The sequence below is a fragment of the Spirochaetota bacterium genome, from assembly GCA_038043445.1.
Classification (GTDB): Bacteria; Spirochaetota; Brachyspiria; order Brachyspirales; family JACRPF01; genus JBBTBY01.
In genome coordinates this window covers 57,672-115,342 of sequence record JBBTBY010000072.1, presented here as the reverse complement: position 1 = coordinate 115,342, position 57,671 = coordinate 57,672, and the positions used below count along the sequence as shown (strand labels likewise).

General features: G+C 53.3%; 49 protein-coding genes and 1 tRNA gene (1 of these 50 only partly in view). 22 read left to right on the top strand and 28 right to left on the bottom strand.

The genetic code is table 11. The features are described from left to right. Positions 1-86: 86 nt before the first annotated feature. From AABZ39_11750 to AABZ39_11720, 7 genes are all read right to left on the bottom strand, one after another. Positions 87-365 (bottom strand): hypothetical protein, encoded by a 279-nt coding sequence (locus AABZ39_11750; protein MEK6795446.1) that lies wholly within the window; start codon positions 363-365, stop codon positions 87-89. A 111-nt stretch (positions 366-476) separates the two neighbouring features. Beyond that, a complete protein-coding gene (locus AABZ39_11745) occupies positions 477-803 on the bottom strand; it encodes a hypothetical protein (protein ID MEK6795445.1) in 327 nt (108 codons plus the stop codon). 39 nt (positions 804-842) lie between these two features. After that, positions 843-2,519, bottom strand: coding sequence for a DUF262 domain-containing protein (locus AABZ39_11740; protein MEK6795444.1), 1,677 nt, complete (start codon positions 2,517-2,519; stop codon positions 843-845). 18 nt (positions 2,520-2,537) lie between these two features. After that, positions 2,538-3,011, bottom strand: a complete 474-nt coding sequence (locus tag AABZ39_11735; protein MEK6795443.1) for a hypothetical protein — start codon at positions 3,009-3,011, stop codon at positions 2,538-2,540. Positions 3,012-3,013: 2 nt separating this feature from the next. Beyond that, positions 3,014-6,469, bottom strand: a complete 3,456-nt coding sequence (locus tag AABZ39_11730) for a type ISP restriction/modification enzyme (protein MEK6795442.1) — start codon at positions 6,467-6,469, stop codon at positions 3,014-3,016. A gap of 189 nt (positions 6,470-6,658) precedes the next feature. Continuing rightward, positions 6,659-9,823, bottom strand: coding sequence for a helicase-related protein (locus tag AABZ39_11725; protein MEK6795441.1), 3,165 nt, complete (start codon positions 9,821-9,823; stop codon positions 6,659-6,661). A 102-nt stretch (positions 9,824-9,925) separates the two neighbouring features. Next, positions 9,926-10,237: a hypothetical protein gene (locus tag AABZ39_11720; protein ID MEK6795440.1), complete on the bottom strand. Its 312-nt coding sequence runs from the start codon at positions 10,235-10,237 to the stop codon at positions 9,926-9,928. 226 nt (positions 10,238-10,463) lie between these two features. On the opposite strand from AABZ39_11720, the gene AABZ39_11715 reads away from it, so the two are divergent. Continuing rightward, complete coding sequence (locus AABZ39_11715; GenBank protein MEK6795439.1) at positions 10,464-11,336, top strand: hypothetical protein; 873 nt, start codon at positions 10,464-10,466, stop codon at positions 11,334-11,336. Positions 11,337-11,941: 605 nt separating this feature from the next. Beyond that, complete coding sequence (locus AABZ39_11710; protein ID MEK6795438.1) at positions 11,942-12,565, top strand: hypothetical protein; 624 nt, start codon at positions 11,942-11,944, stop codon at positions 12,563-12,565. 160 nt (positions 12,566-12,725) lie between these two features. Here the strand turns inward: AABZ39_11710 and AABZ39_11705 are convergent, their stop codons facing one another. Both AABZ39_11705 and AABZ39_11700 read right to left on the bottom strand, forming a co-directional pair. Then, positions 12,726-13,691, bottom strand: coding sequence for a PstS family phosphate ABC transporter substrate-binding protein (locus AABZ39_11705; protein ID MEK6795437.1), 966 nt, complete (start codon positions 13,689-13,691; stop codon positions 12,726-12,728). Positions 13,692-13,714: 23 nt separating this feature from the next. After that, on the bottom strand, positions 13,715-14,824 hold the full coding sequence (locus AABZ39_11700; protein MEK6795436.1) for a hypothetical protein: 1,110 nt from the start codon (positions 14,822-14,824) through the stop codon (positions 13,715-13,717). Positions 14,825-14,987: 163 nt separating this feature from the next. Between AABZ39_11700 and AABZ39_11695 the strand changes: the two genes are divergently transcribed. After that, the gene (locus tag AABZ39_11695) at positions 14,988-17,888 is read left to right on the top strand and encodes a basic secretory protein-like protein (GenBank protein MEK6795435.1); all 2,901 of its coding nucleotides are present in this window, start codon (positions 14,988-14,990) and stop codon (positions 17,886-17,888) included. A gap of 75 nt (positions 17,889-17,963) precedes the next feature. On the opposite strand, the gene AABZ39_11690 is transcribed toward AABZ39_11695, so the two are convergent. Continuing rightward, complete coding sequence (locus AABZ39_11690) at positions 17,964-18,164, bottom strand: hypothetical protein (GenBank protein ID MEK6795434.1); 201 nt, start codon at positions 18,162-18,164, stop codon at positions 17,964-17,966. A gap of 228 nt (positions 18,165-18,392) precedes the next feature. On the opposite strand from AABZ39_11690, the gene AABZ39_11685 reads away from it, so the two are divergent. Then, positions 18,393-19,310 (top strand): AraC family transcriptional regulator, encoded by a 918-nt coding sequence (locus AABZ39_11685; GenBank protein ID MEK6795433.1) that lies wholly within the window; start codon positions 18,393-18,395, stop codon positions 19,308-19,310. Here AABZ39_11685 and dapB read toward each other — a convergent pair. Together dapB and AABZ39_11675 are read right to left on the bottom strand one after the other, a co-directional pair. Then, positions 19,284-20,081, bottom strand: a complete 798-nt coding sequence (gene dapB / locus AABZ39_11680; GenBank protein MEK6795432.1) for a 4-hydroxy-tetrahydrodipicolinate reductase — start codon at positions 20,079-20,081, stop codon at positions 19,284-19,286. The two genes, AABZ39_11685 and dapB, sit on opposite strands and share 27 nt — an antisense overlap. A gap of 8 nt (positions 20,082-20,089) precedes the next feature. Next, positions 20,090-21,016, bottom strand: a complete 927-nt coding sequence (locus AABZ39_11675; protein ID MEK6795431.1) for a hypothetical protein — start codon at positions 21,014-21,016, stop codon at positions 20,090-20,092. A 255-nt stretch (positions 21,017-21,271) separates the two neighbouring features. Between AABZ39_11675 and AABZ39_11670 the strand changes: the two genes are divergently transcribed. The 6 genes from AABZ39_11670 to AABZ39_11645 are packed head-to-tail and all read left to right on the top strand — an operon-like array spanning position 21,272 to position 26,998. Continuing rightward, the gene (locus tag AABZ39_11670; protein ID MEK6795430.1) at positions 21,272-21,793 is read left to right on the top strand and encodes an OmpH family outer membrane protein; all 522 of its coding nucleotides are present in this window, start codon (positions 21,272-21,274) and stop codon (positions 21,791-21,793) included. Further along, on the top strand, positions 21,794-22,813 hold the full coding sequence (gene lpxD, locus AABZ39_11665; GenBank protein MEK6795429.1) for a UDP-3-O-(3-hydroxymyristoyl)glucosamine N-acyltransferase: 1,020 nt from the start codon (positions 21,794-21,796) through the stop codon (positions 22,811-22,813). A 56-nt stretch (positions 22,814-22,869) separates the two neighbouring features. After that, complete coding sequence (locus AABZ39_11660; protein MEK6795428.1) at positions 22,870-23,877, top strand: polyprenyl synthetase family protein; 1,008 nt, start codon at positions 22,870-22,872, stop codon at positions 23,875-23,877. Continuing rightward, a complete protein-coding gene (locus tag AABZ39_11655; protein ID MEK6795427.1) occupies positions 23,838-25,409 on the top strand; it encodes an NAD(P)H-hydrate dehydratase in 1,572 nt (523 codons plus the stop codon). Before AABZ39_11660 ends, AABZ39_11655 begins: the two co-directional genes overlap by 40 nt. Positions 25,410-25,458: 49 nt before the next feature. After that, a complete protein-coding gene (locus AABZ39_11650) occupies positions 25,459-26,208 on the top strand; it encodes a site-2 protease family protein (protein MEK6795426.1) in 750 nt (249 codons plus the stop codon). Positions 26,209-26,215: 7 nt separating this feature from the next. Next, complete coding sequence (locus tag AABZ39_11645) at positions 26,216-26,998, top strand: PD-(D/E)XK nuclease family protein (protein ID MEK6795425.1); 783 nt, start codon at positions 26,216-26,218, stop codon at positions 26,996-26,998. A 20-nt stretch (positions 26,999-27,018) separates the two neighbouring features. Here the strand turns inward: AABZ39_11645 and AABZ39_11640 are convergent, their stop codons facing one another. Together AABZ39_11640 and AABZ39_11635 are read right to left on the bottom strand one after the other, a co-directional pair. Continuing rightward, positions 27,019-27,465, bottom strand: a complete 447-nt coding sequence (locus AABZ39_11640; protein ID MEK6795424.1) for an Rrf2 family transcriptional regulator — start codon at positions 27,463-27,465, stop codon at positions 27,019-27,021. 120 nt (positions 27,466-27,585) lie between these two features. Then, positions 27,586-31,512 (bottom strand): Pls/PosA family non-ribosomal peptide synthetase, encoded by a 3,927-nt coding sequence (locus AABZ39_11635; GenBank protein ID MEK6795423.1) that lies wholly within the window; start codon positions 31,510-31,512, stop codon positions 27,586-27,588. A gap of 192 nt (positions 31,513-31,704) precedes the next feature. On the opposite strand from AABZ39_11635, the gene AABZ39_11630 reads away from it, so the two are divergent. Beyond that, on the top strand, positions 31,705-32,361 hold the full coding sequence (locus AABZ39_11630) for a hypothetical protein (GenBank protein MEK6795422.1): 657 nt from the start codon (positions 31,705-31,707) through the stop codon (positions 32,359-32,361). Positions 32,362-32,463: 102 nt separating this feature from the next. Then, positions 32,464-33,156, top strand: coding sequence for a glycosyltransferase family 2 protein (locus tag AABZ39_11625; protein MEK6795421.1), 693 nt, complete (start codon positions 32,464-32,466; stop codon positions 33,154-33,156). On the opposite strand, the gene AABZ39_11620 is transcribed toward AABZ39_11625, so the two are convergent. The 4 genes from AABZ39_11620 to AABZ39_11605 form a co-directional block, all read right to left on the bottom strand. Then, entirely contained in the window at positions 33,153-35,309 is a 2,157-nt protein-coding gene (locus tag AABZ39_11620) for a transglycosylase domain-containing protein (GenBank protein MEK6795420.1), read from the bottom strand. The two genes, AABZ39_11625 and AABZ39_11620, sit on opposite strands and share 4 nt — an antisense overlap. 3 nt (positions 35,310-35,312) lie before the next feature. Further along, a complete protein-coding gene (locus AABZ39_11615) occupies positions 35,313-35,924 on the bottom strand; it encodes a flagellar biosynthetic protein FliO (GenBank protein ID MEK6795419.1) in 612 nt (203 codons plus the stop codon). A gap of 26 nt (positions 35,925-35,950) precedes the next feature. Continuing rightward, positions 35,951-36,038, bottom strand: a tRNA-Ser gene (locus AABZ39_11610). Between the two features lie 609 nt (positions 36,039-36,647). Next, entirely contained in the window at positions 36,648-37,025 is a 378-nt protein-coding gene (locus tag AABZ39_11605; GenBank protein ID MEK6795418.1) for a GxxExxY protein, read from the bottom strand. Positions 37,026-37,473: 448 nt separating this feature from the next. Between AABZ39_11605 and AABZ39_11600 the strand changes: the two genes are divergently transcribed. The 9 genes from AABZ39_11600 (at position 37,474) to AABZ39_11560 (ending at position 46,260) form a co-directional block, all read left to right on the top strand. Next, on the top strand, positions 37,474-38,088 hold the full coding sequence (locus tag AABZ39_11600; GenBank protein MEK6795417.1) for a hypothetical protein: 615 nt from the start codon (positions 37,474-37,476) through the stop codon (positions 38,086-38,088). Between the two features lie 3 nt (positions 38,089-38,091). Further along, a complete protein-coding gene (locus AABZ39_11595; GenBank protein MEK6795416.1) occupies positions 38,092-39,492 on the top strand; it encodes a hypothetical protein in 1,401 nt (466 codons plus the stop codon). A 166-nt stretch (positions 39,493-39,658) separates the two neighbouring features. After that, positions 39,659-40,141, top strand: coding sequence for a peptidylprolyl isomerase (locus AABZ39_11590; GenBank protein ID MEK6795415.1), 483 nt, complete (start codon positions 39,659-39,661; stop codon positions 40,139-40,141). A gap of 77 nt (positions 40,142-40,218) precedes the next feature. Then, a complete protein-coding gene (gene guaA / locus AABZ39_11585) occupies positions 40,219-41,748 on the top strand; it encodes a glutamine-hydrolyzing GMP synthase (GenBank protein ID MEK6795414.1) in 1,530 nt (509 codons plus the stop codon). Positions 41,749-41,755: 7 nt separating this feature from the next. Then, entirely contained in the window at positions 41,756-42,979 is a 1,224-nt protein-coding gene (locus AABZ39_11580; GenBank protein MEK6795413.1) for an MFS transporter, read from the top strand. Positions 42,980-42,983: 4 nt separating this feature from the next. Further along, entirely contained in the window at positions 42,984-43,772 is a 789-nt protein-coding gene (locus AABZ39_11575) for a glycosyltransferase family 2 protein (GenBank protein ID MEK6795412.1), read from the top strand. Positions 43,773-43,879: 107 nt separating this feature from the next. Then, entirely contained in the window at positions 43,880-44,899 is a 1,020-nt protein-coding gene (locus AABZ39_11570; protein MEK6795411.1) for a diguanylate cyclase, read from the top strand. A 107-nt stretch (positions 44,900-45,006) separates the two neighbouring features. Next, entirely contained in the window at positions 45,007-45,699 is a 693-nt protein-coding gene (locus AABZ39_11565) for a hypothetical protein (protein MEK6795410.1), read from the top strand. 3 nt (positions 45,700-45,702) lie between these two features. Next, on the top strand, positions 45,703-46,260 hold the full coding sequence (locus AABZ39_11560; protein MEK6795409.1) for an epoxyqueuosine reductase QueH: 558 nt from the start codon (positions 45,703-45,705) through the stop codon (positions 46,258-46,260). A gap of 195 nt (positions 46,261-46,455) precedes the next feature. Here AABZ39_11560 and AABZ39_11555 read toward each other — a convergent pair whose 3' ends face one another. The 5 genes from AABZ39_11555 to AABZ39_11535 form a co-directional block, all read right to left on the bottom strand. Beyond that, positions 46,456-46,902, bottom strand: a complete 447-nt coding sequence (locus tag AABZ39_11555; protein MEK6795408.1) for a hypothetical protein — start codon at positions 46,900-46,902, stop codon at positions 46,456-46,458. Positions 46,903-46,961: 59 nt separating this feature from the next. Beyond that, positions 46,962-47,759 carry a YoaP domain-containing protein gene (locus AABZ39_11550; protein ID MEK6795407.1) on the bottom strand — a complete coding sequence of 266 codons (798 nt, stop codon included), beginning with the start codon at positions 47,757-47,759 and terminating at the stop codon, positions 46,962-46,964. Further along, positions 47,756-48,367 carry a hypothetical protein gene (locus tag AABZ39_11545; GenBank protein MEK6795406.1) on the bottom strand — a complete coding sequence of 204 codons (612 nt, stop codon included), beginning with the start codon at positions 48,365-48,367 and terminating at the stop codon, positions 47,756-47,758. Before AABZ39_11545 ends, AABZ39_11550 begins: the two co-directional genes overlap by 4 nt. A 319-nt stretch (positions 48,368-48,686) precedes the next feature. Then, positions 48,687-49,694 carry an LEA type 2 family protein gene (locus tag AABZ39_11540; protein ID MEK6795405.1) on the bottom strand — a complete coding sequence of 336 codons (1,008 nt, stop codon included), beginning with the start codon at positions 49,692-49,694 and terminating at the stop codon, positions 48,687-48,689. A gap of 45 nt (positions 49,695-49,739) precedes the next feature. Next, positions 49,740-50,837: a sugar kinase gene (locus AABZ39_11535; GenBank protein MEK6795404.1), complete on the bottom strand. Its 1,098-nt coding sequence runs from the start codon at positions 50,835-50,837 to the stop codon at positions 49,740-49,742. Positions 50,838-51,193: 356 nt separating this feature from the next. Here AABZ39_11535 and AABZ39_11530 point away from each other — a divergent pair, with 356 nt between their 5' ends. Beyond that, positions 51,194-51,970, top strand: coding sequence for a hypothetical protein (locus AABZ39_11530; protein ID MEK6795403.1), 777 nt, complete (start codon positions 51,194-51,196; stop codon positions 51,968-51,970). Between the two features lie 32 nt (positions 51,971-52,002). Here AABZ39_11530 and AABZ39_11525 read toward each other — a convergent pair whose 3' ends face one another. The 5 genes from AABZ39_11525 to AABZ39_11505 form a co-directional block, all read right to left on the bottom strand. Further along, positions 52,003-53,253 carry a glycoside hydrolase family 3 N-terminal domain-containing protein gene (locus tag AABZ39_11525; protein ID MEK6795402.1) on the bottom strand — a complete coding sequence of 417 codons (1,251 nt, stop codon included), beginning with the start codon at positions 53,251-53,253 and terminating at the stop codon, positions 52,003-52,005. 21 nt (positions 53,254-53,274) lie between these two features. Next, on the bottom strand, positions 53,275-53,919 hold the full coding sequence (gene hypB / locus AABZ39_11520) for a hydrogenase nickel incorporation protein HypB (protein ID MEK6795401.1): 645 nt from the start codon (positions 53,917-53,919) through the stop codon (positions 53,275-53,277). 17 nt (positions 53,920-53,936) lie between these two features. Then, positions 53,937-54,932, bottom strand: a complete 996-nt coding sequence (locus AABZ39_11515; GenBank protein ID MEK6795400.1) for an ABC transporter permease — start codon at positions 54,930-54,932, stop codon at positions 53,937-53,939. A gap of 84 nt (positions 54,933-55,016) precedes the next feature. Beyond that, positions 55,017-57,419 carry a glycosyl hydrolase family 28-related protein gene (locus AABZ39_11510; GenBank protein MEK6795399.1) on the bottom strand — a complete coding sequence of 801 codons (2,403 nt, stop codon included), beginning with the start codon at positions 57,417-57,419 and terminating at the stop codon, positions 55,017-55,019. After that, positions 57,416-57,671 carry the end of a glycosyl hydrolase family 28-related protein gene (locus tag AABZ39_11505; protein MEK6795398.1) on the bottom strand. The gene runs 1,985 nt beyond the window's last position, so only the last 256 of its 2,241 coding nucleotides appear in the window; its start codon lies beyond the right edge, outside the window — the gene reads right to left on this strand; its stop codon occupies positions 57,416-57,418. Before AABZ39_11505 ends, AABZ39_11510 begins: the two co-directional genes overlap by 4 nt.

The following is a 57,671-nucleotide window of genomic DNA, read 5'->3' as shown; positions in this document are numbered from 1 at the left end:
TTTCTTTCCGTCTTGACGGGCTGCATATCAGAGAAGAGAATCTCACGAGAAGACGCGAAGAATAAGGGGAAAGAGGAGCGTCATCATTAACTACCAGCTCTTATCTTCCCTTCGTTAATTGTAATTCTTTTTTTGTCTTTATAAATGCAAATATTAACGGCGGCGTTGCGACCTTGCGTAGTTGCACGGTTATAACTGTTTAGCTGAAGAAGAAGTTGCTGTAATCCAATTTGAAGCTTTAGTGCTTCTTCAAAGCTTAAAACAACGTTCAGTGCCCGTGGTGTTCCGGGCGCCGGTTCTGGACTGAAATGGCTTACACTGACGCCTCCGAAACTTGCGGTCTTTTTAGGAATGGGTTTTGGCATGATAGTTCCTCCTTCATAGTTTCGAACAGTTAATTTCAATCCCTATTACACAAAGCTGCAGTTTTGCTCTATTTGTTACGGATATTTTTCACATTATCTGTCCATGGACTTTTAACCCAGCCATATTATCCATAATCCGCGCGCCCCTCCCCAAGACCACTGGCCTTCTAAGAATTTTCCATCAGTGAATCTATGTAATGTTGCATTTCCGTCACCTTGCGGATACTTTAAATTATAATGTCCCCGAATGCCCTTGCCTCTTAGGATAATTTTTTCGCCACCCAAGCTCGAACTTACAACGATCTCCTGCCCGGTAACCCGCACAGAGCAAGATAGGCCGATTTCATTCTCGAAATCATGATAGTATAACAAGTCCATCTTGCAGTTCTCAAACAATTCATTAAAACGAGTATCATCATTGTTCGCATTTTTTTTCACCAATACCCCCCCCCCATCTCTTATTAACTCCAGAATATTCTATACCTCAACGGCTCTGGGACGATATCGTTTTATCTCTATACCGTATATTTTCTTAAGCTCTTTTCGCATCTTTAGATGCCTGCGCCATAGAAACTTTTTATAATCGTCCCAATAATCGCTTTTTAACGATGGCAGGAAATCATACGCCCCATAGTATTTCTTGCCGTCAGAACTTTCAAAAAACACTTGAGGATGCTTTGCACGTTTATAATTATTTACACCAGCAGGCATTGGCTGAAAATTCCAAAGAATATTGACTTTTTCCTTATAATCATTATCCATCCCTGCAAGCTCAAGAGGGAAAATATGATCGATTTGAGGTGTAACATCATAAAAAACATATTGCCTATTCGGCAATAGTATTTTTAATGCCAGCCAAACCCTTGAAACGAACTGATTATAGCTTAAATCAATAGATCGATTGTTGCGCACAGCAATATCTTTCATGGCATTAATCGGAAATTCCAGCCCGATTTTGCCAGCCTCCATTGCTTTTTCCGCAAAAGCGTTCACCATCGTTTGCGTATTCCAATCACAAAACTGAGAAAGAATAAAATACTGATGTATCGCCTGAATATTGCTTTCCGAAAATCTTTTTATCCTAAAATTATGCCCATTGTATTTCAGGTTTACTAAATAAACGGCTATTGGAGATAACGCCTGTCTTCTGTCAATGATCTCTCCGCGGTTGATTTTCATAAGGTCCCAGAGATAGCCTTCAAACAACTCGCGCAAAGCATCTTTGGCTTGAAGAATATGGGTGTTAAATAGTTCCAAGTGCTCATCTTTGATTCGATTCACATCGACTTTTATCGATCCAAATACCAATAAGAAAATGAATTGCAATATTTCCGCTGATGTAAAGACGAAGCCGCCAGTACATTTTGCAATCTCAGCCGATGTTTCCCAAAGACTTTCTTCATATCCTGGGTATTTCGCCTTTATCTTTGCGAGCACAAGTTCAATTTGTGTCAATGTTACGCCTCCAATATTCAGCCGGCGAAATATTTCATTTACTTCCTCTTCATTATCTGAGACGACTGGGAAATATGCAATCGATTTGATATTTCTGTCAACAAATACATCCCACAATGCGCTGATGTTTGCTTTAACCAGCAACTTGTGATCATCATCCCTCTGATTGTCAGAATATTTTTTTTCAAGCATGACTTTTGTCTTTGAGTCACAAGACAAACCTATAAGCTCCGTCATTCTTATATGATATTCAGGTATTTCATCATCTCTGTTCACAAATAAAAAACCTGTTTTGTCTGCCGAATAACTATCACGATCAAATAATAGATCAAAGCAAAGCACTCTGTCATTAAATGTATAAAGCAAAACAGAACGTAATGTTTGTAACCTTTGCTGTCCATCATAAACTAATCCTTTATCATGCCCCCATCGCCCTTCATCAACTTGTTTTGCAAATTTGCCCGGCGCATAATCGTTGACAAATTCACGAAAGGCTATCTTTGCTTTCGTCTCCCATACCACAAGTCCTCCGATTGGAAACCGTCGGAAAAGTGAATCTAAAAGCAAGCATATATAACTTTCAGATTCATATCGTGCTCCCCACACATATTGACGCTGTATTTGAGGCAAAAACCATCCGTTACTGATATTGTTCATTTTCTCGATTGCTTCGCGTATCGATATACCTGCGTATGACATAAAGAGGACTCCATCTTTTTAATCGGAACTGTTGCTTTCCAAACCGACTAGACCACACCTATCATAGTATTGCTGAAAATCTCTTCTCGGAGAAATAATCCCGTTCTTTATCTTTGCCGGGAATACGCGATATTTGTTCTTGCTGTTTTTTACAATCTTGCCTGATTCAGCAGTGATGTATGCGACATGCTTTGGGGCGGCATATATTTTTGGAATAAATATTGGAATTATCAAGACCATGTTTTCATGGAATTGAGTCAGCGTTCTATTCACGCCGTACACTTGTCTATCCTTTTTTGTATCAGTCGGATAGAGTCCGGTAACTTGGACAGGACGGATTATTGTTCTTTTCTGAACAACCTTTGAAATGATAAAGTCAAAACCTTTGTCTCTGCTGGTAAAATAAATTGTCCAGCCCGCATCAGCTAATAATCCTGCAACATACAATTCAGCAAAATATTCTCTTGTCCTTGGAGCCTTGTTTTCATCCATATTCATTTCTCCTTGGCCTCTCCCGTCACGAACGCCCCCGGCCATCCCCCATGCTTCTCAATGACCTCATCTATCTCCCCCATTATCCGTATCGTCTCCGAGAGCGCCACCACTATCCGCTGATAATGGCGTATATCCTCCGCGGAGAGCTTACGCCCCTTTCTGTCCTTCAGCCACTTCTCGCATACCTGATACCCGCCGATGTGGAAGTTCCAGACATTCTCCGGCACGCCTTTGAATCCTATTGACTGATCCTTATCGACCCATACCGTTTTTTTCTCGTATGATATCTTTTCAACCTCCGGACTCCGCGAGCCAATATATTCAGTTATGAAGTCGTCCAGTATTTTTGATTCCATGAGATGCAGTGATACAAGTTCGGCGCCGATTTTGCCAAGCGAACGAAAGAGGGGGAGTGATTTTGTGAGCGGCAAACGTGGGAAATCTATTTTAAGGAATTCGGCGTATCGAGTGCGATAAGCAATACTGTGAAAAACAGCATAAATATAGGAAAAAATAATTTCTGCTTTGAGCTCTTCTAGACATCCTTGTATGCCATTTTTTATCCCTAACTTACCGCCAAGCGTCGCTAGAAATATATCGCTATAGTTAGTGCGACATTTTGTTGAGAACGATAGACTATCGTCCTCGGGATACAGCCATAATGGAAAAACATTAATCCCACCCCGTCTAAATATGTTTGCATCGATTGGCTCTCTAGATACAGAAATTAAAGACCATATTGGGTCTTGAACTGCTATTCCTTGCCTTCCTAATCCAAGACAAATGTTTTTTTTCTGAAATACATTGCTTATCAATTCTTTGCGCGGGTAATCCATGGCAACTGTACTAAAATAGCATGCGCGCCTGTCAAATGGACGATATGAGCAAGGAATGATTTTTTCTTGCCACTTCTTGTCATATCGAACTTGCGCACGTGCTGACTCAATCTGCCAATCACGATTATTTTCTATGTTATATTTATGTGCCAATTCTCTATTAGATAAAGTCTTTACTCTTAATTCACTAATACGTAAATAAATCTCCTCTGCTTGGAAAGCGATAGCAAAATCATCGCGATGGCTTTGGAATCCAAGTACGTTCGCTGGCATAATATCTTGTATTCTTAAATATTCCTCATACTCTTTGCGCGTAGAAGTATCTTGTGGTAAAAAAAGGAAAAATGATGGCATACACTGCACTGGTCTCCATGATATGTCTTTACTTTTACCCTTCGAAAGAACATCATACTTGTAACTTCTTTGACCATAAAGGTGTGCGTGCTTTATATTTTCGCAACCACCGCAAGAATTCAATATACCAAAGGATAGTGCAACCCCTTGTTGTATATCAAAAACATTTTCATCTGGTGTGCCATCTGGAGATATCTCGCGTTTTTTAAAATTCCCATGCAGATCAATAAATCTTAATTCCGATAATGATTTCAAAAGCGAATGCCGCATCCCTCGAAACGTTGGATTATCAAGAAAGCTATGATTTGTAATAATGCCAATTACACCGACGCCTGTAATTGTAATCGTTTGCTGATATAATCTTACAAATTTTACATAGTCATCCTGAAGCCATTTAGGATTTCTCTCGCCCAATGGCACCCCATCGATAAAATAGTAATCCTGCAATAGTTTACCTATATAATTCCATGTGCCATCATCATTTTTACTTAAATTCGCCGCGTGTCCCGCATATGGAGGATTTCCAATTAATACAGAAAATTTCTGTTGCTGTTTAACCTCATTCACCGCCGCCGCCTCATGAGCAAGCGCTTCGAACATTCCGGTGAGTGTCTGCTGTCCCGCATCGCTCGGCGGTTCAAGCGCATTGGTGAGAAATATCCGAACGCGTTCGTCGCTATTAAATTGATACCCGGTCTCAGTAAGCTTCAGCCCTATCTTCATATGAGCGATCGCATACGGCGCCATCATGAGTTCATAACCAAACAGCCGTGGGAGGAGGCATTTCGGCACATATTCATTCCACTTTGCAAGACATTCGCCGTCAGTTGCACCGGCTTTCTTCCACTTCGCCATCATTGTCTTGTGTATGATGTCGATGACCTCGACGAGGAATGTCGCCGTGCCGGTCGCGGGGTCGAGAATGGTTACGAAATATGAATTCGGGTCGGTACCTTCTGGTATCTTTATTTCTTTATTCGTGCTATTTGTGTCATTCGTGGTTCTCTTCTGCTTTTCTCTGAATTCTTCCCACGTTATCGTCGATGCAAGCCCGTCCTCAAGGCCGAATTCCGTCTGCAGCAGTTCATGCACGCTACGCACGATATACGACACCACCGGCTGCGGTGTATAGAACACACCCCGCTGTACGCGGAGTTCATGATTGTATTCGTTGAGAAAATCCTGATAGAAGTGGATGACCGGGTCTTCCTGCATCGTACGCTTGCCGAAATCACGGAGAATGTCCTCCATATGCGTATCGGGATCATTGAGAAGTTCGACGACATCCTGCACGCCCAATTCATCAAAATCGAGCTTTGTCTTTCTGCCGCCGGCTGTGAGGAATGTAGAGAGCATTTCCTTAAGGAACGGATTGGTAACTGGCACCATATCGACAATATTCTTTGAAATTATTCCTGTTTGCACGCTCGGCACTGGGTTTTTCCGCTCAATGCTCGCAGTCAAAAGGCCGTAGGCAATGGTCTGCGCATACATATCGACGAATGCATCCTCGGTGAGTTCGCGTATGAGCGCCGTCTGGAACGCCTTGTGCAGCTTGTGGAGCATGCCGTTCTCAGTCTCTATCTTGAGTACCGTATGCGCACGCTTATGGATGCGCTTGGCAAGCACGGCAAGGCGCATGGCAAGGTCTTTTGCTGTCTTTATCACTTGTCGATGTCCCAGCGTGAATGCACTTCTCCACGTTTTTCGCCATGCATCAACATCGGTCTCATCGCTCGGCCAGCGAAGCTTTTCTTTCAGTGTAGCTATGACATGATCATACCGCAGGGGGGTATCATCATCGTCCCACCCGAGAACCTTCAGTGTTGGCAGATCACCGGTACTGGTATCCGTTGTAAAATGAGCAAAGGTCATGTGCCGGTCATCCGTCTGCCCGTAGCTCGAAATAAAGATAAGATCGTCCATTCCCCAGGTCTTTCTGTCCGCATCACGACCGCCCGTTCTTTTCTTGATGACAAGATGGCTCAGTATCCTCCGAAGCATGACCACCGGCAGGCGCTTCGGCTTGAATTTAACGAAGAATATCCCCCATACCTGTCCGGTGCTGAGCGGACGTAATTGCTTTATCTCCTCTATGGCGACCGCATGCTCAGCGCTGATGTTGAGTTCTTCGGGAGTATATTTGAATGTCAGCTCATCAATATCGTCAGAATCGATTCTCCATCCAAGCTCGTCGCGGAGATACTTCAGGAGCGAAGGGAATGTTTTTATCGCACGAATTTGGTCTCTGTCGGTGGCGGGCATATCAGCTCCATAGATCTCGGATTTTTAACCACGAATTACACGAATAGTCACGAATATTGTAATCCGATATTTTTTCATTCGTGTTCATTCGTGCTATTCGTGGTTGTATTCTTCCCCTTTTCATACTATACCGCAAAGCACGCATAATCAAGTTTAGGATAAGAACCAAAATAGGCATGGATTTTTTCTTCATGAAAGTTCCATCCATGCGAGCAGCACCGGTTTAAGCGGATTATCGTTAGAATCATTGAGCGGGACCTGTGAACGTTTCATATAGCTGTCATGGATATGCTTTTCTACTGTTTTTCTTATCTCAACTAGCCTTTCTGGATCTTCACACACAATGCGCGGTGTTCCTGGAACGCATGAAATATGCGCATCGATAGCTATTGTATCCTCACTGACGCCTCTGCCTGCCATGTCATACAGATACCACTTCGTAATACCGTGTGCGAGGCTCCATTGCTCATCCGCACGATTCTGCCCGGGAAGCGCGTAGCAGAAGAATACCGCGCGCACACCTTTCTGCGGATGTTCTTTGCCGCTGAATAATTTTAGCGGAAGTCCGTCGAGTGCCGCAGCTACGTCTGGGTTCGATCGAAGCAGACCCTGATACTTAAGTTGCAGTTCTTCCTGAGGGGTGGATTTTCCCTCATACGCAGCGTTAAAATCGCGTAATGCATCGTAGTTGTCATTTCCAGTAAGCAGCTTTTTCCCTTCAATGCCGAATACTTTTGAGATGCGCAGCGTTTTCTTAGTTACCTTCTTGTACAGCGATAGCAGCTGATTTAATTCGTCGGGAGGGAGGAAATTCCATAACCGCACCTTTCCGCGAACGCTTGAAAGCTCGGGATGATCGGCTATCATCTGCTTCTCGATCTTCTCATCCAGTCTGCGATCGACACGTCCTATACGCTGCATAAGCCGCACCGGGTTCCAATGAAGATCGTAGTTGATAATGAGCGATGCATCCTGAAGGTTAAGCCCTTCTGAAAGCACGTCGGTTGAAATGAGCACCCGTATCTCGCTGTCGCCGTTCTTTTTGAGTTCTGCACTCGTGGTTTCGTTGTAATACGGAGAAAAACGCTTGATGATAGAACCACGGTCTCCCTTGTATGTACTGTCGACCTCTGCGATAGAATCTATCCCTGCGGCAGTAAGGTGCTTTTGTATATATTTTGCTGTGTTCACAAACTCGGTAAAAAGGAGTACTTTCTGCTTTTTCAGGTCCTTATCGGTTTGCATGAGAGTGATCAGGCTCTGAAGCTTGTCGTCATTTTCCGGACGTAATTTATTAGTGTCATCAAGGAATTCTTTAAGAAGTTCAAGGTCCGATAATGTATGCTTGACCATCAGGTCGATACGATGCTCTTCTTCAGACAAGGTAACCCACGGACGTATGAACTCCTCCGGAAGTATATCATCATCGAGATCTTCTTCATCGATCCGTTCTTTTATAATATCACGGAGCATCCCGGCATTCTTTGTTTTCCATTTTTCAGCTTCGCTGGGTCGATGGCGCTCGACAAACGATAATAAAGTTATTATAAGATTCTCGCATGAAAATTTAAATGCGGCTATGGAGCTTTCAAATCGCTTGAGTATCATCACCCGTACCAGCGAGACTATAAGCTGTCGTCCGAGTATGAATTTATCCAACTTCGAGGCATCTCCCTTGAAGTATGCGGGGTCATAGGGTGAATACACGGCCAGTATCAAGAGCGGCTTCTGCTTATTGAAAGCCGTATCGATCTTGTCAAGCAGCGGACCGTACACCTTTTTGAGTGAATATTTTCCGACCTGCGGATCTTCCCGTTTCGGGAACATGACCTTTTCACCTTCCGCCATTTTTGTGCTTTTCATGACGTAATCACGGCTCCGCTGGACGACGATCTCTTTGAACAGCGAATCGTTGATGAGCACCTGCTGCGCTGCGATCTCCTGGGTGAACAAGTCCTGCGGTTCATCCAAAACCGATGTTTGCCCGGTTGTCATGTCGATATATACTTTTCCCTTCGCATCCGCTTCAATTATTTTTTCGAGTTCGTTCTCCAGCTTCCGAAAGTGACCGGGGATACTGTGTATCGCCAATGGCGCCGCACTGAAGTATTTTTCATCATCCCCGGTGAACAGTTCGATCTGATGCTGAAGATCGAGCAGAGAATTATTCACCGGTGTTGCAGTCAGCAGGAAGACCTGCTTGCGTTTCTTGCCGTTCGATATGATCTTTTTCAACTCCCGATAGCGCCTGGATGAACGATTGCGGAATGTGTGCGCCTCATCAATTATGATCGCGTCGGCATGTTCGGTTATCTGTTTGAGTTTCGCAGGCCAGTCAATATCTTCAGAGGGCTGTCTGAGAAGATCGGTGTGATTAATGATCTCCAGCTGCACGAATGGATTATTAAGCGCGGTCGGGAGATGCTTTTTTATTTTCGCTTCCCACACTGACGCTCGTGCCGCCTTTGGCACAAGAAGCACAACGTTCTTAAGATCGTGATCGAGCAGACGCTCAAGTATCATGAGCCCGATAAATGTTTTGCCAAGACCGACGCCATCACAAAGGAACGCACCGCCGTAACTATTCGCTATCTTCATTATCGCCTGATAGCCTTCACGCTGGTACTGTGCGAGAACAGGCGTATATATTTTTGAACGATCGCGTTCCCATTCGCTAGCTGTCAGTTCGTGGTTCCGGAAATATTCATGCAGCGATTTGAGATACACCTCGAACGGCGAATATTCACGAATATGCCTTTCAACGATCTTGAGTATATCCGGGGTGACGTCTTCGGCATCCTGCCAATGAGCATCATACCATTGCTGCAGACGGTCGACTTCCGACCGGACCCGTATATTAAGTTCCACATTATCCGTCAGTCCGGGCACCGTGAAATTACTCGAGCCGACAAGCGCTATTGATCCGACAACTTCTTGTTTCGCATGCGTGATATATGCTTTTGCATGGAATTTGTTCTTTCGATATACACGGCACTGTATTTTCCCGGCTTGTAATGCTTGAACAATGGCAGGCACGCCTGAAAGAAAATCGTTTTTCCCCTTTTCCTGTTCCATACTCTGTTCAAGACGGTTCTTCATTCCCTGTTCCATCTGTTGAAAAACCGAGCGAGTTCTTTTGGACACCTCATCTCCCATGAGGATTCTGATGTGATCCAATTTTTGCCATTGACCATCAAGAGACAGCAGCGAGCCGATCTCAAAATAACCGGTTGCTATATCGAAAGACTTGGCGATATCGCACCAGTCGTACAGATATTTCTGTGCTTTCCACTCGGCATCGCTGTTGTCAACGATGAATAGTTCACCAGTTTGCTTGTTTTGCGCATCAGCCATATTCACAACTTCCACTAAGCTGCACTCAGTATACATGAAATACAACAATTGGGCAACTTTACGGATTATTATGCTATACACTTACGACAAAAACTGTCGTGTTCATATATTCCATTTCTTGCAGCATGGTTTCAGCGTCTTCGTTGCAAGATTTTCCTTACTTATATTCGTTATATCCCCCGCCGCGTCGTTGCGTTCGCCCTGAGCCGTTGGACTGAGCCTGTCGAAGTCTTGTCGAAGGGTCGTCGCGAGCTTTATTTCTCTCCCCGTTCCCTTCCTTGCATTTCTCTGTGCTCTCTGTGCCTCTGTGAGCCATCTCTTTTCTCTGTCTTCCTCTTCGTCGCGCCTTCGCGCATGCACTGAGCCGGTGGCTGAGCTTGTCGAAGTCCTGCCGAAGTGTCGTCGCGTGAACATTCTTTCTCTCCCTGTCCCCATTCTTTTATCTTCGTCTTTCTCTTTTCTGCGTTTTCGGCATCATCGGCATCAAAACCCCAACCATTATGTCGCAAATGTACAACTAACCGCCTCTTATAACCCTTTCGGGGGATGCCAAAACAGCCAATCTGGTACCGCCGGTACTATTCCCTTTTTCCATTTCTCACCTATCTTGAACCCATGGATATCATGAAAGGAGCTTCCCATGGAACATCTTCTCGTCGTACTGTACTTCATCGCCATCCTGTCCGGCGTCCCGCCGATAATTTTCTGCCTGCAGCTTAAGAACGTCTACAAAGTGGCTTTCCTCCGTTACTACCTTGCGCTCTTCCTCTGCGCCTTCACCCTCGTCTTGACCGATGGTGTATGGGCGTATCTGCATGTTGCCATGCCGTCATTGCCGTGGCTCACATTCGCCCATTGGCTAATAGCCGCTCCTGCCGAGACCGGCATCGTCTTCACCGTGCTCATGGCATCATTTTCAGCCACAAGATCGAAAATCCCGTTGAAATCGGCTGTCGTTGTCATCATCTTTTCCGTTGTGTATATGATCGTCCTCATTCTGGACCGACCGCATTCTTCCGGCACGCTCACTGCCATACTGAATGCGATATTCCCGCTCATATTCTGTTCCGCCCTCATCCATGTTTTCCTGCGCCGCAACTCACTCCCCGTTCGCCTGAGACCGTTATTTTCCGTTTTCGCGATAATTACGGCACTCAGCTGCATCATCACCTCCCTCTCGGCGTTCCTTTCTGCAATGATAATGTCCCTCGCACTGACCGTATTCTTCATTCTGTGGTCTTTCATATCATGCGCGGCTTGCAGAAAGTGGTCACGTTCCGCCCGCGCGCTGCGCACGCATGTACTGAAAGATTATAACGAAGCGGTGAAGCGCTATGATATAACACGTTCGCAATGGCATGTCATAGAACTCCTATCCGAATCCCGCACCGCACGCGACATCGCGCAAACCCTCGGCATCAATACGCAATCGGTCTGGAACACTATCTCCGCCCTCTACCGCCGTACCGATTCCGTTTCCCGTATTGGATTATTAAGAAAGCTGTCGCAATAAAGAAAGAGCATGTCTCGCGCCGACTGACACATCCGTTCGTAACGGCACATCACAACAAATGGTGATTCGGCCTGAATATGTATTTCATTAGTATGCTATTCTCCTCCTCTCTCACATCCCCGTGAGAGAGGAGGAGCCCCGAGGAGGTGAGTGTTTTTCAAGCCGCCACGGTATAGAGGTGATTTTTTTCGCGCGAACAGCTGCCATCCTTCGTGAAGCGTATATTTTGTTGTCATCTTCTCCTATCTTTCCGGCCCCAAGATCAAATTCGAAAAAACAGTAGGTTCCTACTCTATACGAATTCGCCCCTCCTTCGTATATTCCCACGCATGACCCGCGGAACAGTTCGCACAGCGGGCGATGAAAACGGAAAACGACAGGAGGACGACATGGTTTCAACAATACGCGGCCACCCGTAGCGGCGGCAGGGCGGTCCAAAGCGGCTTCGGACCTTGTTCGCTTTACGTTCGCTTTGTGTTCGCTTTCTGTTCTATCTCGGTTCGAGGGCGGAAGACGCCTCCCGGCATCGATGATGTATGAAATATACACACCCGCTGCCGCCGGCGATATTCCGCGGCTTATGAGTGATTACAAGGAGTTTTCAAATGGCTACAGTTAAGTACAATTTCGTTGTGGCGGATCTTCGTCACCGTATCGGCAACGCGGTGTTCTCCAAGTGGAAAGATACCAACTTCGTCAGGGAGTACACCTATCACAGCCCCGGCAATACGCCTAAGCAGCTGGCCGTACGATCGAGCTTCAGTTTCGTCGTCTCGGTCTGGAAGTCATTGAGCGGCAGTATGCGCGCTTCATGGAATAAGGCTTCGTCCGGGCTCAATATGACGGGCTTCAATCTGTTCATGAAACAGAATTCCCGTCATATACTCAGGAGCGAGGTCATGGAGCTCACCCGCGAGAACGGTGAATCGCCGGTACTTGCAATGACCGCCGCGCCGGGTACTTCGGGGAGCATTGCCTGCACGTTCACGCTCGCGCCTGAAAGTGTGGAGAAGCATCTCATACTTGCAGCGCAGAAGCTTGAGAACGGCAAGCCTGTGGGTGCTATACGCATTGTGGATGTCGGTACCAACGCCACATCGCCGTATTCTATAACCGGTCTTGAACCTGGCGTGCAGTATGCGGTCTATGCGATGATGGCGGACAATGGATGCCTGTTGTCAACGACCATATCCGCATCGATAAGCGCAACCGCAGTCGCGGGAGCGTAACGGAGACATTGAACGAATGATAGATACGCACAGGGGGTAGGGCGCTATGCCCTCTCCCCCGGCGTGTCTTTATGTAAATATTTTATCGGGCAGCCAACAAAAAGGACGGCAGCAGGGGGTTGCCTGCCGCCTTTCGGGGATTAGAAAAAGAAGTTCGGGGTTATTCCATCTTAAGGAGATCCGCAATGGTCACCCCAATGGTCTTCGCCGTATCAGAGAACGCGGAGCCGGTCACACGCTTCTGGAAGCGCTTCATGACCGCAGCATAGCCGTCGTCAGGAAGCGGAATGTAACCGACTTCCTTCGAGAGCTTGGCGGCGTTCTTGATATAAAACTCGACGAACTGCACCACTTCCGGACGTCCGAGAGCGGCCGTGCTCACATAGATGAAGAGCGGGCGTGAGAGCGGCGCATACGTGCCGTTCTTCACCGTTTCGATGGTGGGTTCTATCGCGCCTTTGCCGCCGTCGATGGCGACAAGCGAGAGCTTATCCTTGTTCGCTTCATAATATGCAAGGCCGAAATAGCCGAGTCCGCCCTTGTTGCCGGCGATACCTTCGACGAGAACGTTGTCGTCCTCACTCGCGGTATAATCCGAGCGCGACTGACCGGATTTGCCCATGATCGCTTCAGTGAAATAATCGAATGTGCCCGAATCGGTGCCGGGTCCGAAGAGACGTATCTTCTCGGCCGGGAAGCTTTCGCGCACTTGATTCCACTTCGTAACGTTGCCTTTCGCGGCAGGTTCCCAAAGTTTCTTGAGCTCTTTCACCGTGAGCGACTTTACGAAATCGTTCTTCTTGCTCACCATGACGGCAAGACCGTCGTAGGCGACCGGAAGTTCGATATAATCGATACCGCTTTTCCGGCAGGCCGCTTTTTCGCTGTTCTTGATGGGGCGTGAAGCGTCGCTGATATGCGTTTCGCCGTTGCCGAAGCGCTTGAAACCGCCGCCCGTGCCGGATATACCGACAAGGACTTTGATCTTCGGATTGATCTTGCCGAATTCCTCAGCTACCGCTTCGGTGATGGGGTATACGGTGCTTGAGCCGTCGATCTGTATGCTCTGCGCGAACATGTTTCCCGCGAGCACAAGAGCGGCGGTCATGGTCATAAGTTTTTTCATTATCGTGTTCTCCTTGAACTCTGTTACTTCACTATCGTACCGCTGAACTTCGCCTTGAGCTGAAGCTGTACGGTGTGATTCCTGATCGCGAATGCCATGCTGTCGCTCGTAGCCTGAACATCGGCAACATAGGCGAGTTGTACGACCGCGGTCTTATCCGGGGTGAAATTGTAATTCACCTGAGCAGTAAGCGCCATTTCCTGTCCATTCGCATTGGTCGCATTGACGTTCTTTGCAATGAGATCGTATTTTACACCAGCATCGACATTAAGTCCATCGATGATCTTAGCCAGTTCGCCGAAGGCGGAAACACTGAACGCATTCCATATCTTCACGGACGAAGAAGGCCCTGCGGCCGATGCTGTGGTCACTGCTGAGGGGTCTCCTGCGGCACCGGGGAACTGTGAGCCGATGTATTCGCCGAAGAGCGTAAGCGGGCCCATTTTGTACTGGAGAAGTGCACCATACACAAAGCGCTCAAGACCATCATTGAAGTTGTAGAAGCGCGGGCTTGACGAATGCGTGTACGAGCAGTTGAGGCCGACCGTGAGGCCGGGGAGCGGTATAACACGGATATTCGCGCCCGCTTCCGGGATGCGGTCTATGCCGGTACCGAACACCTCATACCCTTCGCCATTGACCAACCATACATTATATTCGCCGAAACCTTCGGGGAGAAGGCCGAGGAACACTATGCCGGCATCGGCTGATTTGTAGAATTTGTACTTATCACCGAGTTGTTTATCGATGAAGTCATAATTCCAGTCATAGACGCCGCCCATGTAGTGTTTGATCCAGCCGAATTCGATCTTGCTGTCAGGAAGCGGGGTAGCGATAGAAAGATACGCGTACTTGAACTTGAGCGTGCCCTTGAGTTCGCCCGAGGCCGCCTTGTCGCTCGGTGCGGCGAAGTCCATGGTGAATCGGCCGCTTACCGTGTCACTGAACTTCGGTTCGATGGATATGTAGCCACGTTCAGCGGAGAATCCGTTGTACGTGTTCGACATATCGCTTGCATTCCATTTGGCCGTGTAGCGCAGATGCAACTCAGAACCGAGCTTTATCTCGATTGCCTGCGCCATACTGACCGCCATGCATGCAGCGATAGTTGCGAGAGAGATACGTTTCAGCATTTCGCCCTCCTTTGGGGAAATCATTATTTATTGAAATCTACGGTTATTGTGCAAAGGGATCATGTGCGGAAAGTGAAATTCGTGTTAAGAGGAGTCGTTTGAGATGGATGGCAAAAAACCGGCTTATAATTGACTTTGCCTGTCGGGAAGGTATACTTGGCATATGCGAATACGCTGTGCACTTGCACTTCTCATCATGGCCCTTCCGCTTGCGCCGTACGGGAAGAACAAGGTCAATTATGATTTCTACAAGTGGAATATACTGAAATCGCCGCATTTTGATATCTATCATGATGCAGCGGGCGAGACGGTCGCGCGAGAGGCGGCGAAGATACTGGAAGACGGTGTCTCAAAGTACCGCACGCTGTTCGATCATAATCTTGAAAAGATAATACCCGTCGTCATTTATTGTTCCACCGATGATTTTGAGGGGACGCATATTTACCCGGGGCTCATCCCCGAGGGTGTCGGCGGCTTCACCGAGCCCCTCCGCACGCGGGTGGTCGTTCCGTTCACCGGGTCATACCATGCGTTCCGGCATGTCGTGCTCCACGAGCTTGCGCATGCGTATCAATTCGACGTGCTCTACGGCGATGCCGCGCCGATATTCCGGGGCTTTCTCCAGCAGCCGCCCCTCTGGCTCATGGAGGGCATGGCGGAATACGCATCGCGCGATGATGACAATGAGATGCATATGTATGTGCGCGACGGCCTTCTCAGCGCGCATATGCCGACGATAGACAAGCTCAATGATCCGTACGAGCTCGGCCCCTACGGCTATTTCGTGTACAAGGGCGGCGAGGCGTTCTACCGCTATGTCGAGAAGCGCTTCGGGCGCGAGTATGTGGCGAACCTGCTTCATACGCTCCGTGCCGCGTACGATCTCAACGCCGTGTTCAATTTTGTTTTTGGGAAGAACACGCGGGATATCAATGATGATTGGCATTTCGATGCGAAACGGACATATCTCCCCGATGTTGTGCATTACGAACCCCTCGCGCCGGCTGCCAAGCGTGTGACCGACCATTTCAAGGACCGTTCATCGTTCAATTTCCATCCATTGCTGAGCCCGGACGGTAAGGAGATATACCTCCTCTGCAATCGGAACGTCTATCCCTCCATTATTTCGGTGAACGCAGAATCGAGCGAGCAGATGCGTACCGTAGCCGTCGGCGAGCGCTCGGATGAATATGAACATCTTCACATCCTTGATAATACGTTCTCGTTCACGTCCGACGGGTCGTTGTTCGTGTTCACTGCAAAGGCCGGCCCCGGCGACCGCATTGTGCTCTACAATACCGCAACACAATGGGTGGAAAAACGCATTGCGCTGCCGTTCAGTTCGGTGCAATTCGCGCGCATCTCTCCCCTGGGCGGAGAGATAGTTTTCACCGGTGTCAGCAACGGCATGGCGGATATCTATATCTATGATCGATCGAAGGGCGGCCTTGAGCGGATAACGTTCGACCGGTACTATGAAAGCCGCCCGTGCTTTTCGCATGACGGATCGAAGATAGTGTTCTCCGTGAACAGCAATGCGGCCTGCGACTATTATTCGGCGGATAATGACATCGTCGTCTATGACCGTGCGAGCCGTACGCTCCATACCGTTGTCGCTTCCGACGGCGATGACCGTATCGGCGATATTTCACTCGACGGCACGAAGATAATATTCTCATCCGACGTCACCGGTGTATCCGATCTCTATATCAAGGATATCTCTTCCGGTTCGATAAAACGCGTCACGAAGACGTTCGGCGGGGCGTTCGAACCGCGTTTCTCGAAAACGGGCGATCGCATCGTGTTTTCCGGATATGAAAAAGGCGGGTATGATATCTATATCGCCGATGTTGATACGAAAGCCGCTTACTCGAACGTTTCGACGGTGCTGTTCAGGGAGAACGTCCTTGGCACGGCGTATCGGACAAAAGACCTCGTTATACCGTCGATATCGTCGGCATACGCGCCCTGGCTCATGCCGGATTATTTCGTGTTCGCGGCGGGCTACAGTTCGTATATGGGCGGCGGACTCGATCTCTTCACCTCGTTCGCGGATATGCTCAATGAGCAGCGCGTGAACGCGTATGTACAGCTGCTCTATGATGATGTGTACAAGGAATTCACCGCCAATGCGGATCTCACGTATTGGCTCATCCCGTTCCGCATCGACCTCGGCGTCAATCTCTATCACTACAAGGAAACATACTACGCCTATGATACGAACGAGGCCACCGGTGTCCGGCGTCTGTACAGCGATGACGCCATCGGCGGCGGGGCGCTCGTGCGTTTCCCCTTCGACAAGTTCACGCGATTCGACCTTTTCATAAACCCCGAGCTTCATTTCATAACGTATCCCGGCGCCGGGAGCGTTTCCAATCATATGGCGAACGTCTATCTCGCCGAACTTTCTTTCGTGTACGATACGTCCATCGGCGATATGCTTTCCGCGCGCGATAATTCGATGTTCCTCATTACGATCCAGCGTTCGCTGAAATTATCGGATAATGATTACGGCTTTACGCTCATCTTCGGCGACCTCAGGCAGTATCTCATGCTTCTGCCGAACATGAATTTCGCGTTCCGCATCGCCGGCGGCAAGATATTCGATGTCGACCGATTCAAGCGTCCGTTCCGTCTCGGCGGCATAACGCGCATGTTCGAGGGCCTCTATGCGGACTATGTGACCACCGTTCGCGCCTACGGGCACGGGGAATTCACCGGGGAGAACGTGGCGCTCATCAATCTCGAATTCCGTTTCCCGTTCATCGATTATATCAAATTCGGGCTTCCCATCGGTCTCGGCAATATCGAGGGCGTGCTGTTCTCGGATTTCGGCATGGCGTGGAGCGATGAGCATGGCGCCAATCTCGGCTACTGGGACGGGGGCGGGCTGCATCTTACCGATCTGAAATCGGCCATGGGGGTAGGGTTCCGTTTTGTCGTGCCGCCGTTCCTCTATTTTCGATTCGACTTCGCATGGAAATTCGTCGGCAACGGGTTCGAAGGGAGCGACAAGTCTTGGCTCCCGTTCTTCTGGTTCGGGATGAAATTATACGATTTCTAAAGAAGTACGCGAAACACGAGCTGGCGACGCCCGATAATACCTGACGGCAAAGCTGATATGGGATGGGCCGAACCGCTACGCGTGCGTTTCGAAGAACTCAATCTCGCGATCATCGAACGGCATGGGTGAACCCATGACGTCGACGCTGTTCTCGAGGTAGCGATGTGACTTCGCCTCGAACTCAGCGTTCATTTTTTTCATTTTTGTGAGCGTACCCATGTGAACGATGTTTCCGTCGAGCATTGGCTTATTACTCCCCTTGAAGAAACGAACCATTGTTTTCCTCCCCAGGAACAATGAGTACAGGCAGATCGCAGTCGGTTGAGTTACAGTATATACCGGAATGAGAATTATGTCAACCAAATTCTGACATTTTTTTCATACCGTCTTAACTTTTCGGCTGACGGACCGCACTCTCAAAGAACTTCCTCTCTCTATTTTCGACAGAATGGCGATTTGCTTGAGCCGCTTGCTTTTGCATTCGGTGAGGGGTATTATCCCGGGATGAAACGCTCGCCGATCCATGAGTCCGTCGCACCGGAAACACATATTATCCCGGCATCGCAGTATTTTACTGCGGGAATGCCCTTCTACATAGCAAGAATTTCCCATTCTCAGGGGGATTTTCCCCGGATCCAGCGACGGCAGCGTGAATTCTGGAAAATAGTATATGTGCTTTCCGGGGAGGGCCGGAAAATAGTCAATGACCGCACCTATCCTTTGGGACCCGGTGCCGTATATATCATTCATCCGGACGATAGGACATCGTATCAGATCGGATCGAAAGAGATAGTTATATACAATATACTCTTCATGCCTGAGCTTTTCGGGGATGAGATAAAGACGATGAGCTCGGAATTCGCGTTCTACGACATCTTCTATTCGAATTACTATCGCCTGCCGGCTGAAAAGCGCGAGGCATTATCGGTATTCGACGATTCCCCGCGCGGTATCCTCCGTGCGCTGGAGGAGATAGAGGACGAATATACCGGAAAAAAGCCCAATTGGCGCGATTCGATACGTTTCAAGATGCTCGATCTGCTGATAAAGCTGAGCAGGGAAGCCTCCTCTCGCATGAAGCGTGTTCCGGCGGCCCGTATCGCCGCATATATCGACCATTTCATCAGTGAACGGTATCGGGAGGATATAACGCTCGATTCCATCGCCGCTGCGGCGGGATTGCACCGTAATTATGTGGGCAGGGCGTATAAACGTTCGCGGCGAATGACGATATTCGAGGCGATAAATCGTTTTCGGGTACAAAGGGCCTGCGAGCTCATGGCGACCGAAAAGGCGATAACCGATATCTGCTATGACGTCGGATTCAACGATGTCAGTTTTTTTTACCGCATGTTCAAGCGATATGCCGGCATGCCCCCGGGTGACTGGCGCAGATCAAAGACCAAGAACATCCCGCATTGAATAGAGCCCATTGCCCCTGGATGAAAGCCACTTTGCAGCCTGCATGGCGCCGAGCGAGAAATTCTTCCGGGAATGAGCCTTATGCGTTATTTCGATGCGTTCCCCATCCGTGCAGAACATGACCGTGTGTTCCCCGACGATATCACCGGCGCGTACCGCGTGTATCCCTATCTCATTGGCCTTGCGTGCTCCGACCATACCGCTCCTGCCGTAGACGGCATTCTCCTTGAGGGAAAGCGATAAGCCCTTCGCCACCGTTTCGGCAAGCGTGAGCGCCGTTCCCGAGGGGGCATCCTTCTTCTTGTCGTGATGAGCTTCGATTATTTCCACCTCATAGCCGCCGAGGAGCTTTGCCGCGCGTTCGACAAGGGAGAAGAGGACGTTCACCCCCACGCTCATGTTCGATGCGAAAACGACGGGCATGCGCCTGGCGAATTCGCCGATGCGTGCCTTGTCCGCGTCGGAAAAGCCGGTGCTCCCGAGCACGTACTTCTTCTGCATCGATGCGGCCTTTTCCATGAGCGCGAGCGATGCATCACGGCCGGTGAAATCGATGACGACATCCGCGCTCTCGAGGAATTTCGCCGCGTCATCGGTTATCGGCACATTGATATCGTTCCTGCCGAAGAACATGCCGATATCCCTGCCGATAGCAGGATGTCCCGTAATTTCCAGCGCCGCTGAAAGCGTAAGCTCGGCGTCATTGAACACCGATTCAATGTTCATCATGCCCATGCGCCCGCGCGCGCCGGCGATACCGATCCGTATCATGTGTACTCCTATTTTGCTATGACAACGCAGCTGTTGGGAATGCCGTAATTCCCGCTCTCATCGACGCCGCTGTGCCCGGGTACGTCGATAGTGCCGGCGGCGAATTCACGTGAATAGATGGTGTCGGTGAATTGCGCATCACCGGCTTTCCATTCTGCTTTCATGGATGTTTTGACCCACGAGGCGGGAATGGACGGTGTACCGCGATCATGCACGAGCATATATACGATGACCGGTCTTGAGACGCTGAATTTCCAAGCGGGAGCCGCCGATTGGCGGTCGCCGCGGATAATACCGACGATCGATGCGCCGTTGAGCTGTGACGGTATCACCGCGATCTCAATATTTCCCGATAGCCGCGTCCCGCCCGCAGCGAATTTCACGACCTTCGCCTCCAGGCTCGATGATAGATCCCCGATCGACAGTGGTTTTGCGCTTGACGCATCCCCGGGGGCGCCATCGGACGGTGTTACTATCGCCGCATTCGGCACCCCGAAGGCACCGCCTTCATCCCGCCCGTCATGACCGGGAATAGTCACCGTCCCGGCAGGAAATTCCCGTTTGTACACCGTGTCGGTCAGCTGCATGCCCCCGTCATCCGTGGTCCATTCCACCTTCATCGATGTTCTTGTCCAACCGGAGGGGATGGCCGCCGTGCCGCGGTCGTGGACGAGCAGATATATCGTTGCGCCGCGGTTCACCTTGAACGAGAACCCCGGGGCCTGCATCGAACTGTCGCCGCGTGCGATCGCGACCATAGTAGCATTCGCAAGTGCCGGGGGCAGTGCGGTTATTTTGAACATGTTAGCGCAGCGCTTCTGGCCGTTCGCCGCTACCGAGCTTGCGATATTCGGGCCGTTCATGTCGGAAACGCTTTCCGCGGCAAAGAGTGAGAGGGATACGGCGATGAGCGCCGTGATATGGTGAGATCGCATGGGATGCCTCCTTACTATGGACGAAAATCATGCGAGTGCGTCTGTTCAGCATTGAGCAGTGTCGTTACTATACCCCGGACACATCACTGCGTCAAGACGGCGATACGCCATGTGAGTGACTTGTATTGTGGTAAAATAAAACACCTGCTTTAAAAATTCACTCACATTCGCCATCGGCACTTTTTTCCTTGACATTTACCCGTACGCGGGTAATATAGAAATCGCATTCCATCACGGTTCCCAAGGAGGAATACCTTGAAAAAGATCATTCTTATTCTGACGGCGGCCGCCATTACGCTGTGCGCCGAGGAGCGATTCACCAAGGTCGGCTATATCCGGCTCGATCAGATCTATGCGACGCTCGCCAAGGACCGCGAGGCGCGCGAGGCGCTCAATCTGCTCGTGGCGGACGCGAAAAAGAAGATAGAGGACCTGGCCGCGCAGATAAAGCAGCTGAAGCAGCGGCTGGATACGGACACGACGCTTTCGGAGAACCGCAAGAAAGAGCTGCGCAACGATATCGACTGGAAGAACGATGAGCTCACCAAGCTCGTGAAGGAGCAGGAGCAGTCCATCAATGCGAAGGGCGATGATTATCTCAAGGAATCCAACCGGAAGATATCCGAAGCGGTGCGCGCGCTCGCACGGAAAGAGGGCTACAGCATGATATTCGTCCGCGAAGAGTCGGGGATCATGTTCGCCGAGCCGGAATACGATATCAGCATGAAGGTCATCGATTATCTCAAGCAGCTTGCAAAGGAAGCCGGTAAGAAATAGATGTCACTGGTAAAAAGGACCGCCGCCGAGGTCGCATCATTCCTTTCAGGCACCGTGCAGGGCGATGCCTCCGTCGTGTTTTCGGGGTTCTCCGGCACCGACGCCATCGCCGACGGATCGATCGTATGTCTTGAGGACGAGAAATTCCTTCCCGCGGTGCTCGCATCCCGCGCGCTTGCCATTGTCACGGCGAAGGTGCTTGCGAGCGGAAAGACGGAGATAATCGTTCCCGATACGAAGGAAGCGTTCTTCCGTCTGCTCACGTTCTTCTATCCGGATGATGCTGTCACTCCCGGCGTTTCGCCGAAAGCGTCCGTTGCATCGAGCGCGAAGCTGCCTCATTCGGCATGTGTCGAGGATAATGTCGTCATCGGCGAGCATGTCGTCATCGGTGAGCGCTCTGTCATCAAATCGGGTGCCGTCATCGGAAAGGGCTCTGTCATCGGTGCGGATACGGTCATTCATCCGAACGTTACGCTGTATCCAGGCATGGAGATCGGTTCGCATGTTATCATCCATGCCGGCGCCGTCATCGGCAGCGACGGCTTCGGTTATCGCGAAACACCCGTCGGCCGCGAAAAGATACCGCAGAAGGGGAAGGTCATCATCGAGGATGATGTCGAGATAGGCGCTAACACGACGATAGACCGCTCAACGCTCGGCGCCACCATCATCAAGCGCGGTGCGAAGATCGACAATCTTGTGCACATCGCGCATAACTGCACGGTCGGCGAGCACGCCGTCATCGTCGCGCAGGTGGGCGTTGCGGGGAGTACGAGGATAGGCAGCGGCGTCATTCTTGCCGGACAGGTCGGCATTTCCGATCACTGCGATATCGGCGATAAGACCGTCATCGGGGCGCAGGCGGGCGTCATGTCCAATGTGAAGGTGCCCGCGAATTCCCTGCTTTGGGGTTCGCCCACGCAGAACATGAAGGACGAGAAGCTGAAGCTCGTAAGCCTCCGAAAGCTGTATGCCCTGACGAAATTCATCGAAGAGAAATTCGGGATGAAATTCTAGCGGGATAGATCTCAGCGAAATTTTTTCATATATTATCACCCGAGGACGACGAGGCTATGGCGAACGGCAAGACGAAATATCAGCTCATCCGGAGGGAGATAGGCCGCGAACTATCGCTCGTCCGCAGGCGTATGCGTGCCATGTGCTCCGGCGAACGGGGCGTCACTTCGCGGCTCTCCTCTCATTTCTTTTCGCATGACGGCAAGATGATACGCGCGTCGCTGATACTGCTCCTTGCCCGCGTCTCCGGCGGTATCGACCGCACCATCATCGATTTCGCCGCCGGTGTCGAGCTCATCCATGCGGCAAGTCTCATCCACGACGACATCATCGATAATGAACGCGTGCGCCGCGGCATGGCGACGCTCAATGACGGCTTCGGCAATACGCAGGCCGTTCTCTTCGGCGATCTCGTGTTCGTGCGCGCGTTCGAGCTTTTCCACGCCATCGACTGCCGGCCGCTCAGCAAAAAAGTGCTCGCCGTCATCGGTGCGATGTGCGAAGCGCAGATACAGGAAGATGTGCTCCGCGGCAACGATAAAGTGAGCCGCGACCAGTACCTTTCGGTCATCGGCGGGAAGACAGCCGCCCTTTTCGAGATATGCGGTTATGGTGTCGATGTGCTCAAAGGGCTTAATCGCCCGGCGGTACGCCGCTTCGGTTACGATCTCGGCATGGCCTTTCAGCTCCTCGATGACGCGAACGATCTTCCTTCGGGGGAGGATATCGCCGAGGGGTTCTTCACCTATCCGTTCATTCATGCGGTGCGCAGGGCGCCGCTCAGGGACAGGCGGATGATGAAGGCGCTTGCCGCAACGAAACCTTTCGGTACGAAAGAGGCGCATGCCCTCACGCGCTGTATCGAGGACGCCGGCGGCATCGAGGCGAACAATCGCCTGGCATACGATTATCTTTCGAAGGCGCTTCGCGCCGTGCGGACGGTGACTGCAGCGAGCAAAGGGCTTACCGCGCTCATCGACGACCTTATTGCGCGCTCGGGAATGCATAGCGGCTATGGCCAGCAATGGCCGCCGCCAGCAGCGCCCTCCTGGCGCAAGCGGTGAACATACTTTCCATAGCCGATATGCAGGCGCTTGACAGAAGCGTCATCGCGGACGGTATGCCGTCGCTGCTTCTCATGGAGCATGCTGCCGCGGGAATGTTCCGCCATGTCATACGATATGCCCGCCGTGGGCGATCGATCATCATCTGCGGTACCGGCAATAACGGCGGTGACGGCCTTGCGCTCGCGCGTCTTCTCGTACGAAGCGATGTCGCAGCGGATGTGCTTGTCATTGGTACGCGTGAACATTTGAGCGCTGATGCGCGTACGAATCTATCGCTCCTTTCTTCCGAGGGCGTCGATGCTGCTTTTATCGATGAAACTTCTGTCGATGATGCATGCCGAAGGATATTGTCGTCGGCAGTGATGGTCGACGCGCTTTTCGGTACCGGCGTTGACAGGAATATCGAAGGCGTGCCGAAGCGTATGGTTGAGGCGATGAACGCATCGAAAGGGATACGGATATCGCTCGATATACCCTCCGGATTGCCGGCGATAGGCAGCGGCAGCGTATGCGTCAAGGCGGATCATACGATAACCGTCGGCGCCCCCAAGGATATATTCTTTCTCGAGCCGTATACTCGCTTCATCGGGCGGCTGTCCGTAGTCCCGTCGATGTTCCCCCGCGAGCGGCTCCGCAAGCCGGGCGCACCGATGCTCCTCTCCGCTCGGGGCTTTTCCAAGATCAATTGTCCCGATGATGCCTTTGCGAGCAAACGATCGGCATCCGTGTGTATCATCGCCGGGAGCGAACAGTATCCCGGTGCAGCGGTGCTGGCGGCAAGTGCGGTCTATCGCCTCGGCGTCGGGTATATTCGTCTGCTCGTGCCGTACGCCATTCGCGACGATATAAGAAAGCGTCTTCCGCCGGAAGTCGTTACCGTCGGGGTAGGGCGGAAGGGTGACGGGCATTTTTCCGCACCGCATATCCCGCAGATCGAAAAAGAGATGAAGCATGCGCGTGCCGTGCTCATCGGCTGCGGCGTGGACCGTCATGCCGAGACGGGCGATCTTCTCAATGCGCTCGTGCCGCGTATCGACAGACCGCTTGTCGTCGATGCGGACGGTCTCTATTTCATTTCGCGCAACAAGGAGCTGATGCCGAAACTGTCATCATCGACGGTGCTGACGCCGCATGTCGACGAATTTTCGCGCCTTGTCGATATTCCGGCGGATGAGATACAGAGCGATGCGTTCAATAAACTCGCCGCATTCCGCGAACGTACGAAGGCGGGTGTTGTTCTTAAAAGCGCGGTCACGTTCATCTCGGACGATGCAGGCATAGCGGTTCATGCGCGCCCTCAATACGGAATGGGGAAAGCCGGCATGGGCGATGTGCTCGCCGGCATCATCACCGGTCTTCTCGCGCGCGGGTTCTCGATGCATGACGCAATGACGCTCGGTGTATATGCGCACGGAAAGGCGTTCCGCATCATGCGCACCCGAAGCTCGGCCGATGAGATTCAGCCGTCGGATGTATCGCGGGCGGTCGGGCATGCACTTCGATCGATACGAACACGGATCATCAAATGAGCAGAAACGTTGTGTTGCAAAATCGATCCTCAGTGAGTATAATTCAGCAATGATCGCGAACATACTTGCAACAATAATACATGGCTCCGTCTTCTTTATCATCTTTATTTTTTCGGCGACCTGCCATGAATTCGGTCATGCGCTTGCCGCGCGGTACTTCGGTGACAGGACAGCGCAAGCCGAGGGGCGGCTCACGCTCAATCCGCTGAAACACATCGATATATTCGGAACGATAATTCTCCCGCTCATGGCGATATTCCTCCGCTTGCCGGTGTTCGGTTGGATGAAGCCGGTGCCGATAAACCCGCTTAATTTCCGCCACCCTGAGCGCCATCAGGCCGTTGTGTCGGTCGCGGGGCCGCTTTCGAACCTGCTGCTCATCGCCGTTTCATTCGGCATGCTCAAACTGCTCACGTTCACGCTCCCGTCGATGTCCGGCGGGAATGCGCCGGCGGCATTTGCGCTCATCCGCATGGTGCCGGAAGGCATGGCGCAGGCAGCGGTCATAGCGTATGTCACCCTTATCGTGATATTCTATACATCGTATATCGTCAATATGATACTCATGGTGTTCAATCTGCTGCCGATACCGCCGCTCGATGGCGGCTGGGTGCTCAGATATTTCCTGCCGGTCAGCGGCAAGATGCTGTTCGACCGGTTCTATTCAAAAGGCTTTTTAATACTATTACTGCTCATGATGTTCGGTATCATAGGGAAGATATTAAGTCCCATACTTTATTATTGGCGAATGTTCCTTGGGCCGGAAATACTGTCCGTGATACCTCCGCTCTTTCGCTGAGGCATCGATGATACGCTACAGCGAATACCGGCTTGCCATGTATCTCGCCTGTCCGCGCAAGTACTATCACCGCTACATCAAGGAAAAAAGAACGCCGATGGCCGTTACGCCGTACAATATACTCGGCGGCAATGTGCATCTAGCCTGCAAGGAATTCTACCGTTTGAACGCCGAGGCGCGTACGCTCGATGCGCTCCATGCCGATTTCCGTTCGATATGGAAGCGGAGCTCCGCAAGGGAATTCTTCGACTCGCGCGAGAAGGAGAAGGAATTCGGCGAGGAGGGGCTTCGCATGCTCGCGAACTTCCACCGCCGTTTCGGCGCGGTGAAGCCGTATATCATGGAAAAGCACATGGAGAACCGGTTTAACGGTTTCATTCTCTACGGCCGCGTCGACCGCGTCGATATATCGCCCTCGGGCGCGCTCTCCATCATCGATTATAAGACGAACCGTTTCAAGGAGCTGGAAGGGAAGGACCGCGAACGCCATACGATGCAGCTTAAGGTATATGCGCTCCTCCTGAACAGTAAAGAGCGCCCGGTCGAGACCGGGGTGTATTATCATCTCGGTGAGGACTGCTGCGATACGGTCGAATTCACGCACGAAAAGATAGCGCGCATCCATGATATGATATGCGAACTTGTCGAAGAGATAGAGCATGATACGGTGTACGATCCCAATGCAGGGAAGTCATGCGCGTATTGCGATTACCACGCAGAATGCGATTCGAATTCGGGTGTCGCCCCGGCGGAAGATGCGAACGAACTGGACTTGGGGGATGGGCAATAGCGGTGGACGGATGCCGCCTGTTATGCGCTCTGTCTGCGCTTCGGTTTTTCCTGCGCAAGCTTCTTTTTCTGCTGCGCGAGAGAATAAAGCGTATTCCTGTTGAGGCTGTCGATGATGCCGTTCTGCAGGTCCCTCCACATGTATTTCGCAGGACAGGTGCCCCGCCGCGGACAGAGATCGCTGTCCTCCATGCAGTGAATGGGGAGCACCACGCCTTCGGCGAGGGTTATCACATCCCCCATGCGTACGGTGCGCGGGTTCTTTGTGAGGGTGAAACCGCCATGCGCGCCCTTGGTCGTTGCGACCACCCCGTGGCTTATGAAAATGCGCATGATGTTCTCAAGGTACTTCACCGATATCTGCTGCTCATTCGCTATTTTCGAGAGCGACGTCGGTCCTTTGCCGTATCGTTCTGCAAGGCAGATGAGCGCGCACGTGGCGTATCTGCCGATGGTGGACACTTTCATGTATTGCCTCCTTCCACCCGGTAGTCATTTTCGATTCCGGCGATACTATATATCGCAGCGAGCATGTTGTCAATGAATCATTTATGGATCATTTTGGATCATGCGCGGATGTATCTATCGTCATACCTGCTTTTCGCCGGGGCGTACCGTCGGTGTTACCGGTGATCCGGCCCATGACTCCCGTGCGTAGAGGTGCTCTCCTTTCATGACGAGCGAAAGATCGCCGACCGATACATCGTCTTCGAGTTCGGTGTCGTAGAGCACCAGGGTGTCGCTTCCCACGGAGACCCGCGACCCGATGCGTATGGTCCCGAGCTTCATGACACGGTCCTCGAAGAGATGCGTCTGTATCGTACAGTCGTCGTTGAGCGCTACATCGTCGCCGAGCGTGACAAGATCGAATTCGGTGATATCCATGGTATGCATCGCCGCGCGCTTGCCGATCTTCATCCCGAGCAGGCGGAAATACCATGGCAGGAACACCGTGCCCCTGAGATGCGATGCGAACACCGGGTTGGTGAAATTCTCGATGAAACCCGTCATGAATTCGGTCTTCCAGACGAAGGTGCTCCAGAGCGGATGTTCCCCCCGTTCGTAGCGCCCGATAACGATGCGTTTGAGGAGCGCCGTGACGGCGATGGCGGCGGTGCCGAGCACGCAGTAGATGAGCGGGAATGCCAGGAGCGCCTGCCACATCGGTACGTGATCTTCGATGATGATGAACAATGAGAGAAGGAGCGATGTGAAGACGATGAACGCCGTCGAGGGGAGTATGATGCGGAGGAGTTCGATGGCAAGCCGCCTGCGATAGAGCTTTATACTCGGGGTGTATGTCGTTTCCTCCGCGAATCCGGTGCCGCTCGCGCGCCGCGGGAGATACATGGCCGGATGACCTACCCAGGCCGTGCCCGACGGTACCGACGCATCGCGCGGTATGGTCTGGCATCCGATGAGGCAATTATCGTCGATGACCGTGCCGTTCGGGATGAACGCACTGTTGCCGATGAACGTTCGGCTGCCGAGCTTCGTCCGCTTGAGGATGATGCGCCCCGCTTCGATGCGCGCCGCACCGAGCCCTACGCCGTCGGCGATGAAACTTTCCTGTCCGATCTCGAGCAGGTCCGGCAGTATGAACGACGCGGTCGACACTTCCGCGCGTTTGCCGAGCGATACGCCGAGCGCACGATACCAGGGGAGCACGGCGAGCGTGGCATAGAGCGTGCCGAGCGTGCCGAGGCTTATCTCCATGAATTTATCGAAGAGCCATTTGCGGACATAGAAAACGCTCCGCAGGGGATAGGACCCCTCCCGCAGTTTCCCGAGCACGAGCCATTTCACGGCGACTATCATGATCGCGGAGAAAAGGACGAACGATGCGCCGACGAGCGGGGCGACAATGAGGTAGAAATAATTCTCGCTCGCATAGTCGATGTTGTACATGAGCATGACGCCCGGGAACACCGGGAGAAGACCGAGCGTCGGAAGAATGAAGAAGCATGCCGCAAAGAACATGGTCACCAGTGCGTTCCTCACCGGCGGTACGGCGGAGGGCGCCCCCGCGGACGCCCGTCCCCCGATGCATGCCGCAGGCGATCCGCCCCAGCGTGTATCGTCCGAGAGGCGCATCCCCGGTGCGATAGCGGTGAGCTCATCGACCAGAACATTGGATCCGATGACGGTATCCTGCGCCACGACCGCGCGCGCGCCGATGCAGACATCGTTCCCGATCCGTATCGAACGTATCTTGAGGAGCCCGTTCTCTACCGCGTGGCAGGAGATGTTCGCATCGGCATTGATGACCGTGTCCGCGCCGACGGATATCATATCGAGTCCGCCGACGAGATCGGAATCGATGTGGGTGCGTGCACCGATGTGTGCACCTAATGCGCGGAGATACGCGTTCATGAGCGGTGTGCCGGAGAGGAATTGCAGCGGGAGACAGCCGAGCATGTGATGCACGAACGTCCATCGCAGATAATACGCGCCCCAGAGGGGGTGATCGCCTTCCCGGACCCGGCCGAGCACTATCCATTTGAGCAGCACTGCGATGATGAGCATGGTGGGGTAGACGAGACAGAGCGCCGCGACAGCTGCGATGACCGAGTAGAGCTGTTCGTATTCATATGCGTGAAAGTAACTGTATACGACGAACGGTGTCGCCCATTGCAGGGAATAGAACCCGATGACGATAAAGAGCATGAGCGCCTGGGCGATGCCGCTTATCGTATGCCGCCACTGCGGTATCGGTCTGAACGCGCGCTGCCGTGCTGATTCCGGGGCGGCGTTCGCGAGAAGTCCTGCAAGCGATGCGATCGAGGGGTGGTCGTAGAGATCGCGCATGGAGAGCCGCGAGAACCGCGCATCGGTGCGCATGCGTGAAACGAATCGCGCCGCAAGGAGCGAATGACCGCCGAGCGCGGTGAAGAAATCATCGTTCTCGCCGATCGCCGTCGTCCCGCAGAGTTCGCACCAGAGGTGATAGATATGGTTCTTTACGGGGTCGTTGAGGTCGGTCTTCGCCGGGGATATCGTGCGTGCGGGGAGACGCCCCGTATCGATCTTGCCGCTCGGGAGCCGCGGGAATTCGGCGAGCGCATCGATGGATGCCGGGACCATGTATGCGGGGAGCTTTTCCCTGAGCCTGGCAATCGCCGATCGTTCATCGAATGCGGTATCCGATTCCACATACCCGCAGAGGAAGTGGTTCTCCTTTTCCCGACGTGCGACGACGACGGCGTTCCGTGCGCCGGTGACCTCGACGAGCACCGATTCTATCTCGCTCACTTCGATACGGAAGCCGCGTATCTTTATCTGCGAATCGGTACGCCCGAGGAATTCGATCTCCCCCTGCTCGTTGATACGCGCACGGTCGCCGGTGCGGTACAATCGGGGGCTCGTGTCGCCGGTAACGGCGGTGTGTCGGTTCTCGATGTATCGTTCGCGGGTAAGGTCGTCTCGGCCCACGTATCCTTTTGTCACCCCGGCGCCGCCGAGCACGAGCTCGCCGCTTTCACCGCGCGGGAGCAGCTCCTGTGCGGCATTCATGATGGAGCATGTGTAGTTGGGGATGGGGCGTCCTATCGTCACCGCTTTTCCGGGATGCATCCTGCTTATCGTCGCAACGACGGTGGCTTCGGTCGGTCCGTACGTATTATAGATGACGCGTCCGGGTGAGAACCATGCGGCTACATGCTGTTCGCGGCATGCCTCGCCGCCGACGATGAGCATGCGTACCGATGGCACACTGTCCTCGAACATCGTGAGAAATGACGGCACGCAGGAGAGCACGGTGATATGGCGTGCAGAGAGCATCTCCCGTGTTTCCGGTCCGCCGCGCATGATGCGCTCGGTGCCGACAACGAGCGTTGCCGCAGCATGGAATGTCACCCATATCTCCTCGATGGAAGCGTCGAATGCGATGGAGAACCCCTGCAGTACGCGATCGTTCTTCTGCACACGATACATCGTCTGTTCGGCTATGACGAGATGCCGCGCGTTCGCGTGCGATACCATGACGCCCTTGGGCCTGCCGGTGCTGCCCGAGGTATAGATGACATACGCTTCGTCATCGGGAGCGGCGGGTGATGCGCGAAAGAGCGGTTCATGTCCGCGGATAGCGGCTTCATCATCGTCGATGCATATCGCCGGTGTCTTTCCTGAAAGCATGCCCCGGAATTCAGCCGCCGTTACGATGCACTTCGCGCGCGAATCATCGAGCACGAAGGCGATGCGGTCGGCAGGATATTCGGGGTCGAGAGGGACGTAGGACGCGCCCGTACGAAGAACGCCGATGATGGATGCGTAGAGCCCGAGCGACTTGCGCATGAGTATCGCGACGCGGTCGCCTTTGCCGATACCGCGTTGCGTGAGATGGCCTGCGAATCGGGAAGCGCTCGCAGAAAGGGCATCGTAGGTTATCTGCGCGCCGTCATGATCGACGGCTATGTTCTCCGGGTGGCGCCGCGCGCTGTCGTCAAAAAGCCCGACGAGCGAGCCTTCGCCGAGAAGCGATGGGACGGGGTTTGCAAGGAATGATAGTGCATCCATACGGCTTCCGGTATGACGATCGATATTTCCAGTTAGTTCCCGGTACTGTACGATGGAAACATGATTTTTGCCAGCCATCGGGGCCTATTCTCAGCAGAGAGGATATCTGACTTGCATTGTCATGCCGATTGATTATACTGAGCGCACGGTACGAACAAGATATCTGGCCGCGAACGGCGGCGGGAGTATTCCATGCGTGCATATCGGTTCCTTGCGGTACTCGCGGCATTCGCTGTCGGCATATCGGCCGCGCCGGTCGTCATGAAGCAGTACACGCCCGGCAAGCAGAAGATAAAAGATGAGATCGATGCTATGGTGACACAGGGCTATGCGCCGGTGGGCATTGAGCTTGCAGTGCAGGGTACGGCGAAAACGCTGTATGTGCTCTTCGACATCGATCCCGATAAGGAAGCCAAGGCATGGCATATCGGCACCTACAGGAATTCGGCCGAAGCCGTCGCCGCCATCGGCGCCGAGATCAAGAAAGGGAATACGCCGTGCGATATCGCGTGGTCGGCGACGCAATGTTTCGTGCTCTATGTGCGTTTCGAGGAGCCGGTGACCGAGGCGATCGTTCTGTCTGCAAAACTCGGCTCGACGTTCGATAATCTTGTCGACGATTATGAAGGCAAAGGCTATTGTCCGATCGGCTTCACACTTGAATCCGAGGGTGTCGCCGCAGTATTGTTCGTGAAGTGGGCGGAGCCGATCATCGATGAGTATGAAATGCCCGCGTACAAGACGGCCGCTGCGCTCGAGAAGGATATGGCCGGCCGCGTAAGCGACGGCTTCAGCCCCTGCGGTTTTATGATGGCGAAAGGGCAGTTCTGGGTATTCGCGATAAAGTGAAGACTATCATGCCGTGTGTTCCAAACGCGCGCAAAAATCGGCATATATATTGAAAGTATACTGACATAGTATATACTTCCCGCAGCGACAAAGGAGCCCGCAATGACCGTCACTATCGTGATCCCTGTCTACAACGAAGAGAAAACGCTTGAGGAGCTCGTGTCGCATGTCCGCGCTGCGAAGATGCCGGCGAAAAAGGAGATAATCCTCGTCGATGACTGTTCACGCGATAATACCCGGCAGGTCATTGAGAAACGGCTGAAAGGCAAAGTGCAGAAAGTAGTGTACCATGAGGTGAATCAAGGCAAGGGCGCCGCGCTTCGGAGCGGGTTCGCTGCGGCGACAGGGGATATCGTCATCGTGCAGGACGCCGACCTTGAATATGACCCCAGGGAAATAGCGAAAGTGCTCGCCCCCATCGTCGACGGCCGTGCGGATGTCGTGTACGGCTCCCGTTTCATCGGCTCGGAAGCGCATCGTGTCCTCTACTACTGGCACGCCGTCGGGAACAAGATGCTCACCATGGCCTCGAATATGTTCTCCAATCTGAACCTTACCGATATGGAGACATGCTACAAGGCGTTCCGCCGCGATATACTCAAGCGCATTACGATACAGGAAAATCGGTTCGGGTTCGAGCCGGAGATAACGGCGAAGGTGGCGAAGCTCAATGCGCGCATCTATGAAGTGGGGATATCCTACAGCGGAAGGACGTACGAAGAAGGGAAGAAGATCGGATTAAAGGATGCGTTCAGGGCCCTGTACTGCATCATCCGGTATAACGTCTTCGGCTAAGGGTTCGAATTCGTACTTGTATCCGTTCCAACGGCATTCGTCCGCGCATCGTATCCATGCATGTTCGTGCAGTACTTCTTTTCTATGCGAAGCATTTCGATGACGTTCACGTTCGTGCAGAAGCCGTTCGTGAAGAGACCGGAATCGCGGCAGAGGAATACCTCTTCGACACTTATCGGGCGATGCCACTCGTTCGTCGACTGTATGAATTGACCGAGATAATTGAACAGCACCGGTGCCGCCGCACCGCCCCCGGTAGTGCCGGCGGGGAGCGGCTGCCCGCCGTCATTGCCAATCCATGCCACCGATACGAGCGCCGGTGTGTACACAGCGAACCAGGCGTCCTTCGCGTCCGATGTCGTGCCGCTTTTCGATGAGACCGTTGCGGTGAAGCCTGCTGCTTTCGCCGCGTAATAGCCGGTGCCGCCTTCGCGCGTGACGCCGGTGAGCGTTCTATTGACGAGATAGAACGCCGCCTGACCGTAGGCGCCGGTATCGCGGGCGTCCGCACGGCGAAGCGCATCGATCTCGATGGGAGCATTTCCCCGGTCGAGTATCTTTTCGATGTAGTACGGTGTCGGCGAGCGGCCGTACGTGGCGAACACGCTGTAGGCGACGGCCGCTTCCATGGGGGTCAATTCCAATGTGCCGAGCGCGAGCGAGAGATTGTTGGGCACGGCAACACCGGGGATGATGCGCTTTATCGGATCGATGACCGACGATATGCCGAGCTGCTTAGTGAGCTGCACTGCCACGGTGTTGACCGAACGCGTAAGCGCCTTCTCGAGCGTTATCTCGCCGGCATGCGTGCCGTCGTAATTCTTCGGTGTCCACTTCCTGCCGCCGTCGATGGGATAGGAGTACGCCTTGTCGACCATGGTGCTCGAGGGGAGAAGCGATGCGTCGAATGCCGCTGCATAGATGAACGGCTTTATGAGCGAACCGATCTGCCGTCGGGCGGACGTCGCGCGGTTCAATTCGTTCTCGATGAAATAGCCGCTCCCGCCGATGAGCACACGCACCGCGCCCGTATGCGGGACCATGCTCACCACGGCGCCTTCGTAGCGGTTCGTCCCGGAGGTGAGCCCGGCGAGCGTTGCCCTGAGCGCACGCTCCGCCGCCGCCGTTTCATGATAATCGAAGGTGGTGTATATCTTCATGCCGGAGGAGATCATCTCCTCGCGCGGGAAATACGTCTCGATGATCTGACGGACCTTCTCCGCTGCATAGGGCGCAAGATTGATGCTCATGTTCCACTGCGAGCCGCGTACCGAGGAGGCCATTTTTTCGCCGTAGTGTTCGTCGAAATAGGTGAGCTCGCCCGCCGCCGCCTGCATGTCGATGAGCTTGTGCGAGCGCATACGCGCGAGTATCTGCGCCACTTTTTTCCGCGCGCGCGGGGGGTTGTTCACCGGCGAGAACGCGCGCGGATTGGGGAGCATGCCGACGAGAATGGCGTATTCCACGAGACGGCATTGCCGGAGCGGCTTCTGGAAGTAGTATCTGCTCGCAGCATCGAACCCGTAATTGCCCTCGCCGAGATAGACGGTGTTCACGTACATGGCAAGGATATCTTCTTTCGCATAGTTCTTTTCTATCTCTATGGTGGCGAAAAGTTCATACACCTTGCGCTTGAACGTCCGCTCGGAGCGCGTGAGCCGGTTCTTCGCGAGCTGCTGGGTTATCGTGCTGCCGCCGCCGGATATCCTGAACGTGAGCGCGTTCTTGACGGCGAGGTAAATGACGCGCATGACATTGATGCCTTTATGCTGATAGAAACGCTGGTCTTCCATGATGGTGAGCGCCTGGATGAGGAGGGGATTTATCTCGTCGAGGTATACTATCTCGGCATTGGGCGGGAGATATTCGCCGATAACGATATTGTTGCGGTCATAGATGCGCGTCGGCGGTATTTCGCTGAAGGGGTCGTCGGGATTGAACGAGCGCTTATCAGCGGCCGCCTGCACGATAAGGCGATGATATTCTGCTATGCTCGAGAGCGCTTCATCCTTTCGGGATTCCCATTCCCCGCGTACGGTGAGCACCAGATAGGTGAAATAGATCGCGTAGATGACGACGGCGGCGAATGCGACAAGTATGACAGGGACGAGTACGCGCTTTACGATGCTGAAGAACCGTCCGCGGTCCATCATAGATCACTCATCTTTTTTCGGGCCGAGGGTGCGAATGCGGTCGCGTATATTGTTGACGAAATCGACGGGTTTTTTATCGGCACGTTTTACCTTGAACGCTTCCATGACCGTGGCGATGACCTCGGAGAACGGCGTGCCGGGAACGCTCTCGCCGGGGAGCGGATTGAGCGACGATTGCATGCGTATTGCGTCCTTCGCGTGCTTTTCGGTTATCTCCTTGATGATGCTGACATTGTGCTCGCTGACACCGAGCAGGAATATCTCCTCGGCCACCTCGATGACACAGACATAGCGGTTGGGCGCAACAAGGGTAAGCCCGAGAACCTTGACGAGCGTATTGAAATGACCGAGCTGGTTCGATCGGCGTTTCAGATACAGAAAAATGAAATAGAGTACGCCGATGAATATCGCTATCGTAACGAGCGCACGCACGACCATCCAGAAATAACCCGAAACCCCGGGGGAGCGCTCACGTTCGAGATCGGTAAGGAAGAGCGGGGTGTCCGCCGCGGTGTTCGTCGCCTGTACGTTCGTCGCAACAGACGCTTTTGCAGCGTGTGCCGGTACGGAGCAGACGATGACGGCGGCGAGGAGTAACAGTGCGGCTTTATGCATGTGATCCTTTTTGATGGAGCAGAATACGGAGAGAGCGGGATTTGAACCCGCGCGTGGAAATAAATCCACTTCAGTTTAGCAAACTGACGCCTTAACCAGCTAGGCTACCTCTCCTGGTCGCAGGGATTATAGCAAATACGATGATTATGTCAACGCAATTCCGCGTTTTTTATACCTCTGCCGAGTGTGCGGCCATTTGAAAACTCCTTGTATTCACTCAAAAGCCGCGGAAGATACTCGACGGCATCAGGTGTGTATATATTATACATCATCAATGCCGGGAGGCGTCTTCCGCCCTCGAACCGAGATAGAACCTGAAGCGAACCTGAAGCGAACAAGGTCCGAAGCCGCTTTGGACCGCCTCGTCGCCGCTACGGGTGGGCGCGTATTGTTGAACTCATGGCGTCCTCCTGTCGTTTTCCGTTTTCAACACCCGCTGTGCGTACTGTTCCGCGGGTCATGCGTGGGAATATACGAAGGAAGGGCGAAATCGTATAGAGTAGGAACCTACTGTTTTTTCGAATTTGATCTTGGAGCCGGAAAGATTTAGGAGAAAAGATGTTGGGAAGAGGCATCTCGCGACGACTGCCGTGCGGCCATGGGCGCAGCTGGCGGCATAGCCGCTAGGAAGCCGCGACGGGAAGCAAGACGAAGAGAAGAGATATCACGCAGAGACGCAGAGAATTAGGAAGAAGAATGTTACGTGACGACGTGATAGCTGTTTTACAGACCGTTTACAATGCGGATTATGCCGTCTTTGAGAAGAACGGTGTTGAAGTTAAGGAGCAGGCCGAGTCTAAGTTTGGTCAGCTTGAGATATGTGAGCAGCTGTTTCATATGCATTGCCTGTACGTTCTCTACAGACTTAACTTCTATGATGATTTTATTTTCTACGATAATGTCTGCGCGGAAGCCGAACTCGAACACTTTGCCGCCGTAGTTTACGGGAATCATGACTTCCGGCTCGGCGTGTAAGCCGCAGGCAAGCAACTCATGGATGAGAATGTTTTTATAAACGGATTCTAGCAGCCCGGGGCCAAGCGATTGATGGATTGTGGTAGCCTTCTGAATGATTATTCCTGATATTTCGTTGTGATTCATGGGGAAACTCCTTTTTCTTTTTCCCATACTCACGAACGAGTTTGCGTCGCACAAATCGCCATCCATGGATCGTGATCACTCGCGCATCCTGCGCTACGGTCAAGGGCGCGTGTGGTTTTTACACTTGACCGTGACACATGGACGTGTCAGTCGGTGCGAGGCATGGATGCCGACTTGCGCCGATCGGACGAGTGAGTGCGTACATTTAAGAAAAAGGAGTTTCTTCTCTGCGCCCTCCGCGCCTCTGCGAGATATATCTTCGTTTCATTCCAACAACCTAAGCGCAGCCCTGAAGGGTGACACCCATACGCCGGTTCATTAAGCGTTGCGTGTACGATGGTTCGGCTGGTTTGGAGCCAGCTCACCTGCGGGAAGTGTGTCTTTCTCTTGACATTTCAGCGCGCGAGTGATAGGATTATGTTTACGTCATAGGCGTGAGGAGGAGAGAATGAAATACACTCTCGCAATGCTATCCGGGCTTGCCCTTATCGGGCTTATGATCGCCTGTGCGGCGCTCCCGGAAAAGGAATTTTCGCTCGCGAATGAGCGGCGAAATACGCTTAAGAAGTACAAGCTTGACAAGTACGCATCGAACGAATTCATCGCCGCCGAGACGAATTATACTGCCGGCAAGGGATACTACAGCAACGACAACGGCAAATCGAAGGAATCGCTCGATAAGGCATTATCGAACTATCAATTGGTCATGGATAAGGGTTTTCCGGCTGCTACGGCCGACTCCAAGAAAGAGGCGGATCAGCCGAAGAAACAGGCCGATGATATCAAGGCGAGCGTTGCGGTAAAGACCGAATACGACGAGGCGCAGGCGCTGTACGATGCGGCGCTCAAAGCCAAATCCGAGACGAATTATGCCAAGGCCATCGATCTCCTTCAGGAATCAAAGAAGAAATTCCAAGTGGTCGCTAAAAAAGCGAAGGAAAAAAGGACCAAGGCCGATACAGCCATACGATCGACGGACAAGGACCTCGCGGGCATCGAGGCGACGGCCAAAGAAATAGAGCGATTACAGGCCGAAGAAAAGAATTCAGCAAAAACGGAGTAACCGATGAAACGCACACTAACCGTTATCGTTTCTCTCATCTGTGCGGCGTCGGCCACGTATCTCGCCGCCCAGTCGATGCAGGAATTCCTCCAGAAGAACGAGGATTACCGGCAGGCGCAGGATCATCAGAACAAGGCGAAGGCGGATTTCGACCGCGGTGATTATGACTCGGGCTATGCGAATTCGCAGAAAGCGAAGGAGTTCGCGAAGAAGGCGCAGGAAAGTACGCTTATCATGTTCGTGAAATACCGCGCCAATTCCTGGAAGAACCGTGCGGAAGAACAGATCCGCTATGCGACGCAGAAGGGCGCCGCGACGAACAGTATCGGCAAGACGCAGTTCACCATGGCCACGAATTATTACCGCGAGGGGAATGATATGTCGGCCTCAGGAGAATCGCTTGCCGGCTGGCCTTCCATATCGAACACCTACGAGCAGGCTATCGGCCAGTACAGCAATGCCGCCGGCAAGGCCATAGAAGCGAATGATGCGATACGCGCATGGGAGCGGCAGATGGCATTGAAGGCCGCATTCCCCGGGCTCATAATGAAAGCGAAGGCGAATCGTGCCGCTTTGATACGCGACAGGCTCATCAAGACCGGCGACGAGGATGACAAGTCGATACTTGCGTTCATCACCGATGCCGAGGCGGCGTTCAAGGCGAAGGACTATGAGACCGCCGACAGCAAGGCCCGTGCCGCGGTCGACCTTACCGATACGATACGAAAGCGCGACGAAGCGGAAAAGATATTCTCGCTCGCGTCCGCTGCACTTGACGGGGCGAAACAGAGCAAGCTTGGTACCGAAAAGCCTCAGGAGATACAGGAGGCTTCGGGACATATCGATAATGCGAAGACGGCCCTCGATAAGGAGAATTACGACGATTGCATCAAGTTCTCGAAGGATGCGCTCGCCGTTCTCGACCGTATCGGCGGCGGGGCTATACTCCCGAAGTATTACAAGGTGCGGCTCATACCGAAGCGCCGCGACTGCCTGTGGCGCATCGCCGAATACGATTTCGTGTACAAGAACGGCGCGTACTGGCATGTGCTCTACAATGCGAACCGCGATTCGCTCAAGTACCCGGACAACCCGGACCTCATATTCCCCGGACAGGTGTTCATGCTCCCCAGTTTGAAAGGTGAGAAGCGAGAGGGGACGTACGATCCGAACAAGCGCTATGCGCCGTATAATCAATCCCTTTACCCGGGCCCGGTACGTGCGAATGTAACGCCGGTACCTCCGCATGTCGAAAAGAAGACGGAAAAGAAACCGGAAGTGAAAGTACCGAAGGTGGAGAAGAAGCCGGAAACGAAGGCGGCGGACCCGAAGGCGGGGGATGCTCTCCCGGCGAAGGAAACGAAGCCTAAGGAACCGACGCGCATGCCGGGGGCGAGATATTGATGACGTGCCCCGAGGCGCTGCCCCGGGGACATTAGCTGGAAGGAGTTGTACCGTGAAACGAGCATCATTGTTCCTGGTCGTGTGCTTCGCATTCGCCGCTGTTTCGACATGCGCGGATGCGGCGAAAAATAATAACAAAGGAAAGAACGTGACAACAGAGAAGATCATGGTGATCGAAACATCGTTCGGGAGTATAGAGATAAAATTCTATCCGAACAAAGCGCCGAAGCATGTTGAGGCGATACAAAAGCTCACGGGCGAGGGCTTTTATAATGGGACGACATTCCATCGCGTCATTCCCGGTTTCATGATACAGGGCGGCGATCCGAATTCCAAGAGCCAAAATCGCGCAATGCACGGCATGGGCGGCCCGGGATTCACTATCCCCGCCGAATTCAACGATGTGCCTCATAAACGCGGCGTCTGCAGTATGGCGCGTTCGCAGAACCCGAACTCTGCGGGCTCACAGTTCTTCATCTGTGTAGCGAGTAATCCATCGGTCAGCGGCCTCGACCGCCAGTACACGGTATGGGGTGAGGTCATCAAGGGCATGGAAGTAGCTGATGCAATCGTTGCCGTCAAGCGAGACCAGAACGATAATCCGCTGCAGCGTATTGAAATGAAGGTGTCCCTGAAAGACGTGAAGTAACGATGCTTACACAAAAACGCCCCCCGTTCAAACGGGGGCGTTTTTGTTTTACGACGGTATGAAGTGAGGGTGGGCCGATGGAATTCGACAGGATATTAGTGCTCGATTTCGGATCGCAGGTGACGCAGCTTATCGCCCGGCGCATCCGTTCGCTTTCGGTGTATTCCGAGATCGTGCCGTTCTCATATCCCATTGAGAAGATACGCGCGTTCGCTCCCAAGGGCATCATACTTTCCGGCGGACCATCGAGCGTGTACGATAAGAGCGCCCCGCGCATCTCGAGGGATATTTTCGATCTTGACATCCCGGTGCTCGGCATCTGCTACGGCATGCAGCTGATCACGAACCTGTTCGGCGGCAAGGTCGAGCGCGGCGAGCGCCGCGAGTATGGTCATGCGGTGATGACGGTGTCATCACCCGGGGCTTTCTTTGCCGGGCTTGATGCTTCGCAGAAGGTCTGGATGAGCCATTCGGACAAGGTCGTTTCCCTTGCGCCTGGTTTTACCGTGACGGCAAAAACGGAGAATTCGACAGCCGCTATGGCCGACGAGAAGCGCCGTATCTACGGCGTGCAGTTCCATCCGGAAGTGGTCCATACCGTGCATGGGACTGCGATGCTGCGTAATTTCGTGACCATGTGCGGCTGCCGCGAGAACTGGACCATGGCGTCGTTCATCGAGAACAAGGTGCGCGAGGTCCGCGAATTGTGCGGCGACAAGAAGATCATACTCGGCCTTTCCGGCGGCGTCGATTCGTCGGTGCTTGCGGTGCTGCTCCATAAGGCGGTCGGCGACAGGCTGAAACCGATATTCATCGACAATGGACTTTTGCGCAGGGATGAGGCGGATCAGGTGCGTGCGCGTTTCAAGAAAAGCTTCGATATCGATCTCATTTTCGTCGATGCGGGGAAGCGATTCCTCGCATCGCTCAAAGGCGTCACGAATCCCGAGAAGAAGCGCAAGATCATAGGGAGGCTTTTCGTCGAGGAATTCTTCAAGAAGGCGGGGAAGATAGATTTTCTCGCGCAGGGAACGCTCTACCCCGACGTTATCGAAAGCGTTTCGACGAAGGGCCCCTCCGATAAGATAAAGACGCATCACAATCGCGTCGATGAGATACTGAAGCTCCAGAAGGAAGGAAAGATCGTTGAGCCGTTCGCCGAGCTCTTCAAGGACGAGGTCCGTGAGATCGGCCGTCAGCTTTCCGTTCCCGATGAGATAGTCAACCGTCATCCGTTCCCCGGTCCGGGGCTTGCGGTGCGCATCATTGGCGAGGTGACGAAGGAACGCCTGGCGCTTCTTCGCGATGCGGACGCCATCGTCGTCGAAGAGATAAAGAAGAGCGGATGGTACGGCAAAGTGTGGCAGGCGTTCGCCGTGCTGCTCCCGATACGCACGGTCGGAGTCATGGGCGATGAGCGTACCTACTCGCAGGTGGCGGCCCTTCGCATCGTCGAAAGCCTCGATGCGATGACGGCCGACTGGGTGAAGATCGATCATGATGTGCTTGCGCGCATATCGAACCGTATCGTCAATGAAGTGAAAGGCATCAATCGCGTCGTGTATGATATATCATCGAAGCCGCCGTCGACGATAGAGTGGGAATAGCCGTCTCGTGACGAGTTGGAAGCGGAACCTTTTCGCCACCTGGTTCACACAGATATTCACCATCACCGGGTTCTCCATATCCATGCCTTTTCTTCCGTTCTATATCCGTACGCTCGGTGTGACCGATGCGAATGCGATAAAATTCTGGGTGGGTGTTGCTACCGCGGCGCTCTCCATCGCCGCTGCGATAACAGCGCCTGTCTGGGGCGTTCTCTCCGACCGGCATGGGCGCAAGGTCATGCTGCTGCGGGCGACGCTCGCCGGGGCTATCGTATCGTTCTGTATGGGTTTTGCGCCGAACGTCCAGGCCTTTACGGTACTGCGCTTCGTGCAAGGGCTCTTTACCGGCTCCATCGCTGCCGCCGCGGTGCTCGTCTCCGCCTCCACGCCGAAAGAACGGCTGTCCTATGCCTTGGGCGTCCTCTCGACGGCGACCTTCATTGGCATGTCGATAGGTCCGATGATAGGCGGCTACTTCGCGCATATCATCGGTTACCGCGGTACATTCTTCATGAGTACGGCATTCGTCGGCGTTGCATTCGTGCTTGCGCTAACGCTCATCAAAGAGGATCGTCCCGATGCGCGGGTGAAAGCGGCTTCGTTCAGGGATATGACGCTGCTCCTCAACCGGACGTTCATCTTTGCGCTCATCACGATATTCTTCGTGCGTTTCAGCATATCGATAGCGATGCCGTTCACGGCGCTCAGGATCGAGGAAGTGGCGGGCGTTAAGGACCCCTCGGGGATGACCGGGATCATCCTTGCAGTGAGGAGCATCATCATCGCGCTCGCGGGCATATCCATTGTGCGGCTTGCTGACAGGGTTGAAAAGCTTGGTGTGCTCATGGGGGCGCTCGCTCTCGGTGCACTCGCGGTCGCTCCGCTTTTTGTGACCGGAGATCTTCTGTTCTTCGCGGTGTTCTTTGTCTTAGCGGGATATTTTGCCGGCGGATCGGAGCCGATACTGCAGTCGTTCATCGGCGGCACGACGAGCCCGTCACAGCGGGGTATGGTCTTCGGCATGCTTACGACGGTCGGGTCGCTTGGATTCTTTGCGGCACCGATCGCCGGGAGCGCGGTAGCGATCGCATACGATATCCGAACCACGTTCCTTGCGCAGGTGATATGCCTCGGTTTCACGGCGATGGTCATTGCACTCTATCGCTTGAAGCATGTTATACCAGTGATGAAGAAACGTTCAGGACGCGGCGTGCCGGTGCCGATGGAGTAAGATGATGGACAGCATCAGTGTATGCATGATAACGAAGAACGAGGAGAAGAACCTCCCGCGGACGCTTGCGAGCGTGTCCTGGTGCGATGAGATCATCGTTGTCGATGACTTCAGCACGGATAGGACCGTTCCCGTCGCACGGAAGCACGGTGCGAAAGTGATCCGCCGGAAATTCACCTCGTTCAGCGATCAGAAGAATTTCGCCGTGAAGAAGGCTCGTTCCGAGTGGATACTCATGCTCGATGCCGATGAGGCTGTCGATGATACGCTTGCTTCATCGATCAAGCACGTGCTCAGCGGCGATCCCGACGGCAAGGACGGCTATGTTCTCGGCATTCGTTCCTCATTCCTCGGTCGTTACATCGATAATTGCGGGTGGAAGATACAGCAGCGGCGGCTCTTCAGGCGGGGAACCGTGATCTACGAGGGCGAGCTGCATGAGACCATGCGTCATACCGGGTCGAGTGGTGTCGTGAGCGGGGCACTGCTCCATCATTCATATCCCGATGTCGACAGCGTCCTTCGAAAGACGATGATGTATTCATCGCTCGCAGCGCGGGGGAAATTCAAGGGCCGTGTGAGGGTGACGAAATGGCGGCTCATCAAATTCTCCCTCATCGAGCCGATGAAGCTTTTCATCCGCTTCTATATCGAGCGCAGGGGTTATCGTGACGGCTGGGAGGGCTTCGTCCTTTCGGCGTATATGTCCATGCTCGAATTCTTCACGCAGGTGCGGCGGCTTCTCCTTGAGATGGGCCGCGATGCGGACGCCGGCATTCTGCCGAAACGGTAATACCGGAAGCGGCGGTATTGTTCCGGCGTTTCTCTTGCTTTTTTCGCATCATCCGCGTACAATAAAAAACATCCAAGGGAATGCGTGAAAGAACGCAAGGAACGGTCGTGAACGATATTGCACTCCTGACATCGGTCATCGCATCATGCCGCGCCATCGATTCCGCGGCGCTCTCGTATTATACCTCCTTGAACGCCCGAAGTGACGGTGCGCTCAAGGTGCTCTGGCATCGAATGGGCGAGCACAAGGAGGCGATGATAGCGTATTGGGATTATACGGCCGACATCATTACGAAGATAGAACTGGGACGTCCGATAGAGCATCTTGATGAGCTTGCGGCGGATATGGAGCGAACGGCCGCGCGCATCCGTGAAGAGGCACAGAGCAACGGCACGATCGAAGAGGATTTTGTCGCCGCTGCGCGCTATGAGCTCTATGTGCTGAAGCCCGGTGTCGCGACGCTCGTTAATTTTTTCTACTCGGCGTTCCGCAATATCTCCGCAGAACATGACTATCTCAATCACCTCGTGCATTTCATCGATGTCTGGCGCGAGCATACGTCGACGCCCGCCATGGGGCTCATCGGCGATATCGCGGGTGATCTTCTTCGGCAGAGCATTACCGTTGCGGTGAGTCAGCCCTATGACCCGCTGACCGGCCTCTTCAACAAGAAGGGGTTCCTGCAGACGATAATACCGCTTACGTTCCTTGCGCAGCGCAACCGATTCAACGTGGGCATCATACTCGTATCGCTCGATAATCTCGCGGCAGCTTCGCCCAAAGACGACTATCGGACAATAAGCAGGATGCTCCTTTTCGTTGCGAAGTACCTGAGGACGAATGTGCGGCGTGCCGATCTTATCGCGCGGTATGATCATGATCGTTTCATTATCTACATATCGAACATGGCGCAGAACTCGCTCTTCTATACCTGTGAGCGCACCAAGTACGGGATAGAGAAGGATGGGAAGGATATCTGCCCGATCAGCGTAAGCGTCGGCGCGGCCGAATGTTTTCTCGCGGTGAACGTGTACGAGGAGACGATGGCGCTTGTCAATCGTGCGCAGGAATGTCTCGAGCATGCACGCAAGAAGGGCGGCGGCATCATCCTCAATTATAAGATATAGCATGGCGAAGCGGGACTTCACTGTGTTATCACGTACAGGATACGGGCCGGACTTGCAATAAGATTTTCCCGATAGTATACTCGACGTACATCATTGAGGAGGCGCATATGCGCGGGATGATCATCGTATTTTTTCTTGCATCGGGAATGCTTTTCTCTCAGATCGATCTGTCATCGGTGCCCTCATTCGAATATCGAGCATTCAAGCGCATCACCGCGCAGGGGACGGAGACCGCGTATTCATATCTGTACCGTACGAACGACACTATCCGCATTTACTATACGAACGGCAGCGAAGCGAACCTCTATTCGTTCACGATAACCGGTAAACCGCTCGAGCACAGGAAGTATGAAAGCGCAAAGCTCATTGAGACCGTCATATACGACTGGACAGCGATGAAGATACGGTTTAACGGCATTGTCGAGGGAAAGCCTCTTGAGCAGACGCTCGATCTCAGACCCAACACTATCTGCGCGTACATGGTCGCCGAAGTGTTCCGCGGTTATCCGTGGGGAAAGGATGTGTCCGCTGATTTCTTCATTTTCAGCGTGGAGAAGGGGCGTGTGTATTTCGATGCGGTGCTGCGGGTCGCGCGGAAAAACGTTCCGGTGAAGACCGGTTCGGGGATTTATTCGGCGAATGTCGTGAAACTCTCAGCAGGTTTCGCGTTCATCAAGCTTGAACAAAAGTACGATTTTTATTACGATGCGGCCGGAACGCATGCCCTTGTCTACTACGACGGCGTTGATGGCACGGACAAGCGGCTGACATCCTCGCTTGAGGCATATAAGTCGAAATAGGGTATGGCGCGTATCGTGGTCCATACCTGCTGCGCCCCGTGTGCGGTCTATCCCTATACGCTCATGCATCGTATCTATGATGCAGTGTTCTTCTTCTACAATCCGAACATTCATCCGGCCGTGGAATTTGCACGCCGCCGGGACGAAGTGAAGCGCTTTGCTGAACGGTCCGACATGCGCTTCGTCGTAGAGGCCGGAGATGAGGCGGCGTGGGAAGAAGCGATACGCGGATATGAGAATGAACCGGAGCGCGGCAGGCGCTGCGAACGCTGTTTCCGTTTCCGTCTTTCAAAAACGGCGGAATATGCAGGGCGTATCGGCGCGACGGAATTTACTACCGTGATGAGCATAAGTCCGCATAAGGATACGGCTATGCTTGACCGCATCGGCGCTGACGTGTCGGCTGCTTCCGGCGTGGAGTATATCCCCGTCGATTTCAAGAAAAATGACGGGTTCAAAAAGGCATCGGTGTTATCGCGAGCGGAGGGGTTCTATCGACAGAACTACTGCGGCTGTCGTTATTCAATGCGATGTGGTCCGCCCGAACGCTTGTTCTCCTGAGAAAAGGCGCCATCACTGTTCCGAGCAATGCGCGAGCCGAGGGAGCTGGTGCCGCAAATCGTAAGTATATTCATGCTTCTATATCCTTTGGTGCATTCCGATCGGTGGTAGTGCAGAGCAAAGGATGTCACAGACATTATCCTACGAGTGCGGCTGCTGTCATCGTAATGGAACTGAACGAATGATATCGCCGGATCACTCGGCTTTGATGTCAAGTTGTATCTGTGCGCCTTTCTCTTTTGTCACTGCGAGCCCTGCATTGACCGAGCCCTTCTGTATGCCGAATATCTCTTTCATCTGAGCGCTGTCCTCAATGCGAGCCCATGAACGTTTATCCGTGCTTATCAATATACCCTGCGCGGTCAGATAGAGGTATACATCCGTCTTTACAATGATGCTTGGCCGTTCGGCCTTCAATTCGATCGCTTTCATGGAAAGGTTAATACCGACAGGCACGGATGTTCCGCTCGGAATATGCACGATGACACCCTTGCCGCCATCCTTCAGTCTCGAAAGATATTTTTCCCCCTGCGCGACAAAAGCGGCGATAGTGACCGTTTCGACATCATCGGCGACAATGTTCCTTGCCGTGCATCCGACAGCGAAAACAGCAGCGATGACTGCAAGCACCATTTTTTTCATGCGAATACTCCTGCCGGTCTCATCCGGCTGCCGATAAGAACCCGAAGAATTGATAATGGTCAAATGCTGTGCACTTGCCGTTCACGCATGATATTCCTAAACCGCGTATCGCTTATCGGGTGATGCGTTATTATATCCCCGTTATGGACAATGCAGAACGTGCCGAACGGCGAAGGGCATGCCTGTGCGGCTTTTGCATCGTCCATATCGATGATGCGTGCACGTATGCCGAGATCATTCTTCGCAGTTTCGATTATTTCACGGACATTACGCTCCGTGTAAGGGCATTGCGGTGAACGGAATATCGTGAGCCCTTTGCGGTACGGTGTAAGGCACGAGGGCAGATCGGGTGCAAATGACGGCATGGCTGCCTTTGCATTCCATGACAGAGACCATAGTTCAAAATCGGGCGGCGATGTATCCGCTTTTTTATAACCGCGGCCTTTGAATATCTCATGGCCCGACATGAACGGCCCCTGGCGAGTAATCACGGCGACACCATGCATGCCTTCACGTTTTGCATCCTTCTCACATGCTTCAATGAGCGATGAACCGAATCCCTTATCTTTGAATTCCTTGCGGAAACCCGTGAATATGCAGTGAATGAACATGAATCCGTCCGCCCGTACGGGGCGATGGGCATGTTTTCCCGGGAGGTATTCTATCATTCCCTGATACCCAGACTTTGCAGAGATGAGAGCGAGCATGCGAAGCCCTTTCGGATAGTAGCGGGAGAACCATTCTATCTTTCTCCCGACAGCTGGATGCTTCGCACCGTCCTTGTATCCGCACACACCGTATGTTCCTATCGTGTCCGGTTTTAAAGAAATTATAGAAACATCCTTCGATGAGCTCATTTTTTTCTGACCTGATATCGAATTACCGTAATGTAATCCTTGGGCGATACGAACGGCAGGCCCGGGCCTTTGATGTATTCTTCCTCATGAAGCCCCGCTATGCGATATCCCTTCGAAGCAATGAACTTTTTTAGGTTGTCTATTATCGGCGCTTCGTCCTCGTATGGTCCAAAATGCACTACCTCCGCCACCGTACCGTATTTCCAGGTCGTAAGTCGCGGTTGTGTTGCCCCTTTTACCTGCGGAACATTCGTTACTGCTGCCGGGACGCTTATGCCGACAACGCCTTTCCAGATAACGCTGTCGAGATACATTTCCATCTGTTTTTTGCCAATGGGCAGTTCGCCGAAGTCCTCGTATCGCGCGGCAGGTGCAGGCATTCCCGGACCCTTGGGCACGCCCTTCATGGAAAAATAAGCGCTGAAAAGCGCACCGAAACCTTCGCCGACGCACACTTTCGGCTTGCCGTTGAAAGGCGCTTCGAGAATGTATTGATCGGCTTTTTCGACGATACGCGGCTGAGCACGGCTTTTGTATTCAGCGGGATTCGGACCGCAGCTTACTATGAAAGCGGCCAAGAGCCCGGACAGTGAAATGAACATTCTCATATGAAACTCCTTATCCATGCGGTATCGGTATGGTCTGAGTATATCATACTTCAGGGCTGTGACAACGGTATGTCAGGTTTGTTTATTTTTGTCTGCATATCCGTTGCTTTGTCAAGGATATGCAGACAAAAATAGTATCCCCCAATATATTCTAGTAGGAAGATGTTCGACGTAATCGTTGGCAATAGAATATAAGTGAATTCAGGCGGAATGTCATTGTGTGACGGGGCTGGTAAAGGGAACGGCTATCAATGCCCAGAGAATATCCCGCAACACGGGCGGGAGCATTATCAATGCCGAAAGGACATTGATAGTGCTGTTACCGCACCTTGAAGGAGCCGTTCTCGCTGAAGGAAAGCTTCACCGGATGCGACAGCACCGCCGGCGGGAGGTCCATTGTTGTGCTCCCGGTAACGGTGAATGCCCCGGTGCCGCTTTTAAATACGCTTAACACGCTCGTCGAAAGGCTTTTTGAACTGAACTCATTGACCACGTGCATGACGATGGTATTTCCCCGTTTTTCTATTGACGATGTCTCGCCCGCGACCATGGCGTTCGAATTGATGAAGAATTGGAATGAAAGCGAACTGAAATCTATCGGGGCTTTTGCCTGATTCTCGAGCACGATATCGAAGAGCACTTTTATCTTAAGATCGATGTCCGCGGGTTTAATAACGGGTGCGGCGACCGGCTTGCCGGACAATAGGGAAGCGAACATGCCCTGCGCTTTTTTCGCATCGACAGCTTTCAGCTGCGCTGAGGTGCTTTCCGTAAGCGCGGCGCGTACATCGCTTTCCGTCGGCATGGTAACGGCAAAATTCGCTATGGATACTTTCGGTTTTATCGCCGGTATCTTCTGCGAAAGTTTGAACGGGAGATTAACCGACGGGGGAAGTCCTGCTATCACTTTGGGGAGGGGTATCTTCACGAGCGCATCGATATCGCAGACGAGATAATCGCGCGCGGAATAATCGGCGATGATCTTCATGATGGATCCATAGGTGAGCGTCACATCGAATGACGATGTCTGCTTTCCCTTTGCGGCGACAGAGAATCCCTTTGATGTCGTCGTCTTAAAGAGCGGCTGCTTTTCAACAGAAAGGTCGAGGTCCACGCCGTCGAGCGTAAGGGCCACAGGGTAGGGGTTATGTACCGCCACATCGAAGGTGAACGTGATATCCCTGAGCGATATCTGTTTGATGTCGAAGCGCTCCATGGTCGCTGTCGGTTTCGGCGCCGCCTCGGCGATCTTGTTAAGCTTGGGCATTTCCCAGCCGAAGCAAGAAGCGCATACGGCCGCCAGCGCTATCGATACGAACCATCTCATGAAGATCATGTCCCACCTCGCATTATGTGAAATATTTTGTATCGTTCAGCGCTGAACGCGCGCACTGCCGCCCTTCATTGCTTTCTCAACCTCGGCGAGGCTCGCCATAGACGTATCGCCCGGTGTGGTCATCGCAAGTGCACCATGCGCAGCTCCGCAGTCAACGGCATAGTGGGCATCCTTGCCGGCGAGGAAACCGTAGGCGAGTCCCGAGGCGAAGCTGTCGCCGCCGCCGACGCGATCATATATTTCGAGCGCGGTGAATTTCCGCGATTCATGGAATTTCCCGTCGTACCAGAGAACGGCTGCCCAGTCATTGACGGTGGCGCTCTTCACTTCGCGGAGCGTCGTCGCTACCGCTTTGAAATTCGGGTACGCCTTCACCGCTTTCTCTATCATATTCTTGAACGCACTGGCATTGAGTCCGGTGATGTTCTCATCCACGCCCTCCACCTCGAATCCGAGCGAGGCGGTGAAATCCTCTTCATTTCCTATCATGACATCGACGTACTTCGCTATCTCGCGGTTCACTTCCTGCGCCTTCGCCTTGCCGCCGATGGATTTCCAGAGCGACTCACGGTAATTGAGATCATAGCTTACGACGGTGCCGTTCGCTTTCGCAGCCTTCATCGCTTCAATGGTGACATCCGCGGTGGTCGCGGACAGCGCAGCAAAGATGCCGCCGCAGTGGAACCAGCGCGCCCCTTCGGTCTTGAATATCGCATTCCAGTCGATGTCGCCGACCTTAAGCTGCGATGCCGCGCTTAAGCCGCGGTCGGATACGCCGAGCGCCGCACGAACGCCGAAACCGCGTTCGGTGAAATTAAGGCCCACGCGGGTATTGCGCCCGACACCGTCGAATTTCACCCATTGGATATGCGATGTATCGACACCTCCCTGGCAGATGAGATCGAGGAGGAGGTAGCCCACATCGTTCTCCGGTATCGCGGTGACGCCGGAGGTCTCGAGCTTAAAGCAGCGCTTGAGCCCCCGCGCGACATTGTACTCGCCGCCGCCTTCCCATACCTTGAATTCACGTGCCGTTCTGATGCGCGTATCGCCGGGGTCCAGGCGTATCATTATCTCACCGAGCGAGACCTCGTCCCATTTGCATTGCGATTTCGGTTTTATGGACAGCGGCATGTGAGAACTCCTTGCGATGTGCATCGTACTATATCACAAGGGTGTTGGTTTTCAAGGCGAATATCGGCCCCATATACTCGCTAAGTTAATGAAGAGAAACCACAGGTCACGGAGATAAGGCCGAGAATGCGTAGAAGGCAGTTTGTATTTTTACCCCTAAGATGAATCCTGCCATACTATTCTCTATGTTCTCCATCGCATTCTCTGTGTCCTCCGTGGTTTTATTTTTTTCTTACGTGGTGTTTGGGTCGGCCTATCCTCTATTGACGTGCATGCCGAGCGGAGTATACTGAAACACGTCCGTTGGCTGTCTGCGATCGATCGAATATCTGCTAACGGAACGAGGAGCGGTGCATATGAAGACACGAGTCCTGCAGATCATCAACGTGCTTTCGTTCGCGGCGATGGTGACCGTGAACGTGCTTGCGAACATACTGCCGATCAACAACCGGACTACCGGTGCGCTTTCAGACAGCTATCCGAACCTCTTCGTGCCGGCCGGCCTGACATTCGCCATCTGGGGCGTCATTTACCTGCTCCTGCTGTTGTTCTCGGTCTATCAGCTCAAGGGTTTCGGGAAGCGCAGGAACGCTTCTGTCGATACCATCGGGATCTATTTCATTTTGTCATCGGCCGCCAATATCGGCTGGATATTTGCTTGGCATTATCAGAAGGTGCTCGCATCACTGCTTCTCATGCTGATACTCCTTATTTCGCTCATCACGATATATATTCGGCTTGGCATCGGCAGGCAGAAGGTCACGATGCTTGAGCGATGGCTTATCCATCTGCCGGTGAGCGTTTACCTCGGCTGGATAACGGTAGCGACGATCGCGAATGTGACGGCGCTTCTTGTGCATGCCGGCTGGAACGGGTTCGGGCTCTCGCCGGTATTCTGGACGGTCGCGGTGACAGCGGCCGCGCTCGCCATTACCATTGCGATGCTCCTGACGCGGCGTGATGCGGCATATGCGCTGGTCGTAGTCTGGGCCCTTGTCGGCATCGTGATAAAACGCTCGGGCGATCATCCCGTTCTCATGCCCGTCATGGTCATGACCGTCGGCGCTGTCGTTCTGATCTGCGCATGTATCATCTATGTTCTTATGCGTCCAAAAGCCGTTCGAAGACGATAGACAATGCTCGAGAGGGAACGATAGGCACGGCATTACATGGCGGTCGCCGGTGCCGCCAGATACATGCGATACGGCGTGAACAACCCATTTCGTTTTTTTATGATCAATATGCGGCGGATGCGCTCGTCGATAACGCGAAGCATGGCGGGGTCTTTCCTGAGCGCGTCCCCGAACGCCGCACGCACGAGATGCACGCCGCGATAATCGCTTATCATGAGCATGTCGCAGCCGGCGTTGAAGGCACGGAGCGCCACGAGGCCTATCTCCCGGCAGAAATTGCTTCTGCATTCATCCCTGAACGCGGCGGAGGGGAATTCGTTCGTGATGGCAGTGTAATCGTTCTGCAGTATGTCAGGCAGCGGAAGTCCCGCCGCGATGTAGCGATTGCTGATGTACGATAGATATGCGTGCTTGCGTATCGGCCGTGAGTAGAGCGATGAGGAGCTGTAGAGATCGTCGGTGATGATGAGCTTGTCCGGCGCATTGCGTCTGGCATATCGGATTATCGCGCGATTGAAAATGCCGATGGCATCCCCGCAGTTGCGGTACCAGATGTTGTTCACCATGAATCCGGCGATATGGGGGGCGATGTTCGTGTCGAAGAAGAGTTCCGCGCAGCGGGCGACGGCGTCAGGGCTCGCATCGTTCGACACAATGTCGGCATCGCTGTTCTCGCGTGCGATATATCCCGGGAAGTGTTTCGCGAAGAGGAGTATCCCGCGCTTCTCCCGTAAACCGGCGATGATATCACCTGCGGTCGTCCGCACTTCATCCGCGTCGCGTCCGTAGCAGCGGCCCGATATCTCCATGAGATTATCCCGTGTGCCGATATCGAGCGCGGGACCCAGGAGCGCATTGAGCCCCGCCTTCGAGAGCGCAGCGGCTATCCTTCTTCCCTCGGCGATACGCCGTTCACGGGGCAGGGTGCGAATGTCCTTCGGCGCGGGGAATTCGGTGCCGAACATGCGCCCAAGCCGGTCAACGCGCCCGCCCTCCTGGTCGACGAAGAGGAACGGCTTCGCGTGAGGCGGCGCGAACGACATGGCGGCTTTCACATCGGAGAACACGGTGCCGTTGAAATGATCGCCCATGAAGATGAACCCGCCGAACGCTTCGGTCGTGTAGCTTGCGAAGGGGATGAGGAGCTGATCGATCTTCTCGCGCACGCTCATCTGTGCAATGAACCGATCGATATCGTCGTAGTCGATATGACGGTGATCGGAGCGGATGATGATAAGTGAGAACGATAGGAATAATAGTGATAGTGCTCTTGCAATGAACATCTATCCCCCCGGCGAAACCGCTTACTTTGCTTTCTTCGCCACCCATGCGGCCAGAAAATCGAGATCGACCCCTGTCTTAGCTGTCACCTCGAACACTACCGCATCCTTGTTCAAGGCGAGTACGCCGTTCATGAAATACTCGCGGTCGAAGTCGACATACGGCAGCAGATCGGATTTGTTGACAACGACGCCTGCTGCTCGCTCGAAGGCGCGCGGATATTTGTACGGTTTGTCGCTGCCGTCGGCCGATGAGACGATGAGAAGCTTCATGTGCTCGCCGATGAACCAGCCGGCGGGACAGACAAGATTGCCGACGTTCTCGATGAATACTATCGAATCATCCTTTACCGGGTGATCGCGGAACGCTTTCTCCATCATCTTCGCATCGAGATGGCAGCCGCCGTGCGTGTTTATCTGGAACGCGTCGATGGAGAGCGCGTTGAGCGCTACGGTGTCGATATTTCCTTCGATATCGCCCTCGATGACGGTGACCGTCCGCGTCATGCGTTTCGCGATCTCACGTATGACGGAAGTCTTCCCCACGCCGGGAGCACCGAGCACATCGATGATGAATACGCCGCGGGCGGTGTGTTCGCTCCGAATGCGTTCGGCGATAGCGTTGTTCTCCGCGCGCACATCGCGCATGACGGCTATTTTTTCTGCCATGGGGCTTCCTTTTCGCGTCAGGTGTTCTCAAAGCTCACGCGCGGATTGATGAATACGTACGAAATATCGACGATGAGGATGTTTATGAGCGTGAGGAAGGCGGAGAACGAGAGTACCGTCATGATGACCGGGTAATCGAACATGCGTATCGATTCGAACATGAGATATCCCATGCCCGGTATCGAGAATATTTTCTCGACGATGACCGAACCGCCGATGAGCGAGGGGAGGAGCGTGGAGAATATCGTTACCACCGGCATGATGGAATTGCGCAGCGCATGGCGGAGCATCACCGCGCGTTCGGAGAGCCCCTTCGCATACGCGGTCTTTATGAAATCACGGCTTAACGTATCGAGCATGCTCGCCCGTATGAGCCGCGTGATGAAGGCGAGCGAGCCGTAGGTGTAGCAGATGAGCGGGAGCGTGAGATGCCAGAACATGTCGAGGAGCTGCTCCGGGAACGAGAGGAGCGCATAGTCATCGGACACGAGGCCGGTGAGCGGGAAGATATTGAGCTGTATGCTGGCGATACTGATGAGCGAAAGCGCCACCAGGGGGGTAGGGAGGGCGTAGAGAACGAGGAGTATGATGTTCGATACGCGGTCGAATATCCCGTTGTCGCGCATGGCATTGAGGACGCCTATCGGTATGGCGATGATGAGCGCGGCGATGATGGAAAGGATGTTGAGCGCAAGCGTCACCGGCAAGGCCTCGCCTATCTTCACTATCACCGGGCGGTCGTCATGGATGGATCGGCCGAAATCGAAGGTGAAGAATTGCTTGAGCCACATGGCGTATTGGATGTGAAGCGGCTTATCGAGCCCGTAGAGCTTGCGTACCGATTCGACCACCGAGCGGTCAAGGTTCTTCGCCATGGCGCCGCCGCTCTGCATCTGTATGGGGTCAGCCGGTATGAGATGCATCACGAAGAATACGATGGTGATGATGCCGATAAAGGTCGCTGCTGCCTGAATGAGGCGCTTGCCGATGTATGCGAGGAAACGGTTCTTCATCGGCGGACAGTATATATCCCGTTGCCGGAAAATGCAAAATTGACGTTCTATCGTTCGTCCACGGTGTGCGGCTGTTTCATGGCATTACCTTTTATACAGTACTGCGCGCTCGGTCGGCGGCATCTTGAACTGCGTATGGTCATCGACTACGGGATGCCATTCATTGAACGGCGTTCTCGTGAATTTCCGCCATGGCACCTTTTCGCCGGTGCCGTCATCTCGTATAAAGCTTCCGAAGCAGCTTAGCAGGATGTCCGACCCCCCGGAGAACGTGTAGAGCCCGAGTCCGGGAAGCGCCGAGCCCCAGCCTGCATGGCCGAAAATATGCACCGCGCTTGAATCGGCAATGCGCATGAATGCCGTTTCGCATTCGGTCTTTACGCCGTAGAAGTTCACGTTTTTTGAGCCGGTAATACCGCATTGGAAATCGCCTTCCGAATGCTGTGCATGGTAATGATAAAATGAAAGCCGGTTCTTTGTGCCGGATATCTGCATGATGCGGAAATCGGGCGTATCGCTGTATGCGACCCCTTGAGAAAAAAAGTTATACCATTTACCGCCGCCGTTTCCCTCGATGAGAATGAAGGGGTGTTTCCATGTGAGGTTCGTCCTTCCTGTATTGATATGCGTTCCCGCGAAGGAAATGCCGCTGAACGCGCGGTGTATCCACGGCGAACGTACCATGGAGCGTTCGCCCGTGCGCCAACGGAGCGCATAGAACGGTGCGGTATGGTCCATTCCCTTCGCGCGGGCGGTATCGCACCATTTCATCACACGTATGCCGACGAAGGCGATGACAGTGTCAGCGTTCGCATCGTCCGGCGTGTCGACGATTGGTTTTGGACCGTTCTCCGCGAGAGCGCCGAACGGATCATACGCGACGATGAGTGAAAGCGTGTGGTGTACGCCGATCAATTTTGTCCCTGACTTGAGGCGGATTGTATCGGAAACGCGATAGAGCCCTTTCGGCAGGAATACGATGTCATTCTCATCGACTGCTTTCTGCAGGGCTTTCGTGTCGTCGGTGCGCCCATCGCCTGCCGCGCCGTATCGTTCCCTGACGTTCGCCGCTTCTTTCATTTCCGGTGACGGGAATTGGTCACCCCAGCCGTGCTGCGTGCATAGGTCCTTCGGCGGTGACCGGCCATCGATGCCGCCGATGAAGGGTGCGGTCTGCTTTTTACCGTTCATGAATACCGGCTGTTCAATGTCGTGAACGCTATTTTTTCCCTTGTATTGCGTTGCTTTTCCGGGGGCGGCGTATTCTGAAATGTGCGCCCATTGCGTTCTTCCATCAACGCCTTCGTGAATGCGTGCCGTATTGCTCGCGAATACATCGCGCATATACAGCCCCTGCGATGCCTCGGCGACCGTGCCCGGCGAGGAGAATTCGATGATGCTGTCGATGAGATTCATCTGGCTGAAATAATACTGCCCGGTATTGTTCAATACTCTGATGGCGACGTCGCACGATGTTCGGATATGCCATCCGGCCGCGGTGAAGGGGCCGGTCGAATATACGATGGCCGGCGTTTCGGTCTGTCCGATAAGAGTTACACGGCTCATCGTCGGGCCCGGCTGCGTGCCGAAACTGTTCGTTTCAAATTGCGGCGGGAAGCCGCGCGTGTCTATACCCACGCGTCCGCCGATGACGGTCATGTTGTGATGCGCCCCGCCGCTCCCTGCGGCTCCCTGCATGCCCGTATGGCCGTGCGTTGCATCGATGGTCATGTCCTGTATGGACGACCCCTCTGCCGCCTGCATGCGCACCCCGATGGCGCCGGCATTCCCCTCGCCGATGACTATGTCTATGCCGCGGACCATCTGATTGAAACTGATGTTCGCCTGCGGATGGAGCGGTCCGAGCTCGGGTTTTATTTCCAAAGCGGTGTTGCAATTGACAACATGCAGTATGATCTTTCTGTTGTTCGGATCGGTGAACCCCGGCGAATTCGGTGCGAGGAATAACCGCGGCCGTTTTCCGGAAGCCCCGATAAGTATGCAGGGGACGGCATCGCCGCCCGATATCCTGCCGTTCTCCCGTACGGTTATTTTCTGCAGACATTCTACCGTATCGGATATACGGTATGTCCCCGCGGGGAAATAGCATGCCATCTGATGATCGCGCGCAAAGTTAACGGCATCCTGTATCGCCTTTGTGGCATCGGCGGAACCGGACACATCCGCATTGAACGGAGCGGCGGTGATATCCACATACCCCCGTGTCGCGAGTTTCTGATCGCCGAGCTCGGCGGGGACGTCGGTGAGGAACATCTCCTCCGACCCGATGAGTGCGCCGGTTATAGGATGTTTTACCGGCGGATAGATGTAGCGGATATATTGCAGCAGTATGGTATCGGATAACTTATTGATCTTTTTCATCCTGCTGATCAAATCTTCGGGGAACGCATCGTCGCCGAAAATGACGGCTGTCGTGCACAGGATCATGCATGCCCTGATGATCGAACTGAATATCCTATCGCTCATAGTTTCACCCTCCGGTACACGACAGGCCGTTCAAGCGGTTTGGTACCGCCGTCATTCCCGTTGTATCGATCGATGATAAGCTGCCATGTAGACGGGTCTTGTGTGACCGAATTGCCGAGGAGCTTTTGCCCCGCCTTTGCCGGACGCGGCATGGCGTTGGCGACGATGATGGTGTCGACGTTCTCGAACCGGAATATTGACGAGCCGCTCAGGGCGGTGCCGTTCCCGCCGTAGCCGAATAGGTGTACGCTC

Bases quoted from the DNA above. Each gene is read 5' to 3' on its own strand.
- AABZ39_11750 (MEK6795446.1), bottom strand. From the start codon at position 365: ATGCCAAAACCCATTCCTAAAAAGACCGCAAGTTTCGGAGGCGTCAGT.
- AABZ39_11740 (MEK6795444.1), bottom strand. From the start codon at position 2,519: ATGTCATACGCAGGTATATCGATACGCGAAGCAATCGAGAAAATGAAC.
- AABZ39_11735 (MEK6795443.1), bottom strand. From the start codon at position 3,011: ATGGATGAAAACAAGGCTCCAAGGACAAGAGAATATTTTGCTGAATTG.
- AABZ39_11730 (MEK6795442.1), bottom strand. From the start codon at position 6,469: ATGCCCGCCACCGACAGAGACCAAATTCGTGCGATAAAAACATTCCCT.
- AABZ39_11725 (MEK6795441.1), bottom strand. From the start codon at position 9,823: ATGGCTGATGCGCAAAACAAGCAAACTGGTGAACTATTCATCGTTGAC.
- AABZ39_11720 (MEK6795440.1), bottom strand. From the start codon at position 10,237: ATGTTCACGCGACGACACTTCGGCAGGACTTCGACAAGCTCAGCCACC.
- AABZ39_11715 (MEK6795439.1), top strand. From the start codon at position 10,464: ATGGAACATCTTCTCGTCGTACTGTACTTCATCGCCATCCTGTCCGGC.
- AABZ39_11710 (MEK6795438.1), top strand. From the start codon at position 11,942: ATGGCTACAGTTAAGTACAATTTCGTTGTGGCGGATCTTCGTCACCGT.
- AABZ39_11705 (MEK6795437.1), bottom strand. From the start codon at position 13,691: ATGAAAAAACTTATGACCATGACCGCCGCTCTTGTGCTCGCGGGAAAC.
- AABZ39_11700 (MEK6795436.1), bottom strand. From the start codon at position 14,824: ATGCTGAAACGTATCTCTCTCGCAACTATCGCTGCATGCATGGCGGTC.
- AABZ39_11695 (MEK6795435.1), top strand. From the start codon at position 14,988: ATGCGAATACGCTGTGCACTTGCACTTCTCATCATGGCCCTTCCGCTT.
- AABZ39_11690 (MEK6795434.1), bottom strand. From the start codon at position 18,164: ATGGTTCGTTTCTTCAAGGGGAGTAATAAGCCAATGCTCGACGGAAAC.
- AABZ39_11685 (MEK6795433.1), top strand. From the start codon at position 18,393: ATGAAACGCTCGCCGATCCATGAGTCCGTCGCACCGGAAACACATATT.
- dapB (MEK6795432.1), bottom strand. From the start codon at position 20,081: ATGATACGGATCGGTATCGCCGGCGCGCGCGGGCGCATGGGCATGATG.
- AABZ39_11675 (MEK6795431.1), bottom strand. From the start codon at position 21,016: ATGCGATCTCACCATATCACGGCGCTCATCGCCGTATCCCTCTCACTC.
- lpxD (MEK6795429.1), top strand. From the start codon at position 21,794: ATGTCACTGGTAAAAAGGACCGCCGCCGAGGTCGCATCATTCCTTTCA.
- AABZ39_11660 (MEK6795428.1), top strand. From the start codon at position 22,870: ATGGCGAACGGCAAGACGAAATATCAGCTCATCCGGAGGGAGATAGGC.
- AABZ39_11655 (MEK6795427.1), top strand. From the start codon at position 23,838: ATGGCCGCCGCCAGCAGCGCCCTCCTGGCGCAAGCGGTGAACATACTT.
- AABZ39_11650 (MEK6795426.1), top strand. From the start codon at position 25,459: ATGATCGCGAACATACTTGCAACAATAATACATGGCTCCGTCTTCTTT.
- AABZ39_11645 (MEK6795425.1), top strand. From the start codon at position 26,216: ATGATACGCTACAGCGAATACCGGCTTGCCATGTATCTCGCCTGTCCG.
- AABZ39_11640 (MEK6795424.1), bottom strand. From the start codon at position 27,465: ATGAAAGTGTCCACCATCGGCAGATACGCCACGTGCGCGCTCATCTGC.
- AABZ39_11635 (MEK6795423.1), bottom strand. From the start codon at position 31,512: ATGGATGCACTATCATTCCTTGCAAACCCCGTCCCATCGCTTCTCGGC.
- AABZ39_11630 (MEK6795422.1), top strand. From the start codon at position 31,705: ATGCGTGCATATCGGTTCCTTGCGGTACTCGCGGCATTCGCTGTCGGC.
- AABZ39_11625 (MEK6795421.1), top strand. From the start codon at position 32,464: ATGACCGTCACTATCGTGATCCCTGTCTACAACGAAGAGAAAACGCTT.
- AABZ39_11620 (MEK6795420.1), bottom strand. From the start codon at position 35,309: ATGATGGACCGCGGACGGTTCTTCAGCATCGTAAAGCGCGTACTCGTC.
- AABZ39_11615 (MEK6795419.1), bottom strand. From the start codon at position 35,924: ATGCATAAAGCCGCACTGTTACTCCTCGCCGCCGTCATCGTCTGCTCC.
- AABZ39_11605 (MEK6795418.1), bottom strand. From the start codon at position 37,025: ATGAATCACAACGAAATATCAGGAATAATCATTCAGAAGGCTACCACA.
- AABZ39_11600 (MEK6795417.1), top strand. From the start codon at position 37,474: ATGAAATACACTCTCGCAATGCTATCCGGGCTTGCCCTTATCGGGCTT.
- AABZ39_11595 (MEK6795416.1), top strand. From the start codon at position 38,092: ATGAAACGCACACTAACCGTTATCGTTTCTCTCATCTGTGCGGCGTCG.
- AABZ39_11590 (MEK6795415.1), top strand. From the start codon at position 39,659: ATGGTGATCGAAACATCGTTCGGGAGTATAGAGATAAAATTCTATCCG.
- guaA (MEK6795414.1), top strand. From the start codon at position 40,219: ATGGAATTCGACAGGATATTAGTGCTCGATTTCGGATCGCAGGTGACG.
- AABZ39_11575 (MEK6795412.1), top strand. From the start codon at position 42,984: ATGGACAGCATCAGTGTATGCATGATAACGAAGAACGAGGAGAAGAAC.
- AABZ39_11565 (MEK6795410.1), top strand. From the start codon at position 45,007: ATGCGCGGGATGATCATCGTATTTTTTCTTGCATCGGGAATGCTTTTC.
- AABZ39_11560 (MEK6795409.1), top strand. From the start codon at position 45,703: ATGGCGCGTATCGTGGTCCATACCTGCTGCGCCCCGTGTGCGGTCTAT.
- AABZ39_11555 (MEK6795408.1), bottom strand. From the start codon at position 46,902: ATGAAAAAAATGGTGCTTGCAGTCATCGCTGCTGTTTTCGCTGTCGGA.
- AABZ39_11550 (MEK6795407.1), bottom strand. From the start codon at position 47,759: ATGAGCTCATCGAAGGATGTTTCTATAATTTCTTTAAAACCGGACACG.
- AABZ39_11545 (MEK6795406.1), bottom strand. From the start codon at position 48,367: ATGAGAATGTTCATTTCACTGTCCGGGCTCTTGGCCGCTTTCATAGTA.
- AABZ39_11540 (MEK6795405.1), bottom strand. From the start codon at position 49,694: ATGAGATGGTTCGTATCGATAGCGCTGGCGGCCGTATGCGCTTCTTGC.
- AABZ39_11535 (MEK6795404.1), bottom strand. From the start codon at position 50,837: ATGCCGCTGTCCATAAAACCGAAATCGCAATGCAAATGGGACGAGGTC.
- AABZ39_11530 (MEK6795403.1), top strand. From the start codon at position 51,194: ATGAAGACACGAGTCCTGCAGATCATCAACGTGCTTTCGTTCGCGGCG.
- AABZ39_11525 (MEK6795402.1), bottom strand. From the start codon at position 53,253: ATGTTCATTGCAAGAGCACTATCACTATTATTCCTATCGTTCTCACTT.
- hypB (MEK6795401.1), bottom strand. From the start codon at position 53,919: ATGGCAGAAAAAATAGCCGTCATGCGCGATGTGCGCGCGGAGAACAAC.
- AABZ39_11515 (MEK6795400.1), bottom strand. From the start codon at position 54,932: ATGAAGAACCGTTTCCTCGCATACATCGGCAAGCGCCTCATTCAGGCA.
- AABZ39_11510 (MEK6795399.1), bottom strand. From the start codon at position 57,419: ATGAGCGATAGGATATTCAGTTCGATCATCAGGGCATGCATGATCCTG.